This window comes from Nonomuraea sp. B19D2, assembly GCF_040137845.1.
Classification (GTDB): domain Bacteria; phylum Actinomycetota; class Actinomycetes; order Streptosporangiales; family Streptosporangiaceae; genus Nonomuraea.
This window is the reverse complement of sequence record NZ_JBEFAK010000002.1, coordinates 396211-451711: the sequence shown is the minus strand read 5'-3', so window position 1 is coordinate 451711 and position 55501 is coordinate 396211. Positions and strand designations below refer to the sequence as shown.

56 protein-coding genes (1 of these 56 cut by a window edge) are annotated in these 55501 nt (G+C 69.9%); 20 read left to right on the top strand and 36 right to left on the bottom strand.

The genetic code is table 11. The features are described 5' to 3' along the window. Window positions 1-125: 125 nt before the first annotated feature. Entirely contained in the window at window positions 126-788 is a 663-nt protein-coding gene (locus ABN273_RS05765; RefSeq protein ID WP_349447576.1) for a response regulator, read from the bottom strand. Then, on the bottom strand, window positions 785-1981 hold the full coding sequence (locus tag ABN273_RS05760) for a sensor histidine kinase (RefSeq protein ID WP_349447575.1): 1197 nt from the start codon (window positions 1979-1981) through the stop codon (window positions 785-787). Before ABN273_RS05760 ends, ABN273_RS05765 begins: the two co-directional genes overlap by 4 nt. A gap of 195 nt (window positions 1982-2176) precedes the next feature. On the opposite strand from ABN273_RS05760, the gene ABN273_RS05755 reads away from it, so the two are divergent. Genes ABN273_RS05755 through ABN273_RS05740 form a run of 4 tightly spaced genes read left to right on the top strand, consistent with a single transcriptional unit; the run spans window position 2177 to window position 6603 of the window. Next, window positions 2177-2419 (top strand): hypothetical protein, encoded by a 243-nt coding sequence (locus tag ABN273_RS05755; RefSeq protein WP_349447574.1) that lies wholly within the window; start codon window positions 2177-2179, stop codon window positions 2417-2419. Beyond that, window positions 2416-2805 carry a hypothetical protein gene (locus ABN273_RS05750; protein WP_349447573.1) on the top strand — a complete coding sequence of 130 codons (390 nt, stop codon included), beginning with the start codon at window positions 2416-2418 and terminating at the stop codon, window positions 2803-2805. Before ABN273_RS05755 ends, ABN273_RS05750 begins: the two co-directional genes overlap by 4 nt. Then, window positions 2802-4262 carry a multicopper oxidase family protein gene (locus tag ABN273_RS05745; RefSeq protein WP_349447572.1) on the top strand — a complete coding sequence of 487 codons (1461 nt, stop codon included), beginning with the start codon at window positions 2802-2804 and terminating at the stop codon, window positions 4260-4262. The genes ABN273_RS05750 and ABN273_RS05745 overlap by 4 nt, the downstream gene beginning before the upstream one ends. A gap of 46 nt (window positions 4263-4308) precedes the next feature. After that, window positions 4309-6603, top strand: a complete 2295-nt coding sequence (locus tag ABN273_RS05740) for a xanthine dehydrogenase family protein molybdopterin-binding subunit (protein WP_349447571.1) — start codon at window positions 4309-4311, stop codon at window positions 6601-6603. Window positions 6604-6630: 27 nt separating this feature from the next. Here ABN273_RS05740 and ABN273_RS05735 read toward each other — a convergent pair whose 3' ends face one another. Next, complete coding sequence (locus ABN273_RS05735) at window positions 6631-6801, bottom strand: hypothetical protein (RefSeq protein ID WP_349447570.1); 171 nt, start codon at window positions 6799-6801, stop codon at window positions 6631-6633. Between the two features lie 194 nt (window positions 6802-6995). Between ABN273_RS05735 and ABN273_RS05730 the strand changes: the two genes are divergently transcribed. From ABN273_RS05730 to ABN273_RS05720, 3 genes are all read left to right on the top strand, one after another. After that, complete coding sequence (locus tag ABN273_RS05730; RefSeq protein ID WP_349447569.1) at window positions 6996-7463, top strand: ATP-binding protein; 468 nt, start codon at window positions 6996-6998, stop codon at window positions 7461-7463. 131 nt (window positions 7464-7594) lie between these two features. Further along, window positions 7595-8944, top strand: a complete 1350-nt coding sequence (locus ABN273_RS05725; protein ID WP_349447568.1) for a choice-of-anchor Q domain-containing protein — start codon at window positions 7595-7597, stop codon at window positions 8942-8944. A gap of 69 nt (window positions 8945-9013) precedes the next feature. Beyond that, window positions 9014-10465 (top strand): WGR domain-containing protein, encoded by a 1452-nt coding sequence (locus ABN273_RS05720; RefSeq protein WP_349447567.1) that lies wholly within the window; start codon window positions 9014-9016, stop codon window positions 10463-10465. 4 nt (window positions 10466-10469) lie between these two features. Here ABN273_RS05720 and ABN273_RS05715 read toward each other — a convergent pair whose 3' ends face one another. After that, window positions 10470-11837: an MFS transporter gene (locus ABN273_RS05715; protein ID WP_349447566.1), complete on the bottom strand. Its 1368-nt coding sequence runs from the start codon at window positions 11835-11837 to the stop codon at window positions 10470-10472. 82 nt (window positions 11838-11919) lie between these two features. Here ABN273_RS05715 and ABN273_RS05710 point away from each other — a divergent pair, with 82 nt between their 5' ends. Both ABN273_RS05710 and ABN273_RS05705 read left to right on the top strand, forming a co-directional pair. Continuing rightward, window positions 11920-12903 (top strand): Lrp/AsnC family transcriptional regulator, encoded by a 984-nt coding sequence (locus tag ABN273_RS05710; RefSeq protein WP_349447565.1) that lies wholly within the window; start codon window positions 11920-11922, stop codon window positions 12901-12903. 55 nt (window positions 12904-12958) lie between these two features. After that, window positions 12959-15133: a polysaccharide lyase 8 family protein gene (locus ABN273_RS05705; protein WP_349447564.1), complete on the top strand. Its 2175-nt coding sequence runs from the start codon at window positions 12959-12961 to the stop codon at window positions 15131-15133. Window positions 15134-15183: 50 nt separating this feature from the next. Here ABN273_RS05705 and ABN273_RS05700 read toward each other — a convergent pair whose 3' ends face one another. From ABN273_RS05700 to ABN273_RS05675, 6 genes are all read right to left on the bottom strand, one after another. Continuing rightward, window positions 15184-15867, bottom strand: a complete 684-nt coding sequence (locus tag ABN273_RS05700; RefSeq protein WP_349447563.1) for a DUF4097 family beta strand repeat-containing protein — start codon at window positions 15865-15867, stop codon at window positions 15184-15186. 126 nt (window positions 15868-15993) lie between these two features. After that, the gene (locus ABN273_RS05695) at window positions 15994-16587 is read right to left on the bottom strand and encodes a DUF7711 family protein (RefSeq protein ID WP_502910951.1); all 594 of its coding nucleotides are present in this window, start codon (window positions 16585-16587) and stop codon (window positions 15994-15996) included. Between the two features lie 55 nt (window positions 16588-16642). Beyond that, entirely contained in the window at window positions 16643-17752 is a 1110-nt protein-coding gene (locus ABN273_RS05690) for a DUF418 domain-containing protein (RefSeq protein WP_349447561.1), read from the bottom strand. Window positions 17753-17875: 123 nt separating this feature from the next. After that, complete coding sequence (locus ABN273_RS05685; RefSeq protein ID WP_349447560.1) at window positions 17876-18079, bottom strand: hypothetical protein; 204 nt, start codon at window positions 18077-18079, stop codon at window positions 17876-17878. 78 nt (window positions 18080-18157) lie between these two features. After that, the gene (locus ABN273_RS05680) at window positions 18158-18976 is read right to left on the bottom strand and encodes an ABC transporter permease (RefSeq protein WP_349447559.1); all 819 of its coding nucleotides are present in this window, start codon (window positions 18974-18976) and stop codon (window positions 18158-18160) included. Beyond that, window positions 18973-19917, bottom strand: a complete 945-nt coding sequence (locus tag ABN273_RS05675; protein ID WP_349447558.1) for an ATP-binding cassette domain-containing protein — start codon at window positions 19915-19917, stop codon at window positions 18973-18975. Before ABN273_RS05675 ends, ABN273_RS05680 begins: the two co-directional genes overlap by 4 nt. 84 nt (window positions 19918-20001) lie before the next feature. Between ABN273_RS05675 and ABN273_RS05670 the strand changes: the two genes are divergently transcribed. Then, window positions 20002-20736, top strand: a complete 735-nt coding sequence (locus ABN273_RS05670; RefSeq protein ID WP_349447557.1) for a TetR/AcrR family transcriptional regulator — start codon at window positions 20002-20004, stop codon at window positions 20734-20736. Window positions 20737-20943: 207 nt separating this feature from the next. On the opposite strand, the gene ABN273_RS05665 is transcribed toward ABN273_RS05670, so the two are convergent. The 3 genes from ABN273_RS05665 to ABN273_RS05655 all read right to left on the bottom strand — a co-directional run bounded on the left by ABN273_RS05665 (window position 20944) and on the right by ABN273_RS05655 (window position 23127). Beyond that, entirely contained in the window at window positions 20944-22143 is a 1200-nt protein-coding gene (locus ABN273_RS05665) for a cytochrome P450 (RefSeq protein ID WP_502910940.1), read from the bottom strand. Window positions 22144-22400: 257 nt separating this feature from the next. After that, window positions 22401-22556: a hypothetical protein gene (locus ABN273_RS05660; protein WP_349447555.1), complete on the bottom strand. Its 156-nt coding sequence runs from the start codon at window positions 22554-22556 to the stop codon at window positions 22401-22403. 28 nt (window positions 22557-22584) lie between these two features. Further along, complete coding sequence (locus tag ABN273_RS05655) at window positions 22585-23127, bottom strand: alpha/beta hydrolase (RefSeq protein ID WP_349447554.1); 543 nt, start codon at window positions 23125-23127, stop codon at window positions 22585-22587. Here ABN273_RS05655 and ABN273_RS05650 point away from each other — a divergent pair. Continuing rightward, entirely contained in the window at window positions 23114-23584 is a 471-nt protein-coding gene (locus tag ABN273_RS05650; RefSeq protein WP_349447553.1) for a TetR/AcrR family transcriptional regulator, read from the top strand. The genes ABN273_RS05655 and ABN273_RS05650 overlap by 14 nt on opposite strands. Window positions 23585-23631: 47 nt before the next feature. On the opposite strand, the gene ABN273_RS05645 is transcribed toward ABN273_RS05650, so the two are convergent. Both ABN273_RS05645 and ABN273_RS05640 read right to left on the bottom strand, forming a co-directional pair. Continuing rightward, entirely contained in the window at window positions 23632-23892 is a 261-nt protein-coding gene (locus ABN273_RS05645) for an alpha/beta fold hydrolase (RefSeq protein ID WP_349447552.1), read from the bottom strand. Window positions 23893-24069: 177 nt separating this feature from the next. Continuing rightward, window positions 24070-25179: an aldo/keto reductase gene (locus tag ABN273_RS05640; protein WP_349447551.1), complete on the bottom strand. Its 1110-nt coding sequence runs from the start codon at window positions 25177-25179 to the stop codon at window positions 24070-24072. Between the two features lie 333 nt (window positions 25180-25512). Between ABN273_RS05640 and ABN273_RS05635 the strand changes: the two genes are divergently transcribed. Then, entirely contained in the window at window positions 25513-27138 is a 1626-nt protein-coding gene (locus ABN273_RS05635) for an ABC-F family ATP-binding cassette domain-containing protein (protein ID WP_349447550.1), read from the top strand. Window positions 27139-27168: 30 nt separating this feature from the next. On the opposite strand, the gene ABN273_RS05630 is transcribed toward ABN273_RS05635, so the two are convergent. The 4 genes from ABN273_RS05630 to ABN273_RS05615 form a co-directional block, all read right to left on the bottom strand. After that, on the bottom strand, window positions 27169-27888 hold the full coding sequence (locus ABN273_RS05630) for a TetR/AcrR family transcriptional regulator (protein WP_349447549.1): 720 nt from the start codon (window positions 27886-27888) through the stop codon (window positions 27169-27171). Window positions 27889-27931: 43 nt separating this feature from the next. Next, window positions 27932-29149 (bottom strand): FAD-dependent monooxygenase, encoded by a 1218-nt coding sequence (locus ABN273_RS05625; RefSeq protein ID WP_349447548.1) that lies wholly within the window; start codon window positions 29147-29149, stop codon window positions 27932-27934. Between the two features lie 130 nt (window positions 29150-29279). Further along, window positions 29280-30446 carry an erythromycin esterase family protein gene (locus ABN273_RS05620; protein WP_349447547.1) on the bottom strand — a complete coding sequence of 389 codons (1167 nt, stop codon included), beginning with the start codon at window positions 30444-30446 and terminating at the stop codon, window positions 29280-29282. 171 nt (window positions 30447-30617) lie between these two features. Further along, window positions 30618-31880, bottom strand: a complete 1263-nt coding sequence (locus ABN273_RS05615) for a multidrug effflux MFS transporter (RefSeq protein WP_349447546.1) — start codon at window positions 31878-31880, stop codon at window positions 30618-30620. Window positions 31881-32255: 375 nt separating this feature from the next. On the opposite strand from ABN273_RS05615, the gene ABN273_RS05610 reads away from it, so the two are divergent. From ABN273_RS05610 to ABN273_RS05600, 3 genes are all read left to right on the top strand, one after another. After that, a complete protein-coding gene (locus tag ABN273_RS05610) occupies window positions 32256-33302 on the top strand; it encodes a ketoacyl-ACP synthase III family protein (RefSeq protein WP_349447545.1) in 1047 nt (348 codons plus the stop codon). Window positions 33303-33448: 146 nt separating this feature from the next. Continuing rightward, window positions 33449-37204, top strand: coding sequence for a type I polyketide synthase (locus ABN273_RS05605; RefSeq protein ID WP_349447544.1), 3756 nt, complete (start codon window positions 33449-33451; stop codon window positions 37202-37204). 171 nt (window positions 37205-37375) lie between these two features. Next, entirely contained in the window at window positions 37376-38524 is a 1149-nt protein-coding gene (locus tag ABN273_RS05600) for a hypothetical protein (RefSeq protein WP_349447543.1), read from the top strand. A gap of 125 nt (window positions 38525-38649) precedes the next feature. Here ABN273_RS05600 and ABN273_RS05595 read toward each other — a convergent pair whose 3' ends face one another. Further along, window positions 38650-39198, bottom strand: coding sequence for a cyclophilin-like fold protein (locus ABN273_RS05595; protein ID WP_349447542.1), 549 nt, complete (start codon window positions 39196-39198; stop codon window positions 38650-38652). Between the two features lie 102 nt (window positions 39199-39300). Between ABN273_RS05595 and ABN273_RS05590 the strand changes: the two genes are divergently transcribed. Next, window positions 39301-40200 (top strand): helix-turn-helix transcriptional regulator, encoded by a 900-nt coding sequence (locus ABN273_RS05590; RefSeq protein ID WP_502910939.1) that lies wholly within the window; start codon window positions 39301-39303, stop codon window positions 40198-40200. 289 nt (window positions 40201-40489) lie between these two features. Here ABN273_RS05590 and ABN273_RS05585 read toward each other — a convergent pair whose 3' ends face one another. The 10 genes from ABN273_RS05585 to ABN273_RS05540 form a co-directional block, all read right to left on the bottom strand. Further along, the gene (locus tag ABN273_RS05585) at window positions 40490-41149 is read right to left on the bottom strand and encodes a C39 family peptidase (RefSeq protein ID WP_349447541.1); all 660 of its coding nucleotides are present in this window, start codon (window positions 41147-41149) and stop codon (window positions 40490-40492) included. Continuing rightward, entirely contained in the window at window positions 41083-41379 is a 297-nt protein-coding gene (locus ABN273_RS05580) for a hypothetical protein (protein ID WP_349447540.1), read from the bottom strand. The genes ABN273_RS05585 and ABN273_RS05580 overlap by 67 nt, the downstream gene beginning before the upstream one ends. A gap of 20 nt (window positions 41380-41399) precedes the next feature. Beyond that, a complete protein-coding gene (locus ABN273_RS05575; protein ID WP_349447539.1) occupies window positions 41400-41615 on the bottom strand; it encodes a hypothetical protein in 216 nt (71 codons plus the stop codon). A 636-nt stretch (window positions 41616-42251) separates the two neighbouring features. Then, window positions 42252-42638: a hypothetical protein gene (locus ABN273_RS05570; RefSeq protein WP_349447538.1), complete on the bottom strand. Its 387-nt coding sequence runs from the start codon at window positions 42636-42638 to the stop codon at window positions 42252-42254. 173 nt (window positions 42639-42811) lie between these two features. Continuing rightward, on the bottom strand, window positions 42812-43711 hold the full coding sequence (locus tag ABN273_RS05565) for an RNA polymerase sigma-70 factor (protein WP_349447537.1): 900 nt from the start codon (window positions 43709-43711) through the stop codon (window positions 42812-42814). A gap of 69 nt (window positions 43712-43780) precedes the next feature. After that, the gene (locus ABN273_RS05560; protein WP_349447536.1) at window positions 43781-44959 is read right to left on the bottom strand and encodes an NAD(P)/FAD-dependent oxidoreductase; all 1179 of its coding nucleotides are present in this window, start codon (window positions 44957-44959) and stop codon (window positions 43781-43783) included. Between the two features lie 681 nt (window positions 44960-45640). After that, on the bottom strand, window positions 45641-46087 hold the full coding sequence (locus tag ABN273_RS05555; protein ID WP_349447535.1) for a hypothetical protein: 447 nt from the start codon (window positions 46085-46087) through the stop codon (window positions 45641-45643). A gap of 38 nt (window positions 46088-46125) precedes the next feature. Continuing rightward, window positions 46126-46986 (bottom strand): helix-turn-helix domain-containing protein, encoded by an 861-nt coding sequence (locus ABN273_RS05550; protein ID WP_349447534.1) that lies wholly within the window; start codon window positions 46984-46986, stop codon window positions 46126-46128. Window positions 46987-46992: 6 nt separating this feature from the next. Continuing rightward, the gene (locus tag ABN273_RS05545; protein ID WP_349447533.1) at window positions 46993-47457 is read right to left on the bottom strand and encodes a DUF6879 family protein; all 465 of its coding nucleotides are present in this window, start codon (window positions 47455-47457) and stop codon (window positions 46993-46995) included. A 31-nt stretch (window positions 47458-47488) separates the two neighbouring features. Next, complete coding sequence (locus tag ABN273_RS05540) at window positions 47489-47713, bottom strand: hypothetical protein (protein ID WP_349447532.1); 225 nt, start codon at window positions 47711-47713, stop codon at window positions 47489-47491. 178 nt (window positions 47714-47891) lie between these two features. On the opposite strand from ABN273_RS05540, the gene ABN273_RS05535 reads away from it, so the two are divergent. Then, entirely contained in the window at window positions 47892-48110 is a 219-nt protein-coding gene (locus tag ABN273_RS05535; protein WP_349447531.1) for a hypothetical protein, read from the top strand. Between the two features lie 329 nt (window positions 48111-48439). Next, window positions 48440-48757: a hypothetical protein gene (locus tag ABN273_RS05530; RefSeq protein WP_349447530.1), complete on the top strand. Its 318-nt coding sequence runs from the start codon at window positions 48440-48442 to the stop codon at window positions 48755-48757. 28 nt (window positions 48758-48785) lie between these two features. On the opposite strand, the gene pyrE is transcribed toward ABN273_RS05530, so the two are convergent. From pyrE to ABN273_RS05500, 6 genes are all read right to left on the bottom strand, one after another. Further along, window positions 48786-49367 carry an orotate phosphoribosyltransferase gene (pyrE, locus tag ABN273_RS05525; RefSeq protein ID WP_349447529.1) on the bottom strand — a complete coding sequence of 194 codons (582 nt, stop codon included), beginning with the start codon at window positions 49365-49367 and terminating at the stop codon, window positions 48786-48788. A gap of 72 nt (window positions 49368-49439) precedes the next feature. Next, on the bottom strand, window positions 49440-50207 hold the full coding sequence (locus tag ABN273_RS05520; protein ID WP_349447528.1) for a hypothetical protein: 768 nt from the start codon (window positions 50205-50207) through the stop codon (window positions 49440-49442). A 56-nt stretch (window positions 50208-50263) separates the two neighbouring features. Beyond that, window positions 50264-51751, bottom strand: a complete 1488-nt coding sequence (locus tag ABN273_RS05515; protein WP_349447527.1) for a terminase large subunit domain-containing protein — start codon at window positions 51749-51751, stop codon at window positions 50264-50266. Beyond that, on the bottom strand, window positions 51738-52229 hold the full coding sequence (locus tag ABN273_RS05510) for a hypothetical protein (RefSeq protein WP_349447526.1): 492 nt from the start codon (window positions 52227-52229) through the stop codon (window positions 51738-51740). Before ABN273_RS05510 ends, ABN273_RS05515 begins: the two co-directional genes overlap by 14 nt. Window positions 52230-52800: 571 nt before the next feature. Further along, window positions 52801-53964 carry an AAA family ATPase gene (locus tag ABN273_RS05505; RefSeq protein WP_349447525.1) on the bottom strand — a complete coding sequence of 388 codons (1164 nt, stop codon included), beginning with the start codon at window positions 53962-53964 and terminating at the stop codon, window positions 52801-52803. A gap of 304 nt (window positions 53965-54268) precedes the next feature. After that, window positions 54269-54484: a helix-turn-helix domain-containing protein gene (locus ABN273_RS05500; protein ID WP_349447524.1), complete on the bottom strand. Its 216-nt coding sequence runs from the start codon at window positions 54482-54484 to the stop codon at window positions 54269-54271. Between the two features lie 111 nt (window positions 54485-54595). On the opposite strand from ABN273_RS05500, the gene ABN273_RS05495 reads away from it, so the two are divergent. Continuing rightward, the gene (locus tag ABN273_RS05495) at window positions 54596-55297 is read left to right on the top strand and encodes a helix-turn-helix domain-containing protein (protein WP_349447523.1); all 702 of its coding nucleotides are present in this window, start codon (window positions 54596-54598) and stop codon (window positions 55295-55297) included. After that, window positions 55294-55501, top strand: partial view of a tyrosine-type recombinase/integrase gene (locus ABN273_RS05490; protein WP_349447522.1) — the start only. It continues 1064 nt past the right edge of the window; only the first 208 of its 1272 coding nucleotides appear in the window; its start codon is at window positions 55294-55296; the stop codon falls past the right edge of the window. The genes ABN273_RS05495 and ABN273_RS05490 overlap by 4 nt, the downstream gene beginning before the upstream one ends.

Below are 55501 nucleotides of genomic sequence, written 5' to 3'. Positions count from 1 at the left end.
GACTCCAGATGGACGGGGCCGAGGGCAGCCGCCCATGGCCAAGAGCCTCGCCGTACAGATCTCGGCCGGTTGAACGTGCCCGAGTGTACTCAGTCGGGCACCCTCGTACGGAGAAACCCGGTCAGTCAGGCAGGTCGACGCGGAGTGACCAGACCCGACTCGTACGCGAAGACCACCAGCTGCGCCCGGTCGCGCGCGCCCAACTTGGTCATGGCCCTGCTGACGTGCGTCTTCGCCGTGGTCGGGCTGATCACCATGTGCGCGGCGATCTCGTCGTTGGACATGCCGCGGGCGACCAGGGCGGTCACCTCGCGTTCGCGGTTGGTGAGCACGTCCAGGCCCTCCGGCTCCGGCGACGGGCGGCGGGAGACGTACTCGCCGATCAGGCGGCGGGTGATGGCGGGCGCGAGCAGCGCGTCGCCGCGGGCCGCGACCCTGACTCCCTGGAGGAGGTCGGCGGGCTCGGTGTCCTTGACCAGGAACCCGCCCGCGCCGGCCCTGAGCGCGTTGAAGACGTACTCGTCGAGGCCGTAGTTGGTGAGGATCACGACGTGGACCTCGCTCAGCCGCTCATCGGCCGCGATGCGCCTGGTCGCCTCGATGCCGTCCATCACCGGCATCTGCACGTCGATGAGCGCCACGTCCGGCAGGTGCTCGAGGGCGAGGGCGACGGCCTGCTCGCCGTTCGCGGCCTCGGCGACGACCTCGATGTCGTCCTCGGCCTCCAGCAGCGCGCGGAAGCCGCCGCGGATGAGTGCCTGGTCGTCCACGAGCAGCACGCGGATCACGTCAGTTCCCCTTGCGGAAGCTCTGCGCCGAGCGGGGGCTCCGCGCGTACGGTGAAAGGTCCTGTGAGCGGGAGCTCCGCGCGTACGGTGAAGCCGCCCTCCGGGCGAGGCTCGGCCAGCAACCGGCCGCCGAGCGCCGTGACGCGCTCGCGCATGCCGAGCAGGCCGACGCCGGGCACGGGCGGCGCGTCCCTGCTCGCCCGGCCGTCGTCGTCCACCTGCACGACCAGCTCGTCGCCGCCGTAGTCGATACGCACCGACGCCGCCGCCCCGCCCGCGTGCCTGGAGACGTTGGTGAGCGCCTCCTGCACGATCCGGTACGCGGCCCGGTCCACCTCGGGCGGCAGCTCCCGGCGTGCCCCCGAGATCGTCACCATGGCGGGCAGCCCGGTCGAGCGGGCCCGCTCCACCAGGTCGTCGAGCCGGTCGAGGCCGCTGGCCTGCGGCTCGCCGTCGTCGGAGTCGCGCAGCACCTCCAGCGTGGCGCGCAGTTCGCGTATGGCGTCGCCGCTGGCCTCCTGGATGGCCAGCAGCGCGGCGGGCACCTCCTCGCCGCGCTTGCGGGCCAGGTGGACGGCCACCCCTGCCTGCACCTTGATGATCGAGATGCTGTGGGTGAGCGAGTCGTGCAGCTCCCTGGCGATCCTGAGCCGCTCCTCGCCCGCGCGGCGGCGCGCGACCTCCTCCCGGGTGCGCTCGGCCTCGGCGGCCCGCTGCTCGGCCTGCTCCACGTACGCCTGCCGGTGCCGGGCGACCGTCGCCGTCACGCCCGAGGCCAGGAACCAGCCGAGCAGCAACGTCGTCGCCTCGACGATGTCCTGGAGGTTGCGCCCGTCGGGGGCGGCCAGGTTCCCGGCCAGGCCGGTGCCCAGGAACACCGCGCTCGCCAGTGCCGGCAGGAGCAGGTGGCCGGCCCGTACCGACCCGAAGACCGACACCAGAACGGGGAACATGGCGGGCGGGCCCGGCTGGGCGTGCACCGAGTAGACGAGCATGCAGGCGGTGCTGACCAGCAGCGACACCAGAGGCGCCCGCCGCCAGGCGACCAGCGCGAGCGAGCCGACGAGCACGGCGGCGAGGTCGAGGGCGCCCGCCTTCGGGGTGACCAGCACGGTGGCCGACAGCATGACGGCCACGACGGCGGCGAGTATGCCGTCAAGGGCGAGCGGCGGCCATCCGCGCAGAGAGGTCATTCCTGCACATTAGAGCCTTCACCCGGACACGGTCCTCCGCAGCCGGTGGTAATTCGGCGCTACTCCCGGCGAAGTACTTCGCACGGTCCTGCGACCGGGGCGGTAGGTGCAGGAGTCTCCTCGGGCACGACGCCCCAGCGCGGCGAAAAGACCACGATTTCCGGCTATGGAGACGATCCGAAAGAGGGGCCGGTAATGGCCGGCCAGGTCCGCTATGTCACTCCCGTTGAGGCGCAGGCCGCGACCGGACGGGTCGCCCGGGTCTACGGGCAGCTCGCGGACGAGTTCGGCATGGCGCGCATGCCCGTCTTCCGCACCCTGTCGCCTGCCGCGGAGGTGCTCGCCGCGTCCTGGGCCATGCTGCGTGAGTCGCTGCTGGGCGCGGAGACCCTCATCACCACCACCACAGCACGAGCGTTCTCGGGAGATCGGACATGACCGCACAGCACACGCTCGCCGCCCGGCCCGTGACCTGGCCCATGTGGGTGCTCAAGGTCGTGGCGCCCCTGCACGTCGTCGCGCTGCTGTTCCAGGCGGTGGCGGCGGGCCTGCTGCTCTCCACGCCCGGCGGCCGGGCGCTGCACATGGCCACGGCCGTCGCCCTGCTCGTCATAGGGGTCGTCCATCTCGTCGCGGCGATCCTCGTCCGCCGGCCCGGCGGTGGGCAGGCCAAGTTCATCCTTCCGGCAGCGATCCTCCTGGTGGCCACGGTGGTGCAGGCGATTCTCGGAGTCGCCGGGCTGAAGGTCCTGCACGTGCCCTTGGGGGTGCTGATGTTCCACGGAGGCGTCGAGCAGCTCAACCGGGTCATGGCGCGGCCATGACCCCCACACGACGTGATGCGCTGCGGCTGCTGGGACTGGGCGCGGTGGCGGTGGCCGGGGCGCCCGGCTGCTCGCTGCTCGCCGGGACCCCGCAGCCGCAGCTCCTGGCCAGCAAGGCGCCGCTGCCCAAGCCGTTCACGGTGCCGCTGCCGGTCCCTGAGGTGGCCAAGCCCGTGCGCAGCGTGGGCGGGGCCGACTTCTACGAGCTGACCGAGCGGGCGGCCGAGGTGGAGCTGCTGCCCGGCCTGCGTACCGGCGTCTGGGGGTACGGGGGCACGTTCCCCGGCCCGACCATCGAGGCACGCAGCGGGCGGCGAACCGTCGTGAAGCTGGTCAACCAGCTCGGCGAGCCGACCGTCCTGCACCTGCACGGCGGGCACAACCCGCCGGAGTCCGACGGGTTCCCCACCGACCTGGTGGCGCCGGGGGCGTCCCGCGAGTACGTGTTCCCGCTGGAGCAACGGGCCGCCACGCTCTGGTACCACGACCATCGCATGGACTACACGGGGCCGCAGGTCTGGCGCGGCCTGGCCGGGATGTTCCTGGTGCGGGACGCGGAGGAGGAGACGCTGCCGCTGCCCGCCGGGGAGCGCGACCTGCCGCTGCTGATCTGCGACCGGTCGTTCGCCGCCGACGGGACGATGCTGTATCCGGGGCTGGCGGGCCGGCCGGGGGTGCTGGAGGCGTACATGGGGGGTGTGCTCGGGGACGTGATCCTGGTGAACGGGGCGCCGTGGCCGGAGCTGCGGGTCTCCAGGGCCCGGTACCGGCTGCGGCTGTGCAACGCCTCCAACGCCCGGGCGTACGAGCTGTCCACCGGTGGGGCGATGATCCAGATCGGCAGTGACGGCGGGCTGCTGGCTCGGCCGCGAACGGTGCGGCAGCTCCGGCTGGCCCCCGGCGAGCGGGCCGACGTGGTGATCGACTTCTCCGCGTACAAGCTGGGCCAGCACGTCGAGCTGCGGAACCTGGCGGGGGAAGGGGCACAGGGCAAGGTCCTGCGGTTCGCCGTGGACCGGGACGAGACCGACGAATCATCCGTGCCCGCGCGGCTGTCCACGGTCGAGGCGCTCGATCCGGCGAAGGCGACCGTGACGCGGGACTTCGAGCTCAGCAGCGGCAGCATGCACGGGGGGACCGGCTGGCTGATCAACGGCAAGCCGTTCGACCCGAAGCGGATGGAGGCCAGGCCCAAGCTCGGCGACATCGAGGTCTGGCGGCTGACCAGCGACGTCGCCCACCCCGTTCACCTGCACCTCGACGCCTTCCAGGTGCTGACGGTCAACGGCGAGCGCCCGCAGGGGCCGCCCGAGTGGAAGGACACCGTCGAGCTGCGCGACGCGCAGACCGTCGAGATCGTCACCCGCTTCACCGACTATCGCGGGCGGTACGTCCTGCACTGCCACAACCTGGAGCACGAGGACATGGCCATGATGGCCGCCTTCGAAGTCGTTTGAAGGGTGGTCCTCGACAGGTCGGCGGGGTGCGCTCAGTATCGGGACCATGGGTGAGCCTTATGTCGGCGCCAGGACGCCGCGACGGGAAGACGCCAGGCTGTTGACCGGGAAAGGCAGGTACGTCGGTGCGGTGCGGCTGCCCGGCATGGTCCACGCGTACGTGGTGCGCAGCCCCATCGCCCACGGGCGGCTGATCGGCTGCGACGCCAAGGCGGCCTGGGCGGTCGAGGGCGTGCTCGACGTCATCACCCCCGCCGACGCCGCCGGCCTGAGCCTGCCCTGCGTGAGCCTGGCCCCCGGCCAGCGCATGACGTCGTACCCGGTGCTGGACGACGCCATCAAATACGCGGGCCAGCCCCTCGCGGTCGTCGTCGCCCGCACCCCCGAGGCCGCCAGGGACGCCGCCGAACTCGTCGATCTCTCGCTGGCGGAGCAGCCCGCGGCGGTCGGGGCGGAGCGGGCCATGGAGGACGGGGCGCCGCTGCTGTACCCGGAGTGGGGCACGAACGTGGTCACCGACTTCACGCTGGGCGACGCGGACTGCGCCGCCGCCATCGAGCAGGCCGCGCACGTCGTCGAGATGACGTTCACGATGGGGCGGGTCTCTCCGTACCCGATCGAGCCGCGCGGGGTGGTGGCGTCGTACGCCGACGACGAGCTGACCGTGCACATCTCCTCGCAGGCCCCCCACCACGTGCGCGAGCACCTGGCGGACACGTTGGGGCTCTCCCACGACCGGGTACGCGTCATCAGCGGCGACACGGGCGGCGGTTTCGGCGGCAAGGAGCACGTCTACCCCGACGAGGCCCTCGTCTGCCTGGCCGCGATGCGCCTGGGCCGGCCGGTGAGCTGGTCGGAGTCGCCGGGCGACCGGCTGTTCGCCACGCTGCCGGCGCGGGCCGCCGTGCACCGGGCGCGGCTGGCGCTCTCCGCCGACGGGCGCTTCCTGGCGCTGCACGCCGACGTGCTCGGTGACATGGGCGCACATCCCTCCAACGTGGGCGTGTCGACCTTCGCGGTGACGGCCACGCTGCTGCCCGGGCCCTACCGGTTCGACCGGGTGGCGGTACGCGTGCGCGGCGTCGTCACGAACACCACGCCGACCGGCTCCTACCGCGGCTTCGGCCAGCCGGAGGGCAGCCTGACCAGGGAGCGGCTGATCGACGAGGCGGCACGCAGGCTGGGGATCGACCGGCTCGAGCTGCGGCTGCGGAACATGCTGGAGCCGGCGGAGCTGCCGTACACGACGCGCGTCTACCAGCGGTACGACTCCGGCGACTACCCGCTCGCCCTGCGCACCCTGCGCGACCTGGTCACGCCCGTCGAGAAGCCCGACGGGCGCAGGCGCGGCATCGGCTACTCCTGCCACGTGGAGAGCACCGGCATGGGCCCCTCGATGGACCTCAAGACCACCGCCATCCAGGCGGGCGGCTACGAGACGGTGGTCCTGCGGATGGAGCAGGACGGGTCCGTGATCGTGTCATCCGGCGTGGTGTCTATCGGGCAGGGCATCGAGACGGCGCTGGCCCAGCTGGCGGCCGACCGGGTGGGGGTGCCCATCGAGCGGGTCCGGGTGGTGCTGGGGGACACGGCGACCACGCCGTACTCGTCGATCGGGTCGATCGCGAGCCGCTCGCTGGCGGTCGGGGGCGGTGCGCTCACCCGGGCCGCCGACCAGCTGCGCGGCAAGCTCGTAGCCCTCGCCGCGCACCGGCTGGAGGCGTCACCCGACGACCTGGAGATCGCCGATGGCTCGGTACGGGTGAAGGGCGACCCCGCCGCGTCGGTCACCCTGCGGGAGCTGGCCACATCGGCGTGGCGCGGCTGGGACCTGCCGGACGGCGTCTCACCTGGCCTGGAGGAACGCGTCAGCTACGACCCGGCCGGCTACACGTTCGCCTACGGGGCCCACGCGGCCGCCGTGGCCGTGGATCCGGAGACCGGGGCCGTGGAGGTCGAGCGCTACTGGGTGGTCAACGACGCGGGAGTGCTGGTCAACCCGGCCGTGGTGGAGGGTCAGCTCCGCGGTGGCGTCGCACAGAGCATCGGCATGGCGCTGACCGAGGAGATCGTCTACACCCCCGAAGGCCAGCCCATCACCGACTACCTGCTGCCGACGACGCGCGAGGTGCCGGACATCGAGGTCGTGATGCTGGAGACGCCCTCGCCGCTGACGCCGGGCGGCATGAAGGGCGTCGGGGAGGCAGGCACGATCGGCCCACCGGCCGCCATCGCCAACGCGGTGGCCGCCGCCCTCCCGGAGATCGCGGACCAGATCACCGAGGTCCCCCTGACCCCGTCCCGTCTCTGGTCCCTGCTCGCAGCCGCACCGCCCCGCTGACGGGCTCAGGGACGGCGGCGGCCGGGCTCAGGTGAGGTCCTTCAGTTCCTTGCCCGCCTTCGACAGCGCCTGCTCCAGCGCCTTCATCCCGGCGGGCTTGGGCTCCGGGGGCGGCTCCCCACGCCTGCCCCGCCGGCGGGCGGCGCCGGGGCGCGGCTGGGTGTCCTTCTTGGGTGCGTTCTCGTCAGCACTGCTCATGGCACTGCCCATACCCGTCGTTTCGGGCGCCGGATAAAAAGAATTGCGATTTCTCGCCGAAGATTCGACCCGAAAGCCTTCCTCGTGCGTACACGTTTCGACAGCCGTGTACGTCAACCCGTAGGCAGGTCCTCTTGTTGAGCGAAACGCGTATTCGCTGCCCCTCGGTGCGGGAAGCACAGGAAAGAGATGCCATGACCATGCTGCGGTCAGCTCGTCGGAGCCGGATGCAGTACGTGTGGCCGCTGCGCGACGACGCCCAGACGGTCCGTCACGCCAGAGCGATCATCCGCGATGAACTGTCGGCACTCTCCCTTTGTTCGGATCTCGTTGACGACGCCGTCCTCATGGCGAGCGAACTGATCACCAACGCCCTCATGTACGGCGACGGCCCGTACGAACTGGCCCTGCACATCGACGCCAAGGAGATCATGTGCGTGGTCGTGGACAGCAGTCCGCTGTTGCCGCAGCCGTCGCCGCCGGACCTGGGCGCCGAGCACGGGCGCGGGCTGCGGATCATCGCCAGGCTCTCCGACGGCTTCTACGGCCACCATCCTCAGCGCTACGTCACGCATCCTGACCTGGTCGGAAAGGCGACCTGGTTCGCGTTGCCGCGGAGCGGGGCGACGGGGAACGTGGTGCCGCTCCGGGCGGGGACTTAATGGGCGGGCTTTAAGTCAGGAAAAATCGGGACTTTTCATAACAAGGCCGGTTAGATCAGGTTAAGGTGTCAGCCGCAAGCCGGGGATGATCTTCGTTGCGTGACGAAGCCCTGGCCAGTTCTGGAGGCTGAATGTCAGGCTGGAACCTGCGGACCGGCGCCACGGCAGCGGCGCTCGCACTCGCCGCCACCACCCTCGCCACGACCGTGGCCACGGGCACCGCATCGGCGGCCGCCGACGTCTACTACGTGGACTCCGTCAACGGCAACGACTCCGCCGAGGGCACCACTGAGGCAACCGCGTGGAAGACCCTCACCAGGGCGTCGACGGCCGAATTGGCCCCCGGCTCCAAACTGCTGCTGAAGCGCGGCAGCACATGGAACGGGCAGCAGCTCAGCATCACCGAATCGGGCGACGACAACGCCCCGATCGTCGTCGACACCTACGGCACGAGCACCGCCAAACCGATCGTCGCCGGGGACTCCGAGGCATGCGTGAGCCTAGAGGGCTCCCGGATCCACGTCTACAACCTGCAGGTCGGCCTGCCCCAGGACAACGGCCGCTGCGAGTGGGCCGGAGTCAAGGTGACGGGCAACGACAACGTCATCGAGCGCAACTACATCACCGGCGCCGCGGCCGGCGTCTACATCGCGCCCAAGGCGCAGAACACCGCGGTGACGGCCAACGAGTTCGTGGACAACAACCACATGAGCAAGCTCACCGAGGAGCCGGGCAACGACGACTCGGGCGCGTTCGCGATCCTCGTCCAGGGCGACAGCTCCGACATCGGCTGGAACGAGATCCGCGGCTCGATCGCGTTCAGCTATGACTACGAATTGGACGGCGCGGCCGTGGAGATCTTCCTCGGCTCCGACAACCGCGTACACCACAACATCGCGGTGGACAACGACACCTTCACCGAGCTGGGGACCAGCAAGGAAGTCAACGAGGACGGCAGCCCCGCCGACCCCGACGGCACCTCGGGCAACGTCTTCGAGTACAACGTGATCACCGGCCCCAAGACCCGCGCGGGCCTGGTGACCCGCGGCCCGCAGGAGCCCGGCAACGAGCCCGACCCGAACGGTCCCGTGCTGTCCACGATCTTCCGCAACAACTCGGTGCGACTGACCCACGCCGACTCCGAGGGGGTCGTCTGCGACGCGGGTTGCACCAACGCCCACCTGTCGATGTCGCAGAACGTCATCCAGGTCGTGAAGAAGACCGCGTACGGCCCGGACGTCACCGACAGCCACCACAACGTGTTCTTCGGCGCACAGCAGCACCAGATGGGCGGCTCGAACAACGTCACGGCCGACCCGCGGTTTGACCTCACGAACACGGAGCACCCGCTGAGCCTGAGCGCCGGCAGCCCGGCCATCGACCTCGGCGTCACGAAGTTCAGTGACGAGGACGTGACCGGGCGGGCGATCGACGGCAGCGACGGCGCGGTCGACGCGGGAGCCTACGAGTACGACAAGTAAGACCCCGCGATTTGTCGCCGCCGTCCTCTACTCTCCCGACCAGTTGATCAAGACGGGAGAAGTACGGACATGACCTACCTGGAGCTGTCAGAGGACGGCGGCGGATCGCACAAGTTCTACGACGTGAGCGTGGCCGGCACCCGCGTCACCATCACCTACGGACGCATCGGCGAGGCCGGCCAGACCAAGGTCACCGACTTCCCCACCGAGGCCAAGGCCCAGGCCGCGGCGGCCAAGAAGATCAGCGAGAAGACCCGCAAGGGGTACGCCCCGGCGGTACGCGGGGCGCGCAGGCGGCGCGCCGTCACCCGCAGGACCATCCACGCCACGGCCGTCCATTCCAGTGCCATCCCCAGCACCCGCCCGACCGTCCAGCGCGCCCCGGTCCTGTGGCGCTTCGACAGCGGGGCGTCCGCGTTCGGCATCTTCGTGGACGGCGAGCGCTGCTGGGTCGGCAACCAGCGCGGCGACGTCTACACCGTCACCCACTCCGGCACCGTGACCGGCCGCTTCAGGCTGCCGGACGGCGTCAAGTGCATCGTGGCCGACGACTTCTGGATCTACGCGGGCTGCGACGACGGTCGTGTGTACGACCTGAGCGGCAAGGCTCCGAGGGCCGCGTACGAGATCGCCGAGGACGTGGACATCTACTGGCTCGACATCCATGACGGCATGCTCGGCGTCTCCGACCGCGCCGGCGGGATCACCACGATCGACTACGAGGACGAGTTCCAGTGGTCGCGCAAGGGCGCCGGCGACTCCGCCTGGATGGTCAGGTGCGACGAGGACTCCGTCTTCCACGGGCACTCGAAGGGCGTCGCCCGCTACGACACGCAGGACGGCACGCCCGTCTGGCAGACCGACCTCCGCGAGCAGGTGCTGTTCGGCTGGCAGGAGGCGCACTCCGTCTACGCCGGCACCGCCCGCGGCTCCGTGGGCAGCGTGATCCGCCTGGCCAAGGGCGACGGCCGGGTCGAGGCGGTCTACCAGTGCGACGGCGCCGTCTACTCCTGCGCCACCTCGCCGGGCGGCCGTCACGTCTTCGCCGGCGACAACCACTCGTCGGTCTACTGCTTCGACGCCTCGGGCGAGCGGCTGTGGAAGCTCGGCACCGGTTGCGGCTCCGCGTTCTCCATGCAGTTCCTGGACGACCGGCTCTACATCGTCACCACCGACGGCTCGCTGGCCTGCATCGACGCCAGTGAGGCGGCCATCGCCGCGGCCCGCTCGGGCAGCGTGCCGCAGCCGGTGGACGTCAAGGCGGCGGCGTCGTTGCTGGTGGTCGAGCCGTCGGTCACGGTGGAGACCACCACGGACGCGGGCGACGGCGTCGTGGTGGAGTGCGTCAAGGACGGCGAGCGGCTGCGGATCCGCGTGGTCAGCCCCGGCTACGAGTCCTGGAACGTGCAGTTCCCCAAGGACATCCGAGAGCCGGGCGCCCGCTACCTGGTCGAGGGCGTGCGCTCGGCCGGGCGCGGCGGCTTCTACCGCGCGTACGGGGAGATCCGCCGGCTGCTCTGAAGCTTCACGCGCGCCTGCCCGAACGGACCGATGCCAGCACCAGCAGGCCCGCGACCAGCCCCATGACGGCACTTGCCAGGTAGACGTCGTTCAGCGCCGCGTACGGGGCCAGGTCGTCCTGGTACAGGATGCCGAGCACGGCGATGCCGAGCGCGTAGCCGAGTTGCCTGACCGTGTTGACCGTGCCCGCGGCCATGCCCGCGCGCTGCGGCGGCACGTACAGCATGGCAGCGGAGTTGAGCGGCGGGAGGGCCAGCCCCACGCCGAGGCCCGTCACGACCAGTCCTGGCGCCAGCGCGGTCCAGGTCGAGTGCTGGTCGAGAGTGCCCTGGAGGAACGCGCCCGCGCCGATCAGCAGCAGCCCGCAGCCGATCGAGGCACGGGCGGGCAGCCGGGGGAACAGGCGGGAGACGGCCACCGAGACCACGAGGGAGGTGGCGGCCATCGGCGTCAGCGCCAGCCCCGCGTCCACCGGGCCGAGCCGGAGGACCTCCTGCAGCCAGATCGAGGTGAAGGCCAAGCAGGCGAATGCGGCCGGTGTCACCAGCGTGGCCCCCGCCATGATGCCGCTGAACGACCGGTCGGCGAACAACCGCAGGTCCAGCATGGGATGATCGCTACGCGTCTCGATGACGACGAAGGCCACGAGCGCGACCGCGGCCGCGGCCAGCGGCACGAGCGCCTGCGCCGCCGTCCAGCCGTGCTGCCCGGTCTCGATGAGCCCGTACGTGAGCGTGCCCGCGGCGATCGTGAACGTGACCATGCCCGGCCAGTCGAGCCGGCCCTTGCCCGGCAGGCGCGACTCCTCGACCGTGCGCAGGGTGAGCCAGCCGGCGGCCAGGCTGATGGGCAGGTTCACCAGGAAGATGGCCCGCCAGTGCAGGTGCTCGGTGAGCAGGCCGCCGAGCACGGGGGCGACGGCCGCGGCGGCGCCGTTGACGCCGCCCCACACGCCGAACGCGATGCCGCGCTGCCTGCCGTGGTAGGTGGCGCCGACGACGGCCAGCGTCGTGGCCATCATGGCGGCCCCGCCCACGCCCTGGACCACGCGGGCCGCCAGCAGCACGCCGCCGCTGGGCGCCAGGCCGCACGCCAGCGAGGCCAGCGCGAACACGGCCAGGGCGCCCAGGTACACCCTGCGCCGCCCGGCGTGGTCGGCGAAGGAGCCGGCGGCGAGCAGCAGCGCCGCCAGGGCCAGCGCATAGCCGTCCAGCAGCCACTGAATGCCGGTGAAGGTCATGCCGAGATCGCTGGTGATGTCGGGGAGCGCGACCATGACGATGGTCACGTCGACGAGTTCCATGAATGCGCCGAGGCAGGCGGCCACCAGGGGCCACCAACCGGTCGACGTCGCCTCGGAGGTCTGGGTCATGGCGACCAAGGTCGGCCACACCTGCGGATATTCGCCAGCAGATACCGGGATTCTGGCGTTTTTCCGTGCGAGATAGCCTGTGATGGTGGAAAACATCGAGCTGGACGAGGTGGACCGGGGGCTGCTGCACGCGTTGCAGGTGGACGGGCGCGCCTCGTTCAGCCGCATCGGCGAGGTGCTCGGCGTGTCCGACCAGCGGGTGGCGCGCCGCTACCGGCGGCTGCGCTCCAGCGGCATGGCACGGGTGGTCGGCGCCGTGGACGGGCAGCGGCTCGGCTACGAGTCATGGGTGATCAGGCTGCAGTGCACGCCTGACGCGGCGGTCCCGATCGCCGAGGCGCTCGGACGGCGCCCCGACACGTTCTGGGTGCACCTGCTGTCCGGCGGCACCGAGATCTCCTGCAGCACGATCCAGCGCACGGTGAAGGAGCGCCAGTCGCTGCTGCTCGGCAGGCTGGCGCGGACGGACCGCGTGCTGTCGGTCACGGCGCACAGGAGCCTGCACATGTTCGTCGGCGGCCTGGTCGGCTGGGCGGGGCTGGCCGCGCTGTCGCCCGAGCAGGAGGCGGCCATGGCGGCCGGGCGCATGTCCGCCCGCCATGGCGGGGACGAGCCGATCACCCTGGGGCCCGGCGACGACGCACTGCTGGAGGCGCTGTCGCGGGACGGCCGCACGGGCTACGCGGACCTGGCGGCGGTGACGGGCTGGTCGGAGTCGACGGTCAGACGCCGCATGGAGCAGCTCTGCGCCGCGGGCGCGATCTTCTTCCACCTCGACGTACTGCCCGCGCTGGTGGGCAAGCGGGTGGAGGCGCAGCTGTGGATGTCGGTGCCGCCGGCCGAACTGGACAGGACCGGGCAGGCGATGGCCAGGCATCCGGAGGTCGCGTTCGTGGGCGCGACGACGGGCCCCGCCAACCTGATCGCCAACATCGTGTGCGACGACGACGCGGCGTTCTACCGCTACCTGACCGAGAGCCTGGGTGCGCTGCCCGCGATCGGGCACACCGAGAGCGCGCCGATCATCAGGACCGTCAAGCGGTTCGGGGCCGTGCTCCCTCTCTGAGGGCAGGGCGGGGCCTACCGCGAGGTGGGCGGTGCGACACCGTGATAATCGAGTCGTGCACCGGCCAACCAGGCGCTCGTTCCTCCAGATCGGCGGCGTGGCCGCGGCGGGGGTGCTCGGCGCGCTGCTGCCCGCCGAGGCGGCCCACACCCCCGACGACTCCTTCCTGCGATTACGCCGCCGCTGGCGGGAGGTGACCGCCGGGTCCGGGAAATACGACCCGGCGGTGGAGCCGTACCGGTCCTGGCTGGCCGAGCTGGGCAGGAAGGCCGCTCGCCACCGCGACACCATGACGCCCGCGCGCACCTCGCTCTGGCCGGACCAGGCGTTCCCGTCCTTCGTGGCGACGCCGCGGCGGTTGCGCGACATGGCGCACGCGTACGTGCTGGAGGGCACCGGCCTGGCCGGCGATCCGGGTCTGGCGGCGGCCGTCGTGGCCGGGGTGGACCACTACCGGCGGCACGTGTACGCGGCGGGCGCCGAACCGGCGGGCAACTGGTGGCACTGGCAGATCGGCGTGCCGAAGGCGCTGCTCGACACGGCCGCGCTGGTCGAACTGCCCGAGCCGCAGAGCGCGGCGTTGCGGGAGGCGGTCGACCACTTCGTCCCGGAGCGCCGGCTCGGCCGCTACAGCGGCAACAGCACCGGGGCCAACCGCGTGGACCTGTGCGTGGTGATGCTGCTGCGGGCCATGCTCGGGTCCGACTACGGCAAGGCCGCGCTGGCGGCCTCCGCGCTCGCGCCGGTGTTCCGGATCGTCGGCGAAGGCGACGGGCTCTACCGGGACGGGTCGTTCATCCAGCACACGCACGTGCCCTACCAGGGGGGCTACGGGGTGACGCTGCTGTCGGGGCTGGCGACGCTGTTCGCGGTGCTCAGGGGCTCGCCGTGGGAGGTCGCCGCGCAGAACGTGCTCGACATGGTGGAGAGGTCGTTCGCCCCATTCGTCCTGGACGGAGCCTGCATGGACCTGGTCCGCGGCAGGGGAGTCGGCAGGAGACCGTTCGGCGACCACGAGAAGGGGCGGGAGATCGCCGCGGCGGTCCTGCTGCTGGGGGAGAGCGCCTCGGCCGCCCAGCGGGCCCGCTGGCACGCCATGGTCAAGGGCTGGGCCGCACGCGACACGTACCGGCCGATGCTGGAACATCCCGAGCCCGCGTTCCACGCCCGGCTGGCCGCGATCATGGACGACGACGCCGTGCCCGCGGCGGCGGAGCCGGTCGGGCACCGGCTGCTGCCGATGAGCGCCAGGGCCGTGCACCGCAGGCCGGGCTGGTGCGCGGCGCTCAGCATGGCCTCGCACCGGATCGGGCACTACGAGCACGGCAACGGCGAGAACCTGCGCGGCTGGCACACCGGCTCCGGGATGCTCTACTGGTGGGCCGAGGGGCACGGCGACCACTATTCGGACTCCTTCTGGCACACCGTGGACCCCTACCGGCTGCCAGGAACGACCGTCTCCACCCGGAGGCTGCCCGACGGCGCGGGGGAGGCGTGGGGCGACACCTGTCCGCCGGGGCGCTGGGTCGGCGGGGCCACGGACGGCACGTACGCGACCGTCGGCCAGCACCTGAACGGGCTGGAGAGCACGATGGAGGCGGTCAAGTCGTGGTTCTTCCTCGACGACGCGATCGTGTGCCTGGGCGCGGGCATCACCGCGGAGGACGGCGTGCCCGTCGAGACGATCGTGGACAACCGCAGGACCACGGCCGCCCTGGCCCAGGGCGAGGGCTGGGCCCATCTGGAGGGCCACGGCGGCTACGTCGTGCGCTGGCCCCTCCGCACGCTGCGCGAACGCCGCACCGGCGGCGGCGTGACCCGCGACTACGTGACGCTCTGGCTCGACCACGGCGTCGATCCCCGTTCGGCCGGATACGTCTACCTGCTCCTGCCCGGCGCGAGCCAGGAGGAGACCCGCCGCAGGGCCGCCGACCCCGGCTGGGTACGGGTGCTCGCCAACACCGCCCGCGTCCAGGCAATCCACGTGCCCTCGCTGGGGCTCACCGCGGCCAACTTCTGGACCGCCGGGACCGTGGGCGAGCTGACCGCCTCGGCCCCGTGCGCGGTGCTGGTGCGTGCGGGCACGCTGACCGTGTCCGATCCCCGCTGCGAACTCGACGAGCTGACCGTGACCTGGGCCACGGCCGACGCCCGCCTGACCGGTTCCACGTTCACGTTCCGGGGGCTGGCCGATCAGGAGGGCGTCTCGAAAACGATCAGGCTGCGTTGATGCCCGCAACGCCCGGGGCCGGGGGCTCTCTTCCCGGAGGTCTCAGCGCCTCATGGGGTGACGACCTCCAGATTGCCGGAGTCGGTGGTCAGCTCGATCTGCCGAGCGGCCGAGGAGTCGGTGGGCACCGCGATGTCCTTGTCACCCGAGTCGGTCTTGGCAACGATGTTGTACGGCCCCTGTGGCACGTGGATCGTGATGTTGCCCGAGTCCGAGGAGGTCACGACCTTGTCCGGCGGCCCGCCGAAGGTCAGGTCGACGTCGCCCGAGTCGGTCTCCGCCATGACCCGCTTGGCCGCCAGCCCGTCGGCCTCGATCACCCCGGAGTCGGTGCGGGCATTGAGCTCGCCGGACAGCCCCTCCAGCGTCAGGTCGCCGGAGTCGGAGCTGACATTGACGCGGAGCCCCTTGGGCACCTCCACCTTGTAACTGACCTCGCAGGCAGCGCCGCCGCTGCCCAGCCCCCAGGTGTTGGCGCACTTGAACGACAGCGTCAGCGTGTCGCCCTGCACCTTGTGGCTGGTCTCCGGCTTGGTCTTGCGCCAGCTGAGTTCCTCGGTCACGTGGATGCCCTGGCGGTCCGACTCCACCACCGCGACGGTGCCGGAGTCGGCCTCCACCCGCACTCCCGCCACCTTGTCGCTCACGTCGTAGGACGCGGTGTCCTCATCGAGTGGGCCGGCGAGGCCACACCCGGCTAACAGCGCCGCGAGCCCCGCAAGCCCCGCGATCATGCCCGCTCTTCTCATCCCCATGACTCTGAAGTCTGAGCCAACCGGGCATGCCCGGGCGTCGGGGAATTCCCTGAACGGTCCCTGAGGTTCCCGGCGGCCTATCTCAAACGTGGGCAAAGTGATTGATCACTCGTCGCGGGCGTCGAGCAGGTCCAGGTAGCCCTGGACCGCCTCCCACAGGTGATGCTCCGGATACCGGCTCAGGCTGCGATGCTTCCTGCGCCACTGGCGGTCCCAGTACGAGTCGCGTACGGCACGCAGATGGTCCAGCGCCGCCTGCAGCTCCCCGGCGACCTGGGCGCGCTCCTCCCGAAGCTGGGGCGCCGCCCCGCGCAGCAGGTCGAAGCGGCGCTCGGCGAGCGCCTCGAGCACGCCCTTGTCCGGGCCGTCGAGAGACCAGAACCGGACCGGGTCATGGATGCGGTGGTTCGACACCGGGTCCTGGTGGGAGCGCCACCAGTAGGCGATCCCGCCCTGGTCCAGCCGCAGGAAGTCGACCAGCCACGCGGTGCCGGGCGGATGGGTGCCCCAGCTCACCTCGTCCGGCGGGAGGTTCAGCACCAGGACGATCTCGAGGTGATCGATCGGGTCGGCGCCCGCGAGCACGTCGCCGAACACATGGGCCTCGCGCAGGAACGGCTCGTCCGCCGGCACGCGCCGGGTCTGCTCGCACGCCTGGGCGAGCTGCCGCAGCCTCTCCACCGCCCGCCGGTAACGCATCACTCTGCCGTCCTTCCTCGCGACCAGCGTACGGGCTCGGCCGTCATGCGCGGGCTCAGGACTGACGGGCCGGCGACGACGCCTGATAGGCCCACTGCCAGGCCTGTTCCAGCGGCCCGCGGCTGAACCTGCGCAGCCACAGCGAGGACAGCACCATGAACAGCAGGCAGATCCCGCCCCACGCCACCGGCACCCACCACGGACGGAACCCGTCGAACCGGTCGGCCAGCCCCAGGCCCCAGCCGTAGCAGAGGACGCTGGCCGCCAGGTTCTGGAAGACGTAGCAGGACAGCGCCGTGCGGCCGACGCCCGTGATCCCCCGGCGGAGCACGCCCGGCGCGCCGCGCATGCCTAGCACGATCGAGGTGATCAGCCCGAGCAGGCCCAGGGCGACCATCGGCGCCAGGAGGTAGCGGTCGACGGCGAACCACTCCGGGCCGGCGAAGGAGGTGGCCAGGTTGAGGGGCACGCCGAGACCGAGGCCGACGGCGATCAGCTTCCTGCGCAGGCCCGCGCCGTGCTCCTCGAAGACCCCCGCGCGCAGCAGGCGCGCGCCGAGGAGGAACAGGACGACCCCCATGGGGACGATGAAGACCAGCTCGATGCGGAAGACGACGACGTTCTGGAGGCGGAACGCCACCTGGTCGAGCCAGCCGAGCCGGGCGTAGGGGAGGGTGTCGCCGCCGCCCGGCCCGATCATCAGGGCCGCGGTGGTCAGGGCCACCATGGCGACGTGCAGCGTCCCGGCCGCGACCAGCCACGCGGTGACCGCCCGCCGGCTCCTGCCGATGAGGTACGCGACGATCACCGACGTGATCGCGTAGCCCATCAGCACGTCGAACTCGAAGACCAGGACGAAGTGCAGGGCACCCTCGACGAAGAGCAGCGTCGCGCGCCAGAGATACCTGCCGGGCCAGGCCAGGCCCTTGCGGAGCGCGCTGCGGTGCTGCAGTTCGAGGCCGACGCCGAAGAGCAGGGTCAGCAGGCCGAGGAACTTGCCGTTGGACAGGAAGCGCAGGAACGTCTCCACCACACCGGTGTCGCCGCCGGGCCGCAGGAACTCCGCCGGCCCGCCGGGCGCGGTGAAGATCCAGATGTTCGTGCCGAGCGTGCCCATGATGGCCACGCCACGCAGCACGTCGAGGGCGTCAATGCGTCTGGTCACGCCTTCAAGCGTGCTGGCGCGAACGCCGTACCTGATCGTCCCGTCAGGGGAAATAGCCCGTACATCGATCGATGTACGGGCTTACATCTTTAGTCAGCGAGAGCCAGGACGGCAGCCGCTGATCTATGCGGTCGGCCGGTATTCCACGGAGAGGATGCCGGCCAGCTCGTGCAGGCATTCCTCGAAGACGGGCTCCAGGTCGGTGTCGGCGAAGTCCAGCTGGTGCAGGACTTCCATGCACAGCAGGCCGTACAGGTCAGGCACCGGGAACGGCTGCGTCTGCCACAGCTCGACGGTCAGGTCCAGCAGGACCTGCTCGAACCGCACGGCGGCCTGGTGTCGTGCCGAGTCAGGGCGCTGGTTCGGCGGGCGCGGGCCGGTGCTCCGACCTACCGGCGTGGGCCTTCACCGCCCCCTGCGCGTGTAGGCACGGAGCGACAGCGGGACGAAGATCACCAGCAGCGCGGCCGACCAGAGCAGGACGGCGGTCACCGGATGCGCGAGCGGCCAGGCTACGTCTCCGGACGTCACACCCGGGTTGCCGAACAGCTGCCGTGAGACGGCGGTGAGCGCGCTTACCGGGTTCCAGTCGGCCAGGAAGCGCAGCCAGCCCGGCATGCCGTCGGTCGGGACGAACGCGTTCGACAGCATCGTGAACGGCAGGCCCAGCGGCACCATCGCGTCGGCGACCTGGTCGTTCTTCACCGCCAGGCCCACATAGACGCCCACCCAGCTCAGCGCGTACCGCAGCACGATCATCAGCAGGAACGCCTGGGCCGTGGGGATCAGGCCGCGGTGCGGCTGCCAGCCCACCAGCAGGCCCGTTCCCACCATGATGACCAGCATCAGCAGGCCGGTTAGCAGGTCGGCGCCGGTCTGTCCGAACGGCACCGCCAACCGCGCCATCGGCATGGAGCGGAACCGGTCCATCACACCACGGGAGGCGTCGGCGGCCACCCGCGTCATGACCCCCAACCACGCGGAGAAGGTCACCATCGCGAACAGGCCGGGCATGAGGTACTCGCGGTAGTCGCCGCCGCCCGGCACCTGGATCGCGCTGCCGAAGACGTACCCGAACAGCACCACCATGACGGCCGGGAAGATCAGCGCGGCGACGATCTGCCCAGGTTCTTGCCGCAGCCGTCCCAGCTCGCGGCCGACCAGGGTCAGTCCGTCGGCGAACGTCCAGCGCAGGCGGCCCAGTGGTGAGGTGAGGACGGTCATCGGACGGACTCCTTGCGGTCGGTGAGGCGCAGGAACACCTCGTCGAGGGTGGGGCGGCGCAGGCTCACGTCGGCGGCGGCGACCCCGGCGCGGTCGAGCTCGCGCACGATGTCGGCGAGCCGGAGGCGGCCGCCGGGCAGGGCGACGCTGAGCCGGTCGGCGCCGGTCGTCGTGGGTTCGGTGCCGGCCAGGGTGTTCAGTACGGCTGCCGCTGTCGCAAGTGCGGCGGGGGCTTCGAGGACGACGTCGAGGCGGTCCCCGATCGTGGCCTTCAGCTCGTCCGGAGTGCCGGTGGCGATCACCTGCCCGTGGTCGATGACGGCGATGTCGTCGGCCAGCCGGTCGGCCTCGTCCAGGTACTGCGTGGTGAGCAGCACCGTGGTGCCGTCCGCCACCAGCTCGCGGACGCTGTCCCAGATCTCGCCGCGGCTGCGCGGGTCCAGGCCGGTGGTCGGCTCGTCCAGGAAGAGCACCTCGGGGCGCAGGATGAGACAGGTGATCAGGTCGAGGCGGCGCCGCATGCCGCCGGAGTAGCCGGCGACCTGGCGATCGGCGGCGTCCACCAGGCCGAAGCGGTCGAGCAGCTCGTCGGCCCGCTGGTGCGCCGCGCGCCGGGACAGGTGGGAGAGGCGCCCGAACATGCGCAGGTTGCCGCGGCCGGTGAGCTTCTCGTCCACGGCGGCGGACTGACCCGCGAGCCCGATCCTGGCCCGTACCTCGCCGGCCTCGCGGACGACGTCGTATCCGGCGATGCGGGCGTGCCCGGCATCGGGATCGGACAGGGTCGCCAGGATGCGCACCGCGGTCGTCTTCCCCGCGCCGTTCGGCCCCAGCACCCCGCAGACCGTTCCTTTCGGGACGCCCAGGTCCAGGCCCCGTAGTGCATGGGTGTCGCCGAAGGACTTGTGCAGCCCCTCGGCGACCACGATCGGATCAGGCATGACCCCTCCACTGGGTACGTTGTACGCGGTTGCGGGTCAGGTTAGATTACTGGGTACCATGTACGCAACTGGGAGGAGGAAGCGGTGGCTGACGCCGAGTACGTGAGCATCTGGATGCGGCCCGAGCGCCCGGCCCGCGGGCCGAAGCCGGTCTACAGCCGCGCGCAGATCACCGAGGCGGCGATCCGGATCGCCGACGCCGAGGGGCTGGAGGCCGCCACCATGCGGCGGATCGCCGCCGAGATCGGCGCGGGCGCGATGTCCCTCTACCGGTACGTCCCGAGCCGCGACGACCTCGTCGAGCTCATCGCCGACCGGCTGCAGGGCGAGGTCGACGTCGAGGGCATGCCCTCCGGCGACTGGCGCGCGGATCTGACGCGCTACGCCGACGGGCTGCGGGCGATGTGGCTTCGGCACCCGTGGATCGCCACCGTGCAGCGGTCACTCCCCAGCTTCGGCCCCAACCAGCTGCGCCTGATCGAACGGGTGATGGGCGCCCTCGACCCGCACGTCTCCATCGACGAGAACCTCGGCCTCATGGCCATGCTGAACGGCTATGTCGAGGGCGCCGTCCGCGAGGAGATCAGCTGGGCCGAGGAGGTCCGCCGCAGCGGGCTCAGCGAGTCGGAGTGGATGACGCGGAGCTCCCCGCGCGTCCACCAACTGCTGGAGAGCGGGGACTACCCGATCTTCAGCAAGATCGTGATGGAGGCGCGCCGGCCGCACCTGAGCCGCGACGACCAGTTCCGGTACGGGCTCCAGCGCGTCCTCGACTGCATCGCCGCGGCCCTCCCGCCAACGGCCGAGCCTCCGGCATAGGTCATCTGACGCGACCAGTCCCCGGCCATGCAGCCCGACCTGTCCAGCGCCCTGTGTGACGAAACCCCAGCCGCGGCGGCCATGGTCTTCTTGCCGTCGGGCGTGCGGTAGATCAGCGCCCCGTAGCCGTCGTTGCCGCCGCCGTGGTTGAAGACGGCGCCGACGCAGCCCAGGCCCGGGTCCTGCGCGTACGGCCCTGTGCCGCGGTCACGCGTCCCAGGTGACCGGGAGGCTCTTGACCCCGTAGATGTCGGCGGTCTCCGGGCGCAGGGCGACCTCTTCGGCCGGTACGGCCAGGCGCAGCGTGGGGAAGCGGTTGAGCAGCGCGGGGAGCGCGACGCGCAGCTCGACGCGGGCCAGCTGCTGGCCCAGGCACTGGTGGATGCCGTGGCTGAAGGCCAGGTGTCCGCCCTCCTGCCTGCGCAGGTCGAGCACGTGGGGGTCGGTGAAGCGCTCGGGGTCGCGGTTGGCGGTGGCGTACGACAGGATGAGCGTCGAGCCGGCCTTGATGGTCTGGCCGCCCAGCTCGACGTCCTCCAGCGCGACCCTCGCGAACTGCTTGGCGACGGTCAGATACCGCAGCAGCTCCTCCACGGCCCCGTCGGTGAGCGCGGGTTCGGCGCGCAGCGCCGCGAGCTGCTCCGGGTTCTGCAGCAGCGCGAAGGTGCCCAGCGCCAGCATGTTCGCGGTGGTGTCGAACCCGGCCGACAGCAGGATCAGGGCGATCCCCTTCAGCTCCTCATCGGTCAGGTCGCTGTCGAGCAGGTCGCTGAGCACGTCGTCGGTGGGGTTGGCGCGCTTGGCGGCCACCAGCTCCGCGAGATAGGTCTGGGTCGCGGTGTAGGCCGCGATCAGCTCCTCGTCGCTGACCTCCCCGCCGAGGAACTTGTCGATGTTCTCCTGGAAGGAGCCCCGGTCCTCGTACGGCACGCCCAGCAGCTCGCAGATGATGACGGCGGGAATGGGCTTGGCGAACGCGGTCACCAGGTCCACCGACGGCCCGGCCTGCTCCATGGCGTCCAGGTGCTCGGCGGTGACCTGCTCGACGCGCTCGGTCAGCAGTCGCATCCGCCGTACGGTGAACTTGCCCACCAGCGGCTTGCGGTAGCGGCTGTGCTGCGGATCGTCCATCAGCAGGAACTCGCCGGGCGGCGCCGGGGGTACCTCGATGTCGCCGTAGTCGACCAGCGGGTGATGGCGCATGAGCTCCTTGCGTGAGCTGAACCGAGGGTCGGCCAGGACAGACCGGACCAGGTCGTAGCCGGTGACCAGCCAGCCCTGGTGTCCGTCGGGAAAGGGGAAGCGGCTGATCGGGCCGTGCTCGCGGGCGTCGATCAGCTCCTTGGGCGGGTCGAAGGGACAGCCGGGCTGACGCGCGGTCGGCAGCGTGGTGACGACGTGTTCCATGGTCATTCCTCTCATCGGCCTGGGGTTCAAATCGCGATGTGGCTGAGCCGTTCGTGGCATCCACCATCGCCGACCGCCCTGATATGGGGCCGTCGCCGTGCTGACACGGCCGCTGACACGACACCGCCTCGCTGCGGAAGGCCAAGATCTACGCGGACATCGGACTGTGGCTGATCCACCACCCGTCAAAACAGAAAGTCCTGGTCACGTCTGCTCGTGACCAGGTCCTGGGGTTCATCGGGGGCTCTGTGCGGCGGCTAGCGCTCGTCGGCGGGGTAGTCGGCAGAGCGGCTCACGTCGGCCCATTTCGCGGTTTCCGCGGCGCGGATCTCGGCGGCTTTCTGGGCGGAGGCAACGGCGTCGCTGCCGAGGAGGAGCCGTCGGGGCGGGTCGTCGTCGAGCTTCATGTCCATGGTCGTGATCTCTCTTTCGCCTGGTGGGCTATCGGGTGGCGCGCGCGGCCTTCTCGATGACGCCGGCCACGGTCTTGGGCTGGGAGACGGCGACGGAGTGGGAGGCGCGTACTTCGACGGAGTGCGCGTGGGCGCGCTTGGCCATGAAGCGCTGGACTCTGGCGGGGATGTTGAGGTCCTGCGTCGTGATGATGGCCCAGCTGGGCTTGTCCTTCCAGGCGGCGGCCGCGGTCTTCTCCTCCAGGGCGGACTGGGCGATGGGCCGCTGGGTGGCGGCCATGAGGGCCGCGGTGCCGGCCGGTACGTCGGCGGCGAACTGATGGTGGAACTTGCCGGGCTTGATGTACAGGTCGGTCCCGCTGGTGCCGTCGGGGAGGGTGAAGGGGGTCGGGTCGAGGGTGCCGGGGAGGGTGAAGGGGGTCGGGTCGAGGGTGCCGGGGAGGGCGGAGCCGGGGTACTTGTTCGTCAGCTCCAGGGCGGTCTCGCCGGGGGCGGGCAGGAAGGCGGCGACGTACACGAGGGCCTTGACCTGGGGGTCGTTCGCGCCGGCGACGCTGATGACCGACGCCATCGCCGCCGCGGCAGGGGTGGACCGCCGCACCGTCTACCGCCGCTTCGCCTCCCGGGAAGACCTCATGGCCGCCGTCTACGGAGCACGCTACGACGCGGTCGAGGCGGCCATCGAGGCCGCCAGGCTGCGCGAGGCCCCGGTCGCGGTCGCACTGCACCGCTACGTCGAAGGCATCATCGCCGTCAACCGCAAATTGCCCGTGGAAACGAGCCGCATGCTCCGCGAGGTGACGCTCCGCGAGCGCCGCCGCCTGATCGACGAGGTCGACGCCTTCCTGCAGCGCGCCACCGACGAGGGCCTGTTGCGCTCCGACCTGCCGCCCGGCTGGGTGGCCACGGTCCTGCCACCGCTGATGGAACACGCCGCCGAGGACCTGTCCGAGCTGAGCGCCGCACAGGCCGCCGACGTCGTGGTCGACACACTGCTGCGGGGCGTCGGCACCCCGCAGGCGCGCTGACCCTGCCTGCAAACGGTTGACGACGCGTATACACGCCATGGCAGGGCCTAGTCCGTGGCTGCCACGAAGGCCGTCACGGCACGGGCGAAGGCGTCCGGCTCTTCGACGTGACCGAGATGGCCGCTCTTCTCCAACAGGACCAGCTCGGCGCCCGCCGGCATCCGCAGGTACTCCCACGACAGCCCCGGGCCGCCCGGGTGGGCCAGGCAGACGGGCCCGGCCCCGGCGACGTGGTGGCGCTGGGCGACGCCCCCGACGCTGACAGTGTGCGTGCCCGGCGACAGCGGGGTCGTGACGGCGGTGTTCATGTGTCTCCCTTGCGTATGGTGCGATGACCGGAAGTGCCGGTGTCTCCGGCGGTTCGCGAGATATCGGGGTGACTCGACATGGCGCACGACCATAGGCGCCGCCTGCATGCGAAACGTTGACGACGCGTACACGCCGCGGCCGGGGCAGGCCGTCGCGCGCACAGCTCGCGGAGTCCGTCAAGCGCTGCTTTGGGGTGTCCAGTTCCGTACGGCGGGGGCGTACCCGGCAGGCTTGTCCCCGACCTTGACGCCCGGGCTGACCAGCCAGCTCTGATAGTCCGGGGTGAACATCTGGTAGACCGACGGGGGCGGCACGGAACTGGCCTGGTCAAGTTCGGCGCGCAGTTCGGCCGGCAGTTCGAAGTCGAGGGCCGCCATGTTGGCGTCGAGCTGGTCCGCGCTGCTCGCTCCGGCGATCGCCGAGGCGACACCGGGCTGGGTGGCGACCCAGTTGAGTGCTACCTGGGCCATCGTCACGCCGAGCTTGCCGGCGACGCTCTCCACCGCGGCCAGCAGCCGCCAGTCCCTTTCCGTCCACGAGCGGCCGTGGGAGCCGGCGCCGCTGAGCCGGCCGTCTCCGGCCAGCCCCTGGTCAGCGCTTCGGTACTTGCCGGTCAGGAAGCCGCCGCCGAGCGGGCTCCATGCGGTGATGCCGAGTCCCAGGCTCTGCCCCATGGCGACGTGTTCCAGTTCGACGGTCCGGTCGATGAGGGAGTAGGGCAGTTGCAGGCTGACCGCCGGTACGAGGGAGTGGGCCTCGGCGTAGGTCTGGGCGCGTGCCGCGTACCAGCTGGGCACGTCGGACAGGCCCGCGTAGCGGATCTTTCCGGCTCTGGTGAGGTCGTCGAAGGTCCGCATGACCTCCTCGACGGGAGTGATCCGGTCCCAGGTGTGCAGCAGGAACAGGTCGATGTAGTCGGTGCGCAGGCGGCGCAGTGACGCCTCGACCGCTCTGACCATGTGCTTGCGGCCGTTGCCTCCCGCGTTCGGATCGCCGGGGTCGACGCTGTTGGTGAACTTGGTGGTGAGCACCACTTTGTCGCGCACCTTGGCTTCCGCGATGAGGTTGCCGAGGATGGTCTCGCTCTGGCCGGCGGTGTAGAAGTCCGCGGTGTCGATGAGGTTGCCGCCTGCTTCGAGGTAGCGGCGGAAGATCGGGCGGGCCTGCTCCTCGGTCTTGCCGTAGGCGGCGTGGAAGCCGCCGGTGCCGAAGTTCATCGTGCCCAGTGCCAGTCGGCTGACGCGTAGTCCGGAACGTCCGAGCAGGTAGTAGTGGTCCAGGGGCATGAGGGTGTCGCTCCGTTCGCAAGCGGATTCGAGGAGGTCGGGACGGACACTCGTCAGCTTGCGTAGCCAAAAATGGACTGTCAAGTCCAAAAATGGCCACCCACGGCCCGGAAGCTCCCGGCGGCTGCTATGGTGAAAAACGCTTGAGATCGGAAGCTGGGAGACCAGACATGGCAGGTGACGACGACATCTCCGGGTGATACCGGAGGTTGATCGGCCCCGGCAGGCGCACATGACCGCCGCCGATGTGGCCTCGGTCGTCGTTCCCCGAACCCCTGTCCCCTTTGCCGGGCGGCTTCGGCGCGCCCGCGTTCTCGTACGAGGTCTTCTCCCATGTCCGATGCGTTCATCGTCTGTTCCGACCTGTCCTTCTCCTGGCCTGACGACACGCCCGTCTTCAGCGACCTGTCCTTCACCGTGGGTGGCGGCCGCACCGGCCTCGTCGCTCCGAACGGCGCGGGCAAGAGCACGCTGCTCAAGCTGATCGCCGGCGAGCACCGGCCCCGTGGCGGCAGCGTGTCCGTTCACGGCGTGCTCGGCTACCTGCCGCAGAGCCTGCCCCTCACCGGCGACCTGACCGTGGCGGAGGTTCTCGGCATCGCCCCGGTGATCGCCGCGCTGGACGCCATCGAAGCGGGGGACGCCGACGAGGAGCACTTCACCACCATCGGCAACGACTGGGACATCGAGGAGCGCACCCGTGCCCAGCTCGACCGGCTCGGACTCGGCGAGCTCGCGTTCGACCGCACGCTGGGCACGCTGAGCGGCGGCCAGGTCGTCTCGCTCGGCCTGGCCGCGCAGCTCCTCAAGCGGCCCGACGTCCTGCTGCTCGACGAGCCGACGAACAACCTCGACCTCGGCGCCCGCCGCAGGCTCTACGACGTTCTCGGCGACTGGAACGGCTGCCTGCTCGTGGTCAGCCATGACCGGACCCTGCTCGACCGCATGGATCGCATCGCCGAGCTCAACCGCGGCGAGATCCGCTTCTACGGCGGCGACTTCACCGCGTACGAGGAAGCCGTCCGCACCGAGCAGGAGGCCGCCGAACGCAACGTGCGCAGCGCCGAGCAGGAGCTCAAGCGCGAGAAGCGGGAGATGCAGCAGGCCCGCGAGCGCGCCGAGCGCCGGGCCGGCAACGCCGCCCGCAACCTCAAGAGCGCCGGGCTGCCGCGGATCTTCGCCGGGAACATGAAGCGCGGCGCGCAGGAGTCGGCCGGGCGGGCGGGCCAGATGCACGCCGCCCGCGTCGGCGACGCCAAGGCCAGGCTCGACGAGGCCGGGCGGGCGCTGCGCGACGACCAGAGGATCGCGCTGGAGCTGCCGGGGACCAACGTGCCGGCCGGGCGCACTGTCTTCCAGGGCGAACACCTGCAGGCCCGCGGCCTGTTCGCCGAGCCGGGCATCGACCTGACCGTCCGCGGGCCCGAGCGGATCGCGCTGACCGGCCCCAACGGCGCGGGCAAGTCAACCCTGCTGCGCCTGATCAGCGGCGACCTGGAGCCCGACGGCGGCACGACCAGGCGGGCCGACGGCCGGGTCGCCTACCTGTCGCAGCGGCTCGACCTGCTCGACGTCGAGCGCACCGTGGCCGAGAACCTGGCCGCGTTCGCCCCGAGCATGCTGGAAGCGGAGCGGATGAACCTGCTCGCCCGCTTCCTGTTCCGCGGCGCCCGTGCCCACCTGCCGGTGGGCGTGTTGTCGGGCGGCGAACGGCTGCGCGCCACCCTGGCCTGCGTGTTGTGCGCCGAGCCGGCGCCCCAGCTCCTCCTGCTCGACGAGCCCACCAACAACCTCGATCTGGTCAGCGTGGGGCAGCTGGAGAGCGCGCTCGGCGCGTACGAGGGGGCGTTCGTGGTGGTCAGCCACGACGAGCGGTTCCTCGCGGAGATCAAGGTGGAGCGCTGGCTGGAGCTGTCCGGCGGGCGGCTGCTGGAGGCGGGAGGGCCCGCCGGTGACTGACGCGGGTGCGGTCGGCTTTGCTCGCGGGGTTCATCGCTGGAGGGTCTGGCTGCGGTCGATGATGTCCAGAACGGCGTCCCTGGTCTGGCGGAAGACGGCGACGGTCTCGTCGGCGGCCGCGGTGACGGCCTGCTCGGCGGGTGCGACCGCGGGTTCGAGCAGCAGGGCCACGGCGTCGGAGAGGACGTCGCCGGGGTCGCCGGCGCTGGGCGGGGCGGAGTCCGGGTGGGACATGGCGGTGCCGAAGCCGATGAGCGCGGCGTGCATGGCGTAGGACTGGTCGGCCAGCGGGCGGTCCTGGCGGATCAGGCCGTGCCGGCGCAGGATCGGCATGACCGCCTCGCACATGGCGCTGGGCTGAGTGCGCTCGAACAGGTCGCGGTCGCCGGCCTGCTCGGTGAGCAGCCGCAGCACTTCGGCGTCCTTGGCGGTGAGGCGGCGTGCCAGGGGGGATCGCAGCCCGGTGCGGATCAGCAGCGGGGCCAGGTGGCGCGGCAGCACGGCGGCGGGGTCGGCGGTGATGCGGGCGATGACCTCGTCCAGGAAGGCCAGCAGTTCGCGGGCGAACAGGCCGAGGATGAGGTCCTCCTTGGTGGGCCAGTACAGGTAGACGGTGCCCTTGCCGACCCCGGCCGCGCCGGCGATCTCGCTGACGGTGACCTTGCGCACGCCATGATCGGCCACCAGCTCGCGCGCGCTGTCCAGGATGCGGGCGGCTTTGTGCGAGTGGTGTTCGACCAGCTGACTCACCGTGCTGTTCTCCATTTCGTGCTGTCAGGATGTTCGTTACCGGTCAGGGGGCGGCGACGTCGATGTTCTTGGCCCGCATGTCCTTGTTGTCGAACATTCTCCTGCCCATGGCCCTGCCGACGCCCGGCATCCGCATCAGACGCATCATCCCTGCACGCAGGAGATGCTCCTTACGGTCATGCGGGGTGAAGACGCGGCGGCCGGGCAGGGCGCTGTCTTGCTGCAGGTGGATGAACGGCCTCATGCGCGCCTCCCAGGCCCGAAGCGCACCGGGCAGGTCACCGGGGTGGCGCTGCAGCATGGTGCCCAGCAGTTCGCCACCGGCCAGGCCGCTGGAGGCGCCCATACCCGCATACAGGGTGACGCACCAGGCGGAGTCGCCGATCAGGACGACCCGGCCGCGGTGCCAGCGCGGCATCTTGACCTGCTGCACCGAGTCGAACAGCGCGTCGGGTGCCTGCTCGTAGCGCGTCAGCAGCTCTTCCAGCAGGGGACCGGTGGGCTCGGGGCCGTAGGCGGCGCGGATGGACTCGATCGGCGGGCGGCGGAACTCCGCGTCGATGTCGTGCGTGCGGTAGGAGAACAGCAGGCTCGGGGCGTGATCGGCGAACGGGAAGGCCCACACCGAGCGGCCGGGTTCGGCCAGGACCAGGCCCTCTTCCTGGCGGAAGCCCTCGATCGGCTCGTCCAGGACGGTGGCGCCGATCATGTAGTTCAACGGGTGCAGGTACTCCTCGGGGCCGAAGACGAGCCTGCGCACCGTGGAGCGCATCCCGTCGGTGCCGATCACCAGGTCGAAGCGCTCGGTGACGGTGGTGCCGGAGGCGGTGTCGTGCAGCGTCACCTCCGCTGCGGCGTCGTCCTGGTCGATGCGGATGGGCACGGTGGAGTAGCGGATCTCCACATCGTCCGGCAGCGCCGCGAACAAACCTCGCTCCACATCGCCGCGCAGCAGCGGGCGGGGTCCTGCGGCCATGGCGAAGGGGTTCATGCCGGGACGGCGGCGCCCCGCGCGGTCCACCTCGTAGCTGGTGACATGGGGACCGCTGCGGTTGCCGATGGCCTCCAGCACGCCCAGCCGCCTGGCCGAGGCGATGCCGGCGCCGAACAGGACGATGAAGTATCCGCCGGAGCGGCGCGCCGGCGCCCGCTCCACCACCACCGGCTCCCACCCGACCTGGCGCAGCCGCAACGCGGTGGCGATGCCGGCGATCCCCAGCCCGACCACCAGCGCCCGGCCGGCCTTGCCGACGTCAGTCATGTCGACTCCTCTCATAGGCTTCCAGACCAGGCTATCCGACGGATTGACCAATTTGGTTCTTCTGGTCAGTTGCGGCCGCACGTACTGCCGGGGCGGTGCGTGTCAGGAGAGCCTGACACGCACGCGCCTGTCAACCCAGCTTTTTCAGCCTGACGGCCTGTTTGAGGAAGACGATGCCGTCGATCATGTCGAGCTGGGCCGGGTCCAGTGGGAAATACGCGAAATCGTGGGAGATGCGTGCGGCGGGCTTCGTGATGGCCTCGGCCAGGCGGCGGGCGTCGATGAGAGAGTGGTCCCACGGGAGCGTGGACAGGATGCCCTCGACGGTGTCCGGGGGCGGGGTGTCGTCGCCGGCCGTGCCGAGGGCCGAGGCCAGGAAGGCGTACCGGTCGCCCAGGTGCGTCCCCGTGATCGCCCCCGCGCCCCACCACTCCAGCAGCTGGTCGCCGAACGGCATGAAGCTCTTGTTCCGCTGCAGGTGGAGGTTGCTGGAGAAGACCAGGGCCGGGCCGTGCTCGGCGACGGCACGCAGGTTGGCGGCCATCATCGCGTCCCGCAGGGCCGACAGCCGGGCCCACCGTGCCGGGGACGTGTCGGCCATCCAGTAGTGGTAGCGGAGCAGGCCGGTGGCGGTGCGCCCGTACAGTGCCGCCCGCTCCCTGTCCTCCGCGCTCAGCCGCGGCGCCTGCGTGTCCAGCAGCGCCACCAGGTCGTCGGCGATCAGTCGCAGCCGCTGGGCGTCGGCGGACTGACCGATCGACTGGGACGGATCCATGGCCGTGGCCTCGTTCGACCACCGGTCGTCGGGGCCCAGCAGCGTGTCGAGGCTTTCCATGGTGCAGGGGAGCGGGCCGTCGAGGAGGGCGTGGAGGGCGGTGAGCGCCTGGCGCGGGCTCGCCGCCCAATACTCCAGAGGGCCGTCGAAGCCGAAGAACCGGAGCTTTTCATCATGCTCCTGGTTGTACGCCCGCATCCAGCGCACGAGCTCGCGGTTGGCCGGTGACGCGCCGAAGCCGTGGCTGAAGCCGCGTTCCATGACGTCATCGAGCGTGCCCGCGCCCGTCGTGATGTAGTCGTCCACCACGAGGCCCATGAGACAGTCGCTCTCGATGGCGAACGACCGGTAGCCCTCGTGCTCGACCAGATGCCGGAAGATCTCGTTGCGCAGCTCGCCCAGCTCCTCCACGAAGTGCCTGGCCTCACCCAGGCCGAGCAGCAGGGGCTTGGCGGGCAGCGACCGGAGGAACGCCGAGACGCCCGCGCCGTCGCACGGACGGGCTGTGTCCTTGATGTCCATGCCTTCAACGGTATCGTTGAACCTTCCGTGTAAACTTTGCCGCGGAAATCCCTGTTACCTTCGCGATAAACCTTCAATCGGCGATGCACCCATGAGGCCAGTGGGCCTGGCGCGCGAGCACGGCCTGGACCGCGTCGTCCCGCGGCCCTGGTGGGAACCAGGCGTCCGGCATCACCCGCCGGGGGTGCCGGCTCGTGGTCCGGGAGTCCGCCCGGCCCCCGCCGCACGCCCCCCAGCTCCGCGCACCAGGAGGAGGGACAGCGCGGCGAGGCCGAAGGCGGCCAGCATGATGACGGCCATGGAGACCGTGCCGTCGCCGAGGAGACCCGAAAGGGGTGAGGCGGCCGCGCCGAGGATGAACTGGCTGCCGCCGAGCAGGCCGGAGGCTGCTCCGGGAGCGTCGTGGCCGAGTGACTGGACGATGGTCGTGGTGGCGGGCAGCGCCGTGCCGAGGCCGGCGACGGTGACGAACAGGCAGGCCCAGGTGGCGGCGACGGAACCGCCGGTCGTGACCAGCGACGCGACCAGGGCCGCCGTACCGGCGCCGGCCACGGTCAGCCCCGCGACGAACAGCGTGTCCACCCGGACGCGGGCGGACAGGCGGCCGAAGAGGACGCTGGAGGCCAGCATGCCGAGGGCGTTGACGGCGAAGACGAGGCTGTACCGCGTGGCCGAGAGGCCGTAGACGTCCTGGAAGACGAACGTCGAGCCGGCGATGTAGGTGAAGAGCGCGGCCCCGGTGAAGGACGAGGCGAGCACGTACCCGACGAGGGCGTGCCGCCGGGCGAGCATCGCGATGGCCTTGACCACGCCGGTCACCCCGCCCGATTGCCTGCGGTCGGCGGGCAGGCTCTCCGGCACCCAGGCGAGGAGCCCCGCGATCAGCAGGACGCCGAAGCCCGCCAGCGCGATGAAGACGAGGCGCCAGGAGCCGACGCCGAGGATGGCCCCGCCGAGCAGCGGCGCGGCCACCGGGGCCATGAACACGATCGCGGACAGGGCCGCGAAGTGGCGACCCGCCTCCGGGGTGCCGTGGAAGCGGTCGGTGAGCACGGCACGGGCGACCACCATGCCCGCCGCCCCGGCGACCCCCTGTAACAGCCGCGCCGCGTCGAAGATCTCGATGCTGGGGGAGACGGCGCAGGCCAGCGACAGCACCGTGAACAGCGCGGCGCCGGCCAGCAGGACGCGGCGGCGGCCCACCGCGTCGCTGACCGGGCCCAGGAGGAGCTGTCCCGCGGCGAGCCCGACGAGAAAGGCCGTAAGCGACAGCTGGACCGAGGAGGCCGCGGTGCCGAAGGATCTGGCCAGGCCGGGGAAGCCGGGCACGTACATGTCGATGGCCAGCGGAGCGACCGCGGTGAGGGCCGCGAGCACGAGGATGAGCCGGCCGGTGTGCTGCCGGCCGGCGGCCCGAGCCCGGTTATGGGACATGGATGACGCCTGCGCCTCCGTCGGACGAGACCTCGGTGCCGGGGAGCGGCGCCGCCATGTCGGCACGCCGCCCGAGAACCTGGCCTGCGATCGCTGACTCCGTTCCGGTACGCCGGTGATCATCGGCGGTGAAGATTATGCATGGTCCGTCCGAAGAATGACACCACTAGTCATGGATGATCCATTCGATTAGCATCGGCGCTGATCGCCCCCGGACACATCTGTCAACGTTCAGGGTTGCGAGGCCCGTCGTATGTATCGCCGGCCTGTGATCGGCAACCCGACAGCTCTTCCAGCAGGCTCGTTTTTTCCCAGCAGGGGGTTATTCGTTCCACCCCGCCCCGCGCCGCGGCATGCCGCACTGAAGGAGGATGGATGCGTACACCCGACATCTACCTGCGCAGTATCGGCGTCCATCTGCCGCCGGTGGTCAGCATCGAGACGGCCGTCGCCGAGGGCAGCTATCCGGCCGACGAGAGGGAGTACTTCCGCCTCGGTGGTGCGGCGGTGGCCGGCGACGTACCGGCTCCAGAGCTCGCGCTCCGTGCGGCCCGGCACGCGTTCGAGCGCTCCGGCGGAATGTCACCGCGCGACCTGGATCTCATGCTGTACGCCGACGTCTGGCACCAGGGGCCGGAGGGCTGGCAGCCGCAGTTCTACCTGCAGCAGTACCTGGTCGGCGGCGACGTCCTGGCGGTCGAGCTGCGGCACGGATGCTGCGGGCTGTTCAGCGCGCTCCAGCTCGCCGCCGGCTATCTGCGGCCCGGCGGCACCGCGCTGCTGGTCGGCGCCGACAACCACGGCAGCCCGCTGGTCGACCGGTGGCGCATGATGGAGGGCTACGTGGTAGGCGACGCCGGGTGCGCGCTGCTGCTCACCACGGACACGGGCTTCGCGCAGTTGCGGTCGGTCAACGTGACCGTGCTGCCGGAGGCCGAGGCGGTGAACGACGGCGGCGTGCCGATGTTCCCACCGGACGCGACCGTGGGCCGACCGCTCGACTTCGCCTCCCGCCACAGTGAGTTCCGCAAGCGACTGCTGGCCCGCGACGGCGCCGGCGTCATGCTGGCGATCCAGTCGACGCTGATGGGGCTGGTCGACCGCACACTGAAGGAGGCGGGGATCACGCTCGACGAGGTGGCGCGCGTAGCGTTCCCGCACGGGCGCTGGGACAACGTGGAGGAGCGGGTGAGCTGGTTCGGGCTGACCTTGGCCGACACCACTTGGGAATACGGCGCCGGCATCGGACACCTTGGGGTCAGTGACCAGTTCGTCGCCCTCGACCACCTGCTGGCCGGCGGGGCGCTGGTCCCCGGAGACTACGTGCTGCTCATCGGGGTGGGTGCCGGCAAGACCTTGGCCTGCGCCGTCCTGCGGATCCTCGACATCCCCGGGCACTACGCCTCGGACGGACCCGGCTGAGCGGCCGTCCGCATCGACGATCGGGTTCGGCCCGCCCGGGAGGCGGCGGACATGTTCGGCTTCGGGCCAGGCGTGACCATCTCGGGCGCCGTCGTGGAGATTCTCGAGTCGCCCGCGTGGGCGCGGATATGAGGAGGCGTTTTGTCATGGATCGACCGGCCGAGATGATCGCGCTGATCGGGATCGGCTGCCGCCTGCCCGGCGGCGTCGGATCGGCGGACGAGTACTGGAATCTGCTGTGCGAGGGCCGGGACGCCAGCGGACCGGCGCCCGCCGACCGCTGGCGCGACTACGCCGATCGCGGCCCTTCGTACGCGGCGGCGCTACGCCGCACCCTCCCCTACGGCAGCTTCCTGGACGGGGTGGCCGACTTCGACGCGGAGTTCTTCGGGCTCTCGCCGCGCGAGGCGGAGCTGATGGACCCCCAGCAGCGCCTGGTGATGGAGACCGCGTGGGAGGCGCTGGAACACGCCGGAGTGTCGCCGGACGCGCTGGCCGGCACGGACGCGGGCGTGTACGTGGGCGTCTGCACCGGCGACTACGGGCATCGCCTGCTGGAGGATCTGCCCGACATCGAGGCGTGGACCGGGATCGGCGCCGCCACCTGCGCGGTCGCCAACCGGGTGTCGTACGCGCTCGACCTGCGCGGCCCGAGCCTGGCGGTGGACACGGCGTGCTCGGCGTCGCTGGTCGCCGTCCACCTGGCCGTCCAGGCCCTGCGCGCCGGCGAGACGGATGTGGCGCTGGCCGGCGGGGTCAACCTCATCCTGTCCCCCGGCGAGACGCTGACCCTGGACGCCGCGGGCACGCTGGCCCCGGACGGGCGGAGCAAGTCGTTCGACGCCGCTGCCGACGGCTACGGGCGGGGCGAGGGCGCGGTCGTCGTGGTGCTCAAGCGGCTCGCCGACGCCGTACGGGACGGGGACCGGGTCCTGGCGACCATCCGCGGCAGCGCGGTCAACCAGGACGGCCGCACCGCGGGCATCATGGCGCCGTGCGGCCAGGCGCAGGAGCACGTCATGCGCCGCGCGCTGCGGCAGGCGGGCGTCGAGCCGGGCACGGTCGGGTACGTCGAGGCGCACGGCACCGGCACGGCGGTCGGCGACCCCCTCGAAGCCGGCGCGCTGGGCGCCGTGTACGGGAAGGGCAGGCCGCCAGAGCGGCCGTGCCTGATCGGCTCGGCCAAGTCCAACATCGGTCACCTCGAGGGTGCCGCCGGCATCGCCGGCCTGGTCAAGGCCGTCCTGGCGCTCGAACGCGGCGAGCTCCCGCCGAGCCGGCTCGACGCACCCACTCCGGCCATCGACTGGGAGGGCGCCGGGCTGCGGGTGGTGGACGCGCCGACGCCGTGGCCCGCCTCCGCGCATCCGCGCCGGGCCGCGGTCTCCGCCTTCGGCTACGGCGGCACCGTCGCCCACGTCGTCCTCGAACAGGCGCCGCCCGCCGGACCACCCGCCGGGGGGACCGCGGGCCGGCTGTATCCGGTGTCCGCCGCGTCGCCGGCAGCGTTGCGGCAGGCCGCAGGCAACCTCGCCGGCGTCGCCGGACGCCTGCCCTCGGCCGACGTCGGGCACACGCTCGCGCTGCGCCGCGCCCACCTGCCGCACCGGGCGGTGGTGGCGGCGCAGAGCCCGGCCGCGCTGGCCGACCGGTTGCGCGCCCTGTCCACCGGCGCCCCGCACGACGCGGTGACCACCGGGCGGGTGCTCTCCGATCCCGGTCCTGGCCCGGTGTTCGTGTTCTCCGGGCACGGCTCGCAGTGGGCCGGCATGGGCCGGGAGCTGCTGGCGACCGAGCCGGTGTTCGCCGCGGTGATCGACGAGCTGGAGCCGGTGTTCGCCGCCGAGATCGGCTTCTCGCCACGGGAGGTGCTTGCCGAGGACGAGCTGACCGAGGTGGACCGGATCCAGACCATGATCTTCGCGATGCAGCTCGGCCTCGTCGAGCTGTGGCACGCGCACGGGGTGCGCCCGCACGCGGTCATCGGCCATTCGGTCGGCGAGATCGCCGCCGCCGTGACGGCTGGGGCGCTGAGCCGCGTGGACGGCGCCCGGCTGATCTGCCGCAGGTCCCGGCTGCTGCGGCGGGTCGCCGGCCGCGGCGCGATGGCCATGGTGCATCTGCCGTTCGCCGAGACCGCGCGGCTGCTGGGGGACCGCACCGACGTGGTCGCCGCGATCGCGGCGTCACCCGGCTCGACGGTCGTCTCCGGCGATCCGGACGCCGTGGCCGACGTGCTGGCCGGCTGGATCAAGGAGGGCATCCCGGGCCGCCGCGTCGCCTCCGACGTGGCCTTCCACGGGCCGCAGATGGATCCGCTCCTGGCCGACCTGGCCGCCGCCGCGGCCGACCTCACGGCCGGCGTCCCCGACATCCGCGTCTACTCGACGGCGCTGGACGATCCGCGCGCGAACCCGGGCTTCGACGGTGCTTACTGGGCGGTCAACCTGCGCCGGCCGGTGCGCCTGGCCGACGCGGTCACGGCGGCCGCGGCCGACGGATACCGCGCGTTCGTCGAGATCTCCCCGCACCCGGTGGTCACCCACTCGGTGCTGGAGACGCTCGGTACGGCCGGTCACGAGGAGGTCTTCGTCGGCATGTCGTTGCGCCGGAACCGGCCCAGCCTGCTGGCCGGCCTGGCCGCGGCGCACTGCGCCGGCCTCGACGTGGACTGGCGCCGGCTGCAGCCGGTCGGCGGGCCGGTCGTGCTCCCCTCATACCCGTGGCAGCACCGCAGGCACTGGCGTGCGCCGTCGGCCCCGGACGCCGCCGGTCGCGGCCACGATCCCGGCACGCACACGCTGCTCGGCGACGGCATCGATCTCGCCGGCACCGACGTACGGCTCTGGCGGACCAGCGTGGACGACCAGACCCGGCCCTATCCCGGCAGCCATGCCATCGAAGGCGTGGAGATCGTGCCGGCCGCGGTGCTCGCGGCGACCTTCTTCGCCGCAGCCGGAGGTCAGGTGCTCGGCGAGGTGCGGATGTCGGCGCCGCTGCTGACCGCCGACCGCCGCGAGGTCCAGGTCGTACGGCAGGGAACCGAGCTGCGGCTGGCCGCCCGTGCCGCCCGTGAACCGGACGCCGCCTGGCAGGTGATCGCCACCGCCACGGTGCCCGCCGAACCGGGACAGGCGCCGGCTCCCCCGGCGCAGCCGCTCGTCCAGGCGGAGCCGGGCCTGGTTACCGAGCGGCTCGCCGCCATCGGCGTACCCGGCACCGGGTTCGACTGGACGGTCGAGGAACTGCTGCGCGGCCACGGCGCGCTGCGCGCCCGGGTCCGGTGCGGGCCGGCCGCCACGTGGGCGCCCGTTCTGGACGCGGCGATGTCGGTGGCGCCGAGCGCGTTCCCCGGTGACCCGCTGCTCCGCATGGTGACGAACGTCGATCGGCTGGTCACCGTCGGAGAGCCACCGGACACGGTCGACATCGAGATCTGGCTCGGCCCCGAACGCGCCGACACGGTGCAGGTACGGGTGACCGACCGCGCCGGCGCCGTCGTCGGCTGGCTGTCGGGACTGCGGTACCCGGTGATCGACGTGCCGGCCGCCGCGGAGAACGGCGCCGAAGGCGTGCGGCCCGTCGAATCCATCGCCGACCTGGGGCCGGAGGAACTGCGCGCGTTCCTGCTCGAGGAGGTCGGCGCGCAGATCGCCCAGGAGATGCGGCTGGCCCCCGCCGACCTGCAGCCGCACCGGCCGCTGATTGAGCAGGGGCTGGACTCGGTGCTGACGGTGGTCGTCCTGCGGCGGCTGGAGAAACGGTTCCGGTGCTCGCTGCCGACGACCTTGCTGTGGCGGCAGCCGACCGTCGCCGCGGTCTCCGACTACATCGCCGGGCTGGTGTCCGCCTCGAACGGTAACGGGCACGCCCACGCGCCGGTGGGCGGGCGTCGCTCATGAGCAGCAGCCCTCGCAGATTCCCACGCGTCCCAAAGCCGTCCCCACCTTTGTCCGTGTCGCCGTGACCGTTGATATTCCGAGTAAGTTCCGTTTCCTCGGCAACTTGATGGGCTGACGGCGCGTCAAAGCCCTTTGTACGGTGCGGGCCGACATCGCATAGGGGGCAGACGAATGGTTGACGCGCCGAAAGCAATTGCGACCGTTCTCTCGCTGGTCCTGGCAGCAGGCCTCGTTGCCTGTTCATCAGACGGAGACCAGCGCGAGGCGGAAGCGGACGCCGGTCAGAGGTCCTCGGGGACTGGCGCCAGTGGAGACTTCGCACAGCAGAACATGATCGTTACGGCCGTCTGCTCGCCGGGGAACGGCAGCGGCGGAGTCATCAACGTCGATGGCTGGAACCCGCAAAGCTGGAAGCACGTGGCGCGTGCGGAGTTCCAACTGCCGGACACGGCGATTGTCGCGTCCGACCAGGCCCGGCCTAACAGCGCCGTGCGGAAACTGTGCGAGCCAGATGAGCTGCCCGCTGATGCCGGGGATGTGGCCGCCATCCGATCACTCTTTGACCAGGACTTCACGAAGATGGCCGTGGTCACCGAGGACCCGCAGACCGAGGCGACTCATGTCGGGTACGTCGACCGTGCGGGCAAGTTCACCGATCTGACCGGGAACGAGGACTTCGGCAACACTCCGCACGAGGACAATGCGGCCTTCTCGCGGGACGGGAGCGCGGTCTGGTTCACGTACGAGGTGGTCGACCAGGCTGGGACCTCCACCAAGAACCGCATCGCGAGCCGAGCGCTTGCCGGGGACCACAAGGCGGTCGACCAGTTGGAGATCGCGACGGTCGGCGAACAGAACCTCATCATGGTGGGGAGAACGCCGAGCCGGGCGGTGCTGACCAGCAGTGCCCAACTCTCGCCGGACGGAAAACGCCTCCTGGCTGAAGGTCGCGTCCTGGAAGTCCCGGCGGAGGGGCAAGCGGTGGGCCCGGACCTCGTGGAGAAGGGCAGATACCTCACTTGTGACGGCGGCTGGCTCGACAACGACACCGTGCTGTGCGAAGCCGACGACAGGTTCGCCGCGCTCGACATCGCCTCGGGGGCGAAGCCCGGAGCGCCCATACTCCCCAGCAACGACCATCAGAACTACGGCATGGTGATCTCCCCCGACAGTCAGAGATTCGCGTTTCTCTCCGCGAAGGGGGCCGCGAAGGATTACTACCTCTGCGACACCAAGCCGGGATCCACGCCCAAGAAGATCGAGCGGACCGGGGAGTTCTCCACGCTCGGTGACACTGCTGCGTTCATCGAGTGGCGCTGAGGCACATGCCTCCGACGGGGACTCCGGATCAACTGTAGGGCCCTGATCCCGTTCTGAACGGGCTCCAGGGCTCGGCCAGTGGGATGCTGCTGGCGACGGCGATGGCGGCGAGACCAGGCGGTAGGTCAGTAGCCGGTTGCGGCGGCCGCTTCGATCCGGACCGTGGCGTGCTTGTCCGCGTTGGCGAGCTTGTCCAGGCCGGCCTCGACGACGCCGAGGCGGACCAGGCCCGGGTCGGGCACCGCCTGGCCGAGGTCGTCGTAGTAGATGGCGATCACGCCGCTCGGGGGCCAGAAGTAGATGTCGCCTGGGGTGGGATCGTGGATCGGTGTGCCGGCCCCGACCGTGAGCGGCTGCGGCAGTCGCCCCGCCTTCGCCTGCCCCCACACGTCCCTCAGTTGCACGGTCAACGGCAGCATCGCCGCCAACTGCCGCGACGGCGGCGTGTCGGTCAACGTCGCGGCGACGGCATGGTCATCCAACCGCAGCACCACCGGCATCCCCGATGCGGCGCTCGCCGTGCCCGACAGTGGCCGCGGCGATGAAAGCGGCCCGGTGTGTGGGTCTGCCGCAAGCGAGCACCCGGCCGAGGCAGCGACCACTGAGGTGGTCAGCAGGGCAGCCGCCAGGCGGCGCGTCCACACGGCGACGGTCACGGTCACGACATCGGTCATGACATCCAGCACATCCGGGCCACCCCAGGGTGAGGAAGTCACTGATGATGGATGTACTCCCAGTACATCCCAACCTGCCGGGGCTTGTCGTAGCCTCGCGTCATGGACAACCGGTCCGAAGTGCGCGAATTCCTCACCTCGCGGCGCGCCAAGATCACCCCTGAGCAGGTGGGCCTGCCGGTCGCCGGTCAGCGCCGCGTCCCCGGACTACGGCGCAGCGAGGTCGCCGCTTTGGCCGGGATGAGCGTGGAGTACTACGCCAAGCTCGAACGCGGCTCCCTGGCTGGAGTCTCAGCCGGCGTTCTCGACGCGGTCGCCCGCGCCCTGCAGCTGGACGACGCCGAACGCGCCCATCTGCTCCGCCTCGCGCACGAGGCCGACGGAAGCAACGCGATCCTGCGCCCTCGCCGCCCCATGCAGTGGACGGCACGGCCCAGCCTGCAATGGATGCTCGACACCATCACCACCGCCCCGGCGATCGTCGGCAACAACCGGATGGACCTGCTCGCCGCCAACCACCTGGGCCGGGCCATGTACTGCGACGTCTACGCCGATCCGACCAGGCCGCCGAACTTCGCCCGCTTCGGCTTCCTCGACAACGCAGCACGCCGTTTCTACCCCGACTGGGACCTGGCTGCCGACATGTGTGTGGCGAACCTACGCACTGCGGCCGGCAAGAACCCGCATGACAAGGGCCTGCACGACCTGATCGGAGAACTGTCCACCCGCAGCGATGACTTCCGCCGCCGGTGGGCAGCTCACAACGTCCGCACCCACGGCACCGGCATCAAGCACTTCCGTCACCACATCGTCGGCGACCTCACCCTGTCCTACGAAAGCATGGACCTGCGCGCCGAGCCTGACCTCACCATGACGATCTACGCCGCCGAACCCGGCTCCCCGTCCGAAGACGCGCTACGCCTGCTCGCCTCCTGGGCCGCCACCCACGAGCACACCGACCAGCCCCAAGACGCAGATCGCCCGCACCGGCACCCCCTCTAGAACGGCCCCCCTCACCGGCGGCCGATTCGGTGCCTCTGGCTAGTCGGCGGTCGGGGGCACGTTCGGGAGAAGACCCATGGCGGGCGGACCCACAATTATCAGAGGAGTATCACGGCTCGTTCTGGAGGCGGAGCGGGGGGAATACCGCCGCCAGGTCACCGAGTTCGAGCCCGGCCGCTACCTGCCGGTGCGGTAACCGCAGGTCAGCGGCGTTTTGTAGAGCGCGACGGCAAGGGGCGCAACGACGGCGAACCGTTGCGCCCCATGCTTTTGATCATTCCTGCGCCGTCTACCTGCTGATGTCGAGATAGCCGATCGGGTCGGCCGCCTGGCTCAGCGCCTTCACCGGGACCGTGTGGTTGCCGTTGGAGCGGTTGTTGGCCGGATCCCACACGGTGACCGTGCGCTTGACCTTGTCGTACCCGCGCACGGTGACCATGTGGGTGTTCGGCGCGCCCGCCACCTTCCCGTACGGCATGCGGTCGGCGTCCACGATGATGGCGGTCGCCCGCTTCAGCACGCCCACGTCATAGGCGATGTTGTTCAGCAGGGCCGCGGGGTCCTTGGTCTTGCCCCAGACCATGGTGAAGCCCTTCTTGTTGACGTAGGAGTTGAAGACCAGCCGGATGTTCTTGCTCGGCGTGCCCTTCTTGTTGTCGGTCTTCATCTCCCTGGCCAGCTGCTCCTGGGTGCGGCTGTAGCCGTAGGTCCGCAGGATGACGCTCATCGTGGCGGGGGCGCACCACATGCCGTACTTCTGCCGTACCGCGGGGTGCGAGACAGAGGCCTTGGCCGGGGCGAGCAGCCCGAGGTCCTGCTTCGTCGAGACGCTGGGCGAGGTACTGGGCGTGGGGGTCGGTACGGCGTGTGCGGGAGAGGCGGTCAGCAGCGCCCCGGAAGCGGAGGCGGCGACGGCGGCGATGGCCAGGGCACGTGCGGTGGTGCGCAAAGGGGAAACTCCAGAGGAACTCGACTGACTTGGCCGGGCCGGTTGGCCCGGCAGGGGGACTGGAAGTAGGCGGAGAACCGGTCGGTGGCCGGCCATGTCGTGACCGCGCTCGCGGCCTGGTTGAGCAGCGGGTCGATGCCGGAGCAGCTGGGCGTGCTGCCCTCCTGCCTCCGGTTGAAGAGCGCGGCGAAGGTGAAGGCGTTCACGCCGGTCTCGGGAACGGCGAACATCCGGTCGATGGAGGTGGCGTTCAGGATGCGCTCGGTCTGTCAAAGATCAGCTCGAACCTGGCCAGGTCGGCGGCCGAGGCGATCCAGCCGCCGTGCGCGGCCATGTTCTCCAGGTTGAACGCGCCGTTGGGATAACTCACCGTGCCGCCTGAGGCGTTCATCACATTCGTACCCGTGGCGCTGGAGTCGTAGGTGACCTCGCCGGCGGCGCGGGTGAGCGTGCGGCCCGGCCGCATCCTGCCGATGCCGAGCGGCGAGAAAGGCTTTGCTGCGCACGCAGGTCGCGTACGGCAGGCCGCTGATCTTCTCGATGACCTGCTCGAGCAGCAGGTAGTCGAAGTTGCCGTAGGCCACCGAGCTTCCGGGGGCGAAGTCCAGCTTGCGGCCGGTGACGTGCTTGCTCGCGGTCCAGGTGATCTTCATGCCCGCCAGGCCGGTGGCCTGTGCGGGCTCGGCAGCCGGCGCGGTCGGGACGAGGGCGGCGTCACCCGCCACGAGGAGCTGCCGACGGCTCAGCTCGGTCACGTTTTGCCCTTCCGAATTGCATGGAATGGGAGCAAAGTTACCAGTGATGCTTTATGACAATCCACGTGAACCAGGTCTCTCGAGTGAACCCCGGGGTGACACTGTGTGATCTGGCAACAGTGATCCGCCTGGCCGGACGGGAGCGGCCACCGCTTGCGCGGTCCACCTGTCGGTACGCAAGTTCCGCACCCATGCCGCGGAACTGCTGGATGGTCTTGCCGCCGCGACCCGTTCCAGGTCGCTATCCGAGCCGAGGAACGCGGATGATGGTGAGAGCCTGGCGCGCGCCTGAGCGGTGGCTCACCGGGTGAGGGCGAGAACCTCGTGTCCCGCCGCACGCAATGCTTTCAGCAGCGGGCGACGGCGAATCCGGCCAGCGAGACGACGAGCGCGTCCGACCAGATCAGGGAGAAGATCAAGGTGGCGCCGATGCCGATCTGGAGCTGCTGGAAGTTCTCGGCCCGGGTATGCCAGCCCCTCCTTGAAGCCCTGCCGCCAGGAGGGGGAGCGCAGCCGCCAGCCCAGTTCCCGCTTGGCCTTGGCGTTGGAGAAGCCGCGCCCGTCGCCTTGAGCTTCACGACCAGGACGGTGGCGCTCGCCGCGTCGTCGAGATGCACCCACGAGCTGTGGCCGGCGCCGTCCCCGACGACCGGGTACTGCCGTCTGCGCAGGAGTTCGACTTGATCGTCGGTGGCGCCCGGCCCGTAGAACGCGCCGTACCGCAGGACCGCCATGTCGCCGGACGTCAGGCGGAATCGACCGCTATTCCCGTTGTGTTCCTCGTGCACATCAACGGCTGCGGGGAGACCACCCGGCCCGCCTCCAGCACCCTGGATAAGGGGCGTCGGGCAGGGCGGCCGGCGGCTCGGAGGCGGCCAGGCCCGCGACACTGGTTCTGATCACGGCATCAGGGGAACGCCAGGCCGTTGTCGGGGGTGAGGCCGCCGAGCTTGTCGGGGTTGACCTGGAAGCGCAGATTCTGGATGTGGCCGTCGACGAGGTCGAACGACAGGGCGCCGACGGTGTAGCCGTCGAGGGTGGCCAGGATGCCGAGCTCGCCGTTGATGACGGCGGGCTCCATGGTCAGGGCGGCCAGCTCGGGCTTGGCCAGGAAGCCCACGATCCAGCGCGCGACGTGGTCGGTGCCGTGGAGGGGGCGGCGGGCGGCGGTGACCTTGCCGCCGCCGTCGGACCAGGCGGTGACATCGGGGGCGAGCAGTTCCATCACGGCGTTCAGGTCGCCGCCCGCGCAGGCCTTCATGAATTGTGCGGTGATCTGCCGGCGTTGTGCCTCGTCGGTGTCGAAGCGGGGGCGGCGGGCCTGGACGTGCTCGCGGGCGCGGTGGGCGATCTGGCGGACCGTCGGCTCGGGGCGTTCGAGGGTCTCGGCGATCTCGGCGTGCGAGTAGCCGAAGACCTCGCGGAGTAGGAAGACGGCGCGTTCGACGGGGCTGAGGGTTTCCAGGACGACCATCATCGCGATGGAGACGGTGTCGGCCAATTCGGTATCCGTGGCGATGTCGGGGGAGGTCAGGAGCGGTTCGGGGAGCCACGGGCCGACGTAGGTCTCGCGCGTGGCCCGAGCTGAGGTGAGGCGGTTCAGCGACAGGTTGGTGACCGTTCGCACCAGGTAGGCCTTGGGGTGGTGGATCGCGTCGCGGTCGGCGGTGCTCCAGGTGAGCCATGCGTCCTGGAGGACGTCCTCCGCGTCGGTGACGCTGCCCAGCATGCGGTAGGCGGTGGCGAACAGCAGGCGCCGGTGTTCGATGTAGGGGTCCTGCTCGGCCTTGTCGTCGATCACGATCACCGGCTCATGTTTCCAGCGCCGTCACCTGGGCGGCAAGACCGAGATCACGGCGCTGGGAGTCGGTGCCCGTCATGCCGCGAGCTTGCGGGTGGCGCGGCCGCCCTTGGAGACGATGGTGGTGACGTTGATGTGCTTGCTGAGCCGGTAGGTCGTGAGGGGGCTGCCGCTGACCATCTCCTTGTAGGCGACGGCGGCCCGTCCGGTGAGGTACCAGCGGCCGGGGGTGTCGTCGGCCTTGGTGAACTGGACGACCGCGTCGCGGCGGCCCAGGCTGACCGGCTGGTGGAAGTAGCCGAAGCGGAACGGCTGGACGGCCTTGCCGCACAGCAGCCGCGCGATGGTGTCGGCGGTGTACTGGGCGGTGGGCAGGCCGCTCTGGCAGGTCCCGTGGATCTGCCCCCAGGCCAGGCGGACCGCTGCGGCGTCGCCGACGGCGTGGATCTCCGGGTGGGACACTGATCGCAGCGTGGCGTCGACCAGGATGAGGCCGCGGTCGTCGGTGGCGATCCCGGCGTCGGCGGCGAGCGGCGACACCTTGACGCCAGTGGTCCACAGGCAGGCGTCGGAGTGGAGGAGCCGGCCGTCGGCCAGTTCGACGGCGTCGGGCAGCACCTTCGTGACGCGGGCGCCGGTCTCCAGGGTGACGCCGAGGCGTTCCAGCGCGCGGTAGAGGTAGGCGCGGGCCTTGGCACCCATCATGCCGCCGGGCTCGTCCAAGCTGATCAGCGTGACGTTCAGGCTCGGGTGGCTCTCGGCGATCTCGGTGGCCGCCTCGATGCCGGTCAGGCCGCCGCCGCAGACGGTGACGGTGCCGCCGGCCTTGGCGATCTCGGTGAGCCGCTCGGCGAACCGGCCGGCGATCTGCGGGTTGTTGAGGGTGAACGTGTGGATGTCGGCGCCGGGGACCTTGCTGGTGTCGGTCGAGCTGCCCAGCGCGTAGACGAGCGTGTCGTACTCGAGGGTCTGGGCACCGTCGACGGTGATCTGCCGAGCCTCGGGGTCGATGGCGGTGGCGGCGCCCTGGACGAACGTGACGCCGGTCCCGGCGAGCAGGTCGGGGATCTGGTGGTCGGCCAGTTCCTGCCCGGCTGCGATCTGGTGCATCCGCAGCCGTTCGACGAACCGGCTCGAAGGGTTGACCAGCGTGATCTTCACGCCGGTCCGGCGGGTGCGGTGGGCCAGCCGGATGGCGCTGAACATGCCCGTGTAGCCGGCGCCGAGGACGACAATGCGGTGGCCGTTGTTCATTTCGTTCTCCCAAGGTCGGGCACCGGTTTCGGTGCCGGTGACGTCCATGGGACAAACAGCCCGTACCAGGCGTGACAGGTCGCAGATGTGAACCACATCACATCGCGCCACGCTCGGTGCCACGTCGTATCGGTCGACCGGCGATCCAAGCAAGGGCTTCACCGCGGAGGCGGAACGGCTCCGCTCAGCGATCACTCGGACGATCAAACGGACCGGCAGGATCTCGAGGCCTCGCGCGCTTGGCAGCTGAATCGCGCCAAGGCGTCAGCACCATCCCGAAACGGCTCGCCGAGGAGGAGATCGCCGCCATGGCAGCCACATCAGGAGACCTGCGCCGGGCGTTGTGCGGGACAGATCCGTTGGACAAGGCGGAGGTGTACGGCGAGCTTGAACTGCGCCTGACCTGCGAACCGGCCCAGAATGCAGTAATCGCCCGGGCTGAGCCCGGGCGATCATGTAACAAAGTGTGTCCGAGGGGGGACTTGAACTCTCGGCACCCGGGGGACATCCGGGGGCATCCGGATACCTAGAAACATGCCGTGAGCTGCTCCAAAGCGGTTTCCGATCTCCGGCAGGTGCATCCAAGAACGCCCGGATACATAGGCGGCAGTATCACGCGAAGTATCACGTGAGGAATCAGACGGAACCGTGCTGTCGCCTCCGCTGATGTCGGTGAGAAGGCTAGGAGGGCGGTTGCTGATCGGTCGCTGTGAGGTCCTCTCCGGGGGCTAGGAAACGGTCGGCACCGTCAGCGGCGTCAACGTACCCGGTGGCATCGACGGTGATCGCCGTGGCTCCCCCCTTCTCTGTGATCAGCCAAGCAAGGACCTGTTCAGTTAAGGGCGTCCCACCAGGTCCTTCGTCTTTCCAGTAAACGCGCCATCCGCCGCCGGGGAGCACGGCCGCGACTTGGTCGGCTCTTTCGAGATGGGAGAAGTCCGGGTAGTCGATGACCGGGCGCATGGCACCACGCTGGGAATCGACGACCAGCGCGGCCCCTGTGACCGGGTCCCAGGCTTCCACGTCCACTGTGCGACCGGTCTCGGTCTCAGTGCCAGTGAAGATGGCAACCCAGCCCGTCCGGTTGAAGTAGTGGATGCTCGACACGAAGCCATTGTTCTGGATCATGGTTTCCTCAGTTAACCAGCGGACATCGAAGACGTGGATCAGGCGTCCCCGTCCAGCGCTTGAATCGCAGCAGTGATCAGGGCGCGGGCGGCTTTGCCGTAGACCGCCAGAGCGGCGAGTTCCTTGAAGGCACCGGCGTACAGGGCGACCTCGTGGGGTTGTGTGATCGTCAGATGGCCGGAGACAAGCTCGACGGTGACCTCAGCGTCGTCGAACATGAAGAACCCCTCAGCCGGCCACATGGCGGACCGGTCGGCGTCGAGAGGGATGATGCCGAGCGACATCGAGGGCAAGGCACTCACGGTGAGTAGGTGGCCCAGTTGGCCAGCCATGACCTCGGCACCTCCGATGGGGGCGCGTAGCACGCTCTCCTCCAAGATGACCGCGAACCGATGATCGCCATCATGGAGAACGTGCTGCTTGTCCACGCGCACCTGAATTGCTTCCTCTACGTCGTTCGGCAGGCCGCGACGGCGCATGAGGGCGGAGAGGATCGCGGAGATGTAGGCACGGGTTTGTAGAGGCCCGGGGATGAGCTTGGAGGAGTAAATGCGGAAGTGGCGTGTCCTCTCCCATCGAGGCACGACCGCCTCCTGAGCCTTCTTCAGCCCAGTACGTTCCATGTGCCGCCACTCGACGAACATCCCCTCGATTGCCTCAAGGGAGGCCACCAGGTCAGGTGCTTGTTCCGGCACCCCGCAGTGGCGGCACCAGGTGCGGATATCGGCGGGGGAAGGGGTGCGCTGGGCATGCTCGATACGGCTTACCTTCGACGAGTGCCAGCCTGCCAGCCGCGCGAGATCGCGACCGGACAGGCTGGCCTCGCGTCGGATGCTCCGGAGACGAGCGCCCATCACTTCGAGCGCCTGTTGGGCGCTGGACGAGGGAAGCGTGCTCATGGACAGTCAGACGGGCCGGTAGTCCTCGTGGGGAACGGCGCGTTGCCAGACGGCCTCGAACGCCTCAGCACACAGCTTGGTCACCGGCTGGTCGGTGATGATTTCGCTGTCCACCTTGTCGCCTTCGCCGCTGAAATGGTGAATGAGCAGGGTAGTGCCGTCGAACAACCAGAAGTCGTTGCCGGGCAAGGCCAGGTCGGTCGCCCTACGGCGGGGAAGCCAACGAACCTGCTCGCCGGCCCGGAGATTAGGCACGGTGATGTCGTACTCGTACCTGATGTAGCTGCTGACCGGCTCGGAGACGATCCGCGCCCGTCGTACTTCCACACCGCGAGCAACCGCGTTCACGACGTTCTGGAGCCACGGGCGCCACCATGAAGAACGGTCGTCGAGATCGATGCGGTGGCCCGCCTTCCACGCATCGAACTTGGGATCGTTCAGGGTGTACGCGTCGCGCATCTCAAGGTGCACGGCGGAGTGCTGGCAGTCGGCGAGGAGCTGTTCAAGCGTCCGTCCGGCTGGCACCGGCTACCTCCGGGAAGAACTGCATCATGCGCTTGGGGAAGCGGATTACCGTTTCCCCCTTTGGCAGGTCGCCGACCTGATCGAGGACGGCTGGCTCGTTGATGACGAAGCCTTGGAGGATGTAGTCGTCGCCGTCCTCCCAGACAGTGGGTGAGTCGCCGTCGGGGCTGTCGGGGTCCTTACCGAGGAATCGCAGTGCCATGAGGTCCTCCTACGGGGTTGGACGTGCTGTGCTTGAGTTTGCGTGCAGGGATGACCAAGCTCAAGATGTTTGCCAGAGATTGCCGTGCGTCTTCTAGAGCGGCCTCCTTATTTCGCCCTCTGTCAAAGACGAGCAACCTCGTTGAGGTGCGGTATCACGCGTTCTTACCGTCGCGGTCATGCCCTCCGAACACGGCTCTCATCTGGAACGCGAGCGCAACGCCACGTCGGCCCCGATGCTCCTGGAGTTCGACACGTGGCGAGTCGGCGACATGTTGCACGGCAGGCACCGCGCGTCCGGTGACCTCATCGAGGCGGATACCCCTCGGCGGCTTGCGCTGTTGGCGATGGCCAAGAGCGTGGTTCATACCTGGCGGGAGGCGGAGACTTCCCAATGACCGCCCCGCAACGATCGGTGGACATCGCTGCCGAGAGCCTCGCACCGCTGCGAGTCCCATACGTCATCGCATGGTCCGGCGAAGCCATCGAACACCGCCTGTTGTTCGCTAAGCGGCACCCTTTCGGGGACGTCCGGCTCACATATGCCGATCCGCGCCCGTCCGATTGGACGTGCGGGATACTTCGCGCCCGTATCCGCCAGAACCGGCGCGGTCAACCACTGTGGCGGATGCTGAATGTCAGACGTCAGTGGCTGGCCATGCTTCGCGGCCTGTGCCAGGTCTGCGGGAAGACCGGTAGGGACCCACGAACCGGGCGCATGTGGTGGGTGATCACCGAGACCGCGTTCCGCGCGATGAGCCAAGACAGCGGCCTCACCAACGCCCCGCCCACCTGCCCCGCATGCATACCCGAGTCGCTGGCCTACTGTCCCCAGCTCCGCAAGAACTCAGCCGTCTACACCGCCGTCAGCGCCGAACCGGCCGGAGTCCTGGCCGATACCTTCACTCCCGGTCCGGGCGGCACCGCAATCCACACCGGGCACAATATCTACGTCGGATTCGATGAATTCGCCCGGCAGGCATCCTGCCTCGCCCTGCAAATGGTCGTCCGGTTGGACGGCATGCGCCTGGAGTCGATCCCTTGATCGAGGAACTGGCTGCCGGTCCTGTGGGTCAACTGGTCGTGCGCAGGTCGGTGGCTGTCAACAGTGACGAAAGGCTGATGCCTTCTGCGGCCAGCGCTGCCGCACCTCCCTGTTCCCTGTCGATGACGCACAATGCCTCGCTGATCTGGGCTCCTAGGCTGCGCAGATCGGCGGTGGACAGGACGATCTGGCCGCCACTGGTGACGACGTCCTCAACCACCAGAACCCGCCGTCCCGCCACATCGGCACCTTCGGCGAGGCGGCAGGTCCCGTACGTCTTGGCCTGCTTACGGACGAACGCGCATGGCAGGCCGGTGTGCCGACCGAGGGCGGTGACCACCGGGATCCCTCCCATCTCAAGCCCAGCCAACACCTCGATGTCCCCCGGGACCAGAGGAGCCATTGCCCGAGCGATGTCATCTAGCAGAACAGGGTCGCCCTCGAACTTGTACTTGTCGAAGTACTCGGTGGCGGTACGTCCTGAGCGGAGCACGAAGTGGCCAGTGAGGTGGGCTGAGGAATGAATCCTGCGGGCTAGGTCGGAGCGCGTCACAGGCACCAAGTCTCCCAGATAGCCGCGATATCCCCGCAGAACAGACGATTTGGCCATGAGAACTCACCTACAGAACCATGGCCCCGAGCACGGCGCATGGAGTGCGGACGCGCTCGGGACCACCCACCATCACCGCGCAGTGTGACCGCCGGGGAACTCGCTGCCTGACCGGCCACCGGTCTTCACGAGCTGGCCATTGACGATTGCCATCCCGGTGGAATTGGCCTCCACGTCGGCCAGCCGCTCGTTCCTGCGCAGTTCTCCTGCGGGGTTGTCGGTGAGCCGCTGGACGTGGTTCCGCGCCTCCGACAGGGCACGCTTAACGATCTCTCGCGACTCGCCGGTCTTGATCCTCAGCCGAGCCGCCGCGCCCTGGTCACCAGACAGGGCATCGGCAAGGCCGCGCTCGATGCCGTCGAGGATCTCCGCCGCGACGCGGGGGTGGACCTCTCGGTCGGTTCCGGTGCGGACGTAGACGGGCCATTCGGTGCGGAGCGCGATCAAGGTCGCAACGTCCTTGTTCGCTGCCGCGTCCTTGATCAGGGCGCGCACGTCCATGCCCTTGTCGAGCAGCGCCTTGGCGCGCGACCACGCGCTCTGGCGCTTGACCTCGTCGAGCAGCTCCCGCTGCGGGTCGCCCGGCGCGGATGCCTGCTTGTCGAGCCAGGTCGTGATGTCCTGCACCGCGCGGTCGGCCTCGCGCTCGATCTGGTCGAGCTGGGCTGTGGCCTCCTCGCGGAGCTTCTCGGCCAGCTTCTCCCGGTGCTCGATGGAGTAGCGGGCGTCACGAGACGTCGCACCGAGGGCCGTCACGAGGCCGTTGCGGACGGCGGTGACCTTCACCGGCAGGGCGTCGAGGTCGGTCTTGCGGAACTGGATGTCCATGGGGATGGCCATGGTCTTCTCCTTCTTCGTAGGTTTCCTGATCGGCTGGCCGCCGTGTTTCGGGCGGCTCACCATGCGGTGTTGTCGGCCTGCGACCCGGCAGGCCAGGTGTAGGAGGCGGTGTGCCAGGCCAGCGGCCAAGCGTCCACCGGTACCCGCACTCCCAGCCGCGTCACGGTGTGGTCCACGTCGGCGACCCGTCGCCACGCCTCTCCGGGCATGGGTCTGACGCAGGAGATCGCCTGCATGAGAGCGAGCACGAGATCGTCATGTCCGGCGCGCGCCGGTACCTCGATCCGCAGGGACCCGCCCGGCATCTGCTCGAACTCCAGGCTGCGGAGCTGCTTGAGCAACTCCGGAATACGCGGCAACACGAGCTGACCGCGCTGCAACATCACCTTGAGCTTGCCGAAACCGGCCTGCTTACGGCGGTTGTCGGTCCAGACGCCCGCTACGCCGTAGACGGCTCCTACGACGGCCAGGCGCTCGCGAAGCTGCTCGGTCGGATACGCCCCCACGCCGTTGATCTCCGACGCGACCACGTGCAGGCCGTAGGCCCGCCCGGCCGTGCAGATCCGCTCGATCCACTCCCCGTAGGGGCAGCGGTAGGCGTACTCCAGCCACGGCACGAAGTAGCGCAGCCCGTCCTTCGGGTCGTTCAACCCCTTGTCGTCGAGCGGGGCCACCAAGCACAGGGCGTTGGCGTCGCGGCTCACGCCCCAGTCCACGCCGGCCGCCACGATGTAGGGCCGTGCGTTCCGGGTCACCTGCCCCACCTCGTCGGGCGGCAGCAGGCGGTAGTCCGCCGTAGCGCTCTCGATCTCCTCGACGGTGAAGTACGCCCCCGCCTCGTCGGTCCACTTCGCCAGGTACTCGCGCTCGAAGTAGTCGTCTCCCTCCCGCGCGCGGATCTCCTCGAGGAGCCTCTGATCCACCAGCGGGCTTGTGCTGGAGGGCCAGTGCCAGGAGGCGTACATCTCGTCAGGGGCGTCCATCCCGCGCGACCACAGCACCCGGAAGAAATGATCGGCCGTTCCCCACGGCGAGGAGCACAGGATCACTCGTGACCCGGGTCGGGCGATGATCACGGGCTCCGCCGCCCGCCAGATGTCCGGGTCGATGAACCCCGCCTCGTCGAGCACAAGGAGGTCAACGGCCCATCCCCGGATCTGCCGCTGCGAGGCGGGCACGCTCATGATGGTGGAGCCGTTCGACAAGGTGACCTGCGACTTGGTCTCGTCGAGCACCGAGCCGGCCAGCAGCGGCGAGGAGGTCGCCAGGGTGGCCACCTCGTCGAGGAGCCGCTGAGCGGCCACCTCCCCCGCACTCACGACCAGCACCCGGCTACCCGGCGTCGAGAACGCCTGATGCAGGCAGAGCACGGCCAAGAGCCTCGACTTGCCCACCTGACGCCCCGCGCAGATCACCCGGTACCGCGCCGTCGAGCGCGCCACCTCACACTGGTGAGGCCACAACTCCGCCCCGACCAGCACCCGCGCGAACACCTGCGGATCACGCCGAGCGGCCCTGAGCGTCTCCCGATCAACCCGCGTCATGTCGTACCTCCTCGTCGGCTTGGCCGTCGTCGAGCCCCGCCATCAACCTGGCCACGTCCACCGACGCGGCGGCCACATCACGCCCCAACCGCGCACGGGACAGCGGATCAAGCCCCAACCGCGCCCGCTGACTGGCCGCCGCGCTCTCCCACTTGCGAAGTTGCTCGTCCCAGCGCACGCAATCCGGACACGAGCGGCACCCGCCCGCCTCGTGATCGCTCAGGTGCTCCGCGAGGAGTTGCACGCGCGCCTCCGCTCGCCCCCACGCCCACAGCGCGGAGCGATAGGCGGGCTGACGCAGGAACGACACGGCGTCGTCGGCAAGCACACCCTCGACCAGCTCGACCGCCAACGGGTCAACCCGGCGCGGAGAGTACGCACCGTGCCGCATGCTCAGCTCGTGACCCGGCTGAAACGGCGGACGCTGCCCAGGAAACGCCGGAACCCACACCCGCCCGTGCTCTGACATCTCGCTCATGCCGCCCCCGATCCCTCGTCGAGCGGAGACTCGGCGTCCGCACGCCTCAGCGGCACGAGCACGGCTCGACGATGGTGGCGCGGATCATAGGCGGCCAAGAACCACATCAACGCCTTAAGAAGGGCCTCAGCCTCAGCCGGGAGGCCGCTCTCGTTGAGGACTGTGAAGTACCTCCGGGACAGGGTGGGGGACAAGGAGTCCCCGACAGGCTTGGCGCTGACCTGGAGAAACGCTGACAATTCCAGCGCAGCGAACCAACCGTGATACTTCATGGCGGTATCAAGGGCCTCGGAGCGCCTCGCGCGCGCGGCATTTCTACCGATCACGGAGACGGCAGGCAGGGGCCTGTGACGCCTCTCGTGTGCTCGTCCGCTCTCGTCCCCCTCTATAAGGGGGGGACGAGAGACGAGACTCGGGCTCGGACGAGACGGGACGAGACTGGGGACGAGAGCCCTGTGCTTTTGACCTGCTGATACGGGGTCCGATATGGGACCTGGGGACGAGACGGGACGAGCAAAAGTCTCGTCCTTGATCTTGATGCGTGGGGACGAGAGTTCGCGGTGCGTGTGGATCACCTCTCCTCCTCGGTGAATGGCTTGATGATGCGGTGCATCTGCGCGTTGCCCTTCCTCTGGACCTCGATGAACCCCTCGTCCAGGAGGCAGGCGACGGCGGCTCGTACGTGTTCGGCTTTGCCTTGTACGCGGTCCTCGATGTCCCGCTTGCTGAGTGGTGCGCCTGCGCGGGCGAGCGCGTCGGACACCTTGCGCATGAGGCCGGTTGGCCGGAACTTGTCGCTGCGGTCGTTTGCCGGAGGCTCGATGGAGACCTCGACGAACAGCTCGTCGTGCGAGGTGACCACGAGATCCCCGAACCATCGGCGACCGTCGGAGGACGGCAGGGAATGCCTCCGGAGCTGCCCCGGACGGTCCTTGCTGATGTAGATGCCGCTTCGGCCAGTCACGCCCACGCCGAAGGGCTTGCGGTTCTCCAGCGTGTACATGGCCCCGTTGAGGCCGTTCAGCTTGTGGACGCCGCCGAGCGCGTAGCGGCCTCGCCCCTCCCGGTCCTTGACGACGTGGTCAAGGCTGACGACCGCTGGTCCTGCTTCTGTCAGAGGTCGGACCAGCATGCGCCCGAATCTGGCGATGTCCTTGTTGTCGAGCGGGTTGAGGCCGTGCATGGTCATGGCTTCGGTCACGCCGTCGAGCGTGACAAGCGTGGGGCGGAGGTCGCCGAGCGCTTGGACGAGCGTCGAACGCGCGTGAAGGGTGATGGGCTCTTCGGGCCGGATGTAGATGAAGCGAGCTCTGATCTCCTCCGCCGTCAGACCTATGGTGAGCAGCCTGCCGACCACACCGCCCTCGTCGTCTTCGAAGTCGATGAAGACCGTCGCGTGGCCGGCGCGGATCTCGTCGGCGTGCGCCGAGAGCTGAAGCCAGGTCTTGCCCGCTTCGGACTCGGAGGCGATCACGTGGCCACGTCCCGGGTAGAACAGACCGACCTCGTCATCACGCTTCCCGACTGTGGGGCGCAGCGGCTCGTAAGACCCGCTCAGAACAGCAGCGAGGTCAACGGGACGCCACGTGGACGAGATGGGCGGGTTCTCGTCCGGAGTGTCCTGCTGGGCGGCCTCCTCTGCATCCGTGTGCCCGTCACACTGGCAGTAGGCGGCCACCTCCTGACACCGCGTGCAGAACGGCGGAGCGCTGAACACGCCGTCCAACGGGTTCACGCCACCCTCTCCGCTGCCGCGCTGACGAACCGCTCGACCAGCTCCCACGTCTGCCACCCGGCCGACCGGCAACGCTGGATCTCGGCGACCAACTCGGCGCGGCTGAGGCCGAATGAGCTGGGGGCGGCAGAAATCGCGAGACAGTCGAGGGGGTCATGGTGACCGCAGATCAGAGGGGCTACGCGGTGTGACGCCATGCGGCGCGCTACCGTGGAGTAGTCGTTGGACTTGGTAGGTGCATCGACATGCTGACGGCCCTGGGAGGTGGTGCTCCCGGGGCCGCACACTTTGGTGGGGCGCATCATCAGGCGGCGCTCCCGTCAAGGTCCATGAGCGCCTGCGCACGGAGCCAGGCCACGGGCACGCGGTAAGTAGCGCCGACCTGGACGGCAGGGATCTGGCCGTCCCTGATCGCGCGGCGAACGGTTCGCTCGTCGGCCCCGAACAGGCCAGCCGTTTCGGGGACCGTCGCGAACAGACGACCGTCGAACGGGTCGGAACCGGTAGCGGTCTTCAACACTTCACCTCCTTGTCGATTTGCACAGATGGGTGCGCATATCAACGAACAACATTGCGGCGATCTTAGGGACATCTAGTGACATTCGGCAAGTAGACAAATAGACTTGTCGATATGCACAGTAAGATTGACGATGGAGACCGAACCCCCAGCGACGTTGTGGGACGGCAGATCCAGGTCCACAGAGACAGGCTCGGCATCACCCGAGAGCAGCTCGCGGAGGAGTGCGCGAAGTTGGGTGCTCCCCAACTGACCTTCGCCGCGCTGACCAACATCGAGACCGGCCGGAAGAACCCGAAGACTGGGGTCAGGCGACGTGAGATCAGCGTGGACGAACTGCTCGTCATCGCCTACGCCCTCGCGGTCCCGCCCCTTCTCCTGCTCTTCCCCCTGGAGGGCCCGAAGCCTGCACTGACGCCGCCTCACTGGAAGGGAGGGCTGAACCCCTACGCGGCGTGGAGGTGGGCCATGGGGGAGGAGCCCCCCGGTCACATGCAAGAGGACGGGCAGGCGCGCGCTGACTTCTCCACGATCGCCAAGACAGGCAAGGATCGTTTCGAGGCGTGGCGGGAGGTCGTTTATCCCGTCGAGCTGTACCGCTCGCTGCGTGACGCGGAGGAAGTCGTCAGAGCGCGGAAGGATGCCGAGTCCCGGGCCGCAGCCTTCGTCGAGCTTGCAAAGGTCCTCGACCAGATGATCAAGGCGGGCATTTCTGTGCCTGCCTACACCTCCGATTGGGCGGAGGAGATCCGCGCAACAGGTGTCATTCGGCACCCGCAGGCGCTTCAGGCGCTCGACCCCGAGGAGAACGAGTGAGCAGCAAAGATGAGAAGAAGCCCCGGCGGAGGTCCCCCGGCGAGGGCGGCGTCTTCGAGTACAAGCTTGCCAACGGCAAGACGCAGTTCGGAATCAAGTTCATGGTTCCTCAGCCGGACGGGACCAAGAAGCCCGTTCTCCGTCGTCGAGACGAGGGAGGCAGGCCGTGGACGACGAGGGCGGCGGCTCAGAAGGCTGTGCGTG

Coding starts and splice junctions, on each gene's coding strand:
- ABN273_RS05760 (WP_349447575.1), bottom strand. CDS start 1,981: ATGACCTCTCTGCGCGGATGGCCGCCGCTCGCCCTTGACGGCATACTC.
- ABN273_RS05755 (WP_349447574.1), top strand. CDS start 2,177: ATGGCCGGCCAGGTCCGCTATGTCACTCCCGTTGAGGCGCAGGCCGCG.
- ABN273_RS05750 (WP_349447573.1), top strand. CDS start 2,416: ATGACCGCACAGCACACGCTCGCCGCCCGGCCCGTGACCTGGCCCATG.
- ABN273_RS05745 (WP_349447572.1), top strand. CDS start 2,802: ATGACCCCCACACGACGTGATGCGCTGCGGCTGCTGGGACTGGGCGCG.
- ABN273_RS05740 (WP_349447571.1), top strand. CDS start 4,309: ATGGGTGAGCCTTATGTCGGCGCCAGGACGCCGCGACGGGAAGACGCC.
- ABN273_RS05735 (WP_349447570.1), bottom strand. CDS start 6,801: ATGAGCAGTGCTGACGAGAACGCACCCAAGAAGGACACCCAGCCGCGC.
- ABN273_RS05730 (WP_349447569.1), top strand. CDS start 6,996: ATGACCATGCTGCGGTCAGCTCGTCGGAGCCGGATGCAGTACGTGTGG.
- ABN273_RS05725 (WP_349447568.1), top strand. CDS start 7,595: ATGTCAGGCTGGAACCTGCGGACCGGCGCCACGGCAGCGGCGCTCGCA.
- ABN273_RS05720 (WP_349447567.1), top strand. CDS start 9,014: ATGACCTACCTGGAGCTGTCAGAGGACGGCGGCGGATCGCACAAGTTC.
- ABN273_RS05715 (WP_349447566.1), bottom strand. CDS start 11,837: ATGACCCAGACCTCCGAGGCGACGTCGACCGGTTGGTGGCCCCTGGTG.
- ABN273_RS05710 (WP_349447565.1), top strand. CDS start 11,920: ATGGTGGAAAACATCGAGCTGGACGAGGTGGACCGGGGGCTGCTGCAC.
- ABN273_RS05700 (WP_349447563.1), bottom strand. CDS start 15,867: ATGATCGCGGGGCTTGCGGGGCTCGCGGCGCTGTTAGCCGGGTGTGGC.
- ABN273_RS05695 (WP_502910951.1), bottom strand. CDS start 16,587: ATGCGTTACCGGCGGGCGGTGGAGAGGCTGCGGCAGCTCGCCCAGGCG.
- ABN273_RS05680 (WP_349447559.1), bottom strand. CDS start 18,976: ATGACCGTCCTCACCTCACCACTGGGCCGCCTGCGCTGGACGTTCGCC.
- ABN273_RS05675 (WP_349447558.1), bottom strand. CDS start 19,917: ATGCCTGATCCGATCGTGGTCGCCGAGGGGCTGCACAAGTCCTTCGGC.
- ABN273_RS05665 (WP_502910940.1), bottom strand. CDS start 22,143: ATGGAACACGTCGTCACCACGCTGCCGACCGCGCGTCAGCCCGGCTGT.
- ABN273_RS05660 (WP_349447555.1), bottom strand. CDS start 22,556: ATGGACATGAAGCTCGACGACGACCCGCCCCGACGGCTCCTCCTCGGC.
- ABN273_RS05650 (WP_349447553.1), top strand. CDS start 23,114: ATGACCGACGCCATCGCCGCCGCGGCAGGGGTGGACCGCCGCACCGTC.
- ABN273_RS05655 (WP_349447554.1), bottom strand. CDS start 23,127: ATGGCGTCGGTCATCAGCGTCGCCGGCGCGAACGACCCCCAGGTCAAG.
- ABN273_RS05645 (WP_349447552.1), bottom strand. CDS start 23,892: ATGAACACCGCCGTCACGACCCCGCTGTCGCCGGGCACGCACACTGTC.
- ABN273_RS05640 (WP_349447551.1), bottom strand. CDS start 25,179: ATGCCCCTGGACCACTACTACCTGCTCGGACGTTCCGGACTACGCGTC.
- ABN273_RS05635 (WP_349447550.1), top strand. CDS start 25,513: ATGTCCGATGCGTTCATCGTCTGTTCCGACCTGTCCTTCTCCTGGCCT.
- ABN273_RS05625 (WP_349447548.1), bottom strand. CDS start 29,149: ATGACTGACGTCGGCAAGGCCGGCCGGGCGCTGGTGGTCGGGCTGGGG.
- ABN273_RS05620 (WP_349447547.1), bottom strand. CDS start 30,446: ATGGACATCAAGGACACAGCCCGTCCGTGCGACGGCGCGGGCGTCTCG.
- ABN273_RS05615 (WP_349447546.1), bottom strand. CDS start 31,880: ATGTCCCATAACCGGGCTCGGGCCGCCGGCCGGCAGCACACCGGCCGG.
- ABN273_RS05610 (WP_349447545.1), top strand. CDS start 32,256: ATGCGTACACCCGACATCTACCTGCGCAGTATCGGCGTCCATCTGCCG.
- ABN273_RS05605 (WP_349447544.1), top strand. CDS start 33,449: ATGGATCGACCGGCCGAGATGATCGCGCTGATCGGGATCGGCTGCCGC.
- ABN273_RS05600 (WP_349447543.1), top strand. CDS start 37,376: ATGGTTGACGCGCCGAAAGCAATTGCGACCGTTCTCTCGCTGGTCCTG.
- ABN273_RS05595 (WP_349447542.1), bottom strand. CDS start 39,198: ATGACCGATGTCGTGACCGTGACCGTCGCCGTGTGGACGCGCCGCCTG.
- ABN273_RS05590 (WP_502910939.1), top strand. CDS start 39,301: ATGGACAACCGGTCCGAAGTGCGCGAATTCCTCACCTCGCGGCGCGCC.
- ABN273_RS05580 (WP_349447540.1), bottom strand. CDS start 41,379: ATGTTCGCCGTTCCCGAGACCGGCGTGAACGCCTTCACCTTCGCCGCG.
- ABN273_RS05575 (WP_349447539.1), bottom strand. CDS start 41,615: ATGCGGCCGGGCCGCACGCTCACCCGCGCCGCCGGCGAGGTCACCTAC.
- ABN273_RS05570 (WP_349447538.1), bottom strand. CDS start 42,638: ATGGCGGTCCTGCGGTACGGCGCGTTCTACGGGCCGGGCGCCACCGAC.
- ABN273_RS05560 (WP_349447536.1), bottom strand. CDS start 44,959: ATGAACAACGGCCACCGCATTGTCGTCCTCGGCGCCGGCTACACGGGC.
- ABN273_RS05555 (WP_349447535.1), bottom strand. CDS start 46,087: ATGATCCAGAACAATGGCTTCGTGTCGAGCATCCACTACTTCAACCGG.
- ABN273_RS05550 (WP_349447534.1), bottom strand. CDS start 46,986: ATGAGCACGCTTCCCTCGTCCAGCGCCCAACAGGCGCTCGAAGTGATG.
- ABN273_RS05540 (WP_349447532.1), bottom strand. CDS start 47,713: ATGGCACTGCGATTCCTCGGTAAGGACCCCGACAGCCCCGACGGCGAC.
- ABN273_RS05535 (WP_349447531.1), top strand. CDS start 47,892: ATGCCCTCCGAACACGGCTCTCATCTGGAACGCGAGCGCAACGCCACG.
- pyrE (WP_349447529.1), bottom strand. CDS start 49,367: ATGGCCAAATCGTCTGTTCTGCGGGGATATCGCGGCTATCTGGGAGAC.
- ABN273_RS05520 (WP_349447528.1), bottom strand. CDS start 50,207: ATGGCCATCCCCATGGACATCCAGTTCCGCAAGACCGACCTCGACGCC.
- ABN273_RS05515 (WP_349447527.1), bottom strand. CDS start 51,751: ATGACGCGGGTTGATCGGGAGACGCTCAGGGCCGCTCGGCGTGATCCG.
- ABN273_RS05510 (WP_349447526.1), bottom strand. CDS start 52,229: ATGAGCGAGATGTCAGAGCACGGGCGGGTGTGGGTTCCGGCGTTTCCT.
- ABN273_RS05495 (WP_349447523.1), top strand. CDS start 54,596: ATGCACAGTAAGATTGACGATGGAGACCGAACCCCCAGCGACGTTGTG.